49 protein-coding genes and 2 tRNA genes (2 of these 51 running past the window's edge) are annotated in these 56,898 nt (G+C 62.4%); 30 read left to right on the top strand and 21 right to left on the bottom strand.

Translation table 11 applies throughout. The annotated features are described in order from the left end of the window. The 5 genes in view from G522_RS0107510 to G522_RS0107490 are tightly spaced (at most 27 nt apart) and all read left to right on the top strand, a layout consistent with a single transcriptional unit that may run on beyond the window. Positions 1-1,096: the 3' portion of a sugar ABC transporter ATP-binding protein gene (locus G522_RS0107510; RefSeq protein WP_026790510.1), read on the top strand. Its footprint begins 407 nt before the window's first position; 1,096 of the gene's 1,503 nt are visible here — the last part of the coding sequence; its start codon lies beyond the left edge, outside the window; its stop codon occupies positions 1,094-1,096. Then, positions 1,093-2,037: an ABC transporter permease gene (locus G522_RS0107505; protein WP_026790509.1), complete on the top strand. Its 945-nt coding sequence runs from the start codon at positions 1,093-1,095 to the stop codon at positions 2,035-2,037. Before G522_RS0107510 ends, G522_RS0107505 begins: the two co-directional genes overlap by 4 nt. A gap of 13 nt (positions 2,038-2,050) precedes the next feature. Then, complete coding sequence (locus G522_RS0107500; RefSeq protein ID WP_026790508.1) at positions 2,051-3,007, top strand: ABC transporter permease; 957 nt, start codon at positions 2,051-2,053, stop codon at positions 3,005-3,007. A 5-nt stretch (positions 3,008-3,012) separates the two neighbouring features. After that, positions 3,013-4,035 (top strand): LacI family DNA-binding transcriptional regulator, encoded by a 1,023-nt coding sequence (locus tag G522_RS0107495; RefSeq protein ID WP_026790507.1) that lies wholly within the window; start codon positions 3,013-3,015, stop codon positions 4,033-4,035. A gap of 27 nt (positions 4,036-4,062) precedes the next feature. Continuing rightward, complete coding sequence (locus G522_RS0107490; protein WP_026790506.1) at positions 4,063-5,307, top strand: Gfo/Idh/MocA family protein; 1,245 nt, start codon at positions 4,063-4,065, stop codon at positions 5,305-5,307. A 7-nt stretch (positions 5,308-5,314) separates the two neighbouring features. Here G522_RS0107490 and G522_RS0107485 read toward each other — a convergent pair whose 3' ends face one another. Next, complete coding sequence (locus G522_RS0107485; RefSeq protein ID WP_026790505.1) at positions 5,315-5,893, bottom strand: GNAT family N-acetyltransferase; 579 nt, start codon at positions 5,891-5,893, stop codon at positions 5,315-5,317. A 259-nt stretch (positions 5,894-6,152) separates the two neighbouring features. Between G522_RS0107485 and G522_RS0107480 the strand changes: the two genes are divergently transcribed. From G522_RS0107480 to G522_RS0107440, 9 genes are all read left to right on the top strand, one after another. Continuing rightward, positions 6,153-7,631, top strand: coding sequence for an efflux transporter outer membrane subunit (locus tag G522_RS0107480; protein ID WP_051228429.1), 1,479 nt, complete (start codon positions 6,153-6,155; stop codon positions 7,629-7,631). After that, positions 7,552-8,871: a multidrug effflux MFS transporter gene (locus G522_RS0107475; protein WP_342663877.1), complete on the top strand. Its 1,320-nt coding sequence runs from the start codon at positions 7,552-7,554 to the stop codon at positions 8,869-8,871. Before G522_RS0107480 ends, G522_RS0107475 begins: the two co-directional genes overlap by 80 nt. After that, entirely contained in the window at positions 8,868-10,121 is a 1,254-nt protein-coding gene (locus G522_RS0107470) for an efflux RND transporter periplasmic adaptor subunit (protein WP_026790502.1), read from the top strand. Before G522_RS0107475 ends, G522_RS0107470 begins: the two co-directional genes overlap by 4 nt. Positions 10,122-10,124: 3 nt before the next feature. Beyond that, complete coding sequence (locus G522_RS0107465; protein WP_026790501.1) at positions 10,125-12,089, top strand: MacB family efflux pump subunit; 1,965 nt, start codon at positions 10,125-10,127, stop codon at positions 12,087-12,089. A 115-nt stretch (positions 12,090-12,204) separates the two neighbouring features. Next, positions 12,205-12,909 carry a CerR family C-terminal domain-containing protein gene (locus G522_RS0107460; protein ID WP_026790500.1) on the top strand — a complete coding sequence of 235 codons (705 nt, stop codon included), beginning with the start codon at positions 12,205-12,207 and terminating at the stop codon, positions 12,907-12,909. Beyond that, positions 12,906-13,913 carry a secretion protein HlyD gene (gene hlyD, locus G522_RS0107455; protein ID WP_026790499.1) on the top strand — a complete coding sequence of 336 codons (1,008 nt, stop codon included), beginning with the start codon at positions 12,906-12,908 and terminating at the stop codon, positions 13,911-13,913. Before G522_RS0107460 ends, hlyD begins: the two co-directional genes overlap by 4 nt. Next, positions 13,910-15,649, top strand: coding sequence for an ATP-binding cassette domain-containing protein (locus G522_RS0107450; protein ID WP_026790498.1), 1,740 nt, complete (start codon positions 13,910-13,912; stop codon positions 15,647-15,649). The genes hlyD and G522_RS0107450 overlap by 4 nt, the downstream gene beginning before the upstream one ends. Next, the gene (locus tag G522_RS0107445) at positions 15,646-16,776 is read left to right on the top strand and encodes an ABC transporter permease (RefSeq protein ID WP_026790497.1); all 1,131 of its coding nucleotides are present in this window, start codon (positions 15,646-15,648) and stop codon (positions 16,774-16,776) included. The genes G522_RS0107450 and G522_RS0107445 overlap by 4 nt, the downstream gene beginning before the upstream one ends. Position 16,777: 1 nt before the next feature. Beyond that, positions 16,778-17,890, top strand: a complete 1,113-nt coding sequence (locus G522_RS0107440) for an ABC transporter permease (RefSeq protein ID WP_026790496.1) — start codon at positions 16,778-16,780, stop codon at positions 17,888-17,890. Between the two features lie 58 nt (positions 17,891-17,948). Here G522_RS0107440 and G522_RS28895 read toward each other — a convergent pair whose 3' ends face one another. Next, on the bottom strand, positions 17,949-19,982 hold the full coding sequence (locus tag G522_RS28895; RefSeq protein WP_051228415.1) for a HAMP domain-containing methyl-accepting chemotaxis protein: 2,034 nt from the start codon (positions 19,980-19,982) through the stop codon (positions 17,949-17,951). Between the two features lie 726 nt (positions 19,983-20,708). Here G522_RS28895 and ugpB point away from each other — a divergent pair. The 4 genes from ugpB to ugpC all read left to right on the top strand — a co-directional run bounded on the left by ugpB (position 20,709) and on the right by ugpC (position 24,957). Next, positions 20,709-22,028 (top strand): sn-glycerol-3-phosphate ABC transporter substrate-binding protein UgpB, encoded by a 1,320-nt coding sequence (ugpB, locus tag G522_RS0107430; RefSeq protein WP_026790495.1) that lies wholly within the window; start codon positions 20,709-20,711, stop codon positions 22,026-22,028. Between the two features lie 106 nt (positions 22,029-22,134). Then, the gene (ugpA, locus tag G522_RS0107425) at positions 22,135-23,019 is read left to right on the top strand and encodes a sn-glycerol-3-phosphate ABC transporter permease UgpA (protein WP_026790494.1); all 885 of its coding nucleotides are present in this window, start codon (positions 22,135-22,137) and stop codon (positions 23,017-23,019) included. Between the two features lie 10 nt (positions 23,020-23,029). Then, entirely contained in the window at positions 23,030-23,878 is an 849-nt protein-coding gene (gene ugpE, locus G522_RS0107420) for a sn-glycerol-3-phosphate ABC transporter permease UgpE (RefSeq protein ID WP_026790493.1), read from the top strand. Positions 23,879-23,880: 2 nt separating this feature from the next. Further along, positions 23,881-24,957, top strand: coding sequence for a sn-glycerol-3-phosphate ABC transporter ATP-binding protein UgpC (gene ugpC / locus G522_RS0107415; RefSeq protein WP_026790492.1), 1,077 nt, complete (start codon positions 23,881-23,883; stop codon positions 24,955-24,957). Here the strand turns inward: ugpC and G522_RS0107410 are convergent. The 3 genes from G522_RS0107410 to G522_RS0107400 all read right to left on the bottom strand — a co-directional run bounded on the left by G522_RS0107410 (position 24,936) and on the right by G522_RS0107400 (position 27,500). Beyond that, positions 24,936-25,634 carry a cysteine hydrolase family protein gene (locus tag G522_RS0107410; RefSeq protein ID WP_026790491.1) on the bottom strand — a complete coding sequence of 233 codons (699 nt, stop codon included), beginning with the start codon at positions 25,632-25,634 and terminating at the stop codon, positions 24,936-24,938. The genes ugpC and G522_RS0107410 overlap by 22 nt on opposite strands. 116 nt (positions 25,635-25,750) lie before the next feature. Beyond that, positions 25,751-26,656: a proline iminopeptidase-family hydrolase gene (locus G522_RS0107405; protein ID WP_026790490.1), complete on the bottom strand. Its 906-nt coding sequence runs from the start codon at positions 26,654-26,656 to the stop codon at positions 25,751-25,753. A gap of 61 nt (positions 26,657-26,717) precedes the next feature. Next, positions 26,718-27,500, bottom strand: coding sequence for a helix-turn-helix transcriptional regulator (locus tag G522_RS0107400; RefSeq protein ID WP_026790489.1), 783 nt, complete (start codon positions 27,498-27,500; stop codon positions 26,718-26,720). Positions 27,501-27,659: 159 nt separating this feature from the next. Here G522_RS0107400 and G522_RS0107395 point away from each other — a divergent pair, with 159 nt between their 5' ends. The 6 genes from G522_RS0107395 (at position 27,660) to G522_RS0107370 (ending at position 35,157) form a co-directional block, all read left to right on the top strand. Continuing rightward, complete coding sequence (locus tag G522_RS0107395; protein WP_026790488.1) at positions 27,660-28,550, top strand: proline iminopeptidase-family hydrolase; 891 nt, start codon at positions 27,660-27,662, stop codon at positions 28,548-28,550. Between the two features lie 45 nt (positions 28,551-28,595). Next, the gene (locus G522_RS0107390; protein WP_026790487.1) at positions 28,596-29,534 is read left to right on the top strand and encodes an ABC transporter permease; all 939 of its coding nucleotides are present in this window, start codon (positions 28,596-28,598) and stop codon (positions 29,532-29,534) included. Further along, positions 29,531-30,367, top strand: a complete 837-nt coding sequence (locus G522_RS0107385; RefSeq protein WP_026790486.1) for an ABC transporter permease — start codon at positions 29,531-29,533, stop codon at positions 30,365-30,367. The genes G522_RS0107390 and G522_RS0107385 overlap by 4 nt, the downstream gene beginning before the upstream one ends. Beyond that, positions 30,364-32,076: an ABC transporter ATP-binding protein gene (locus tag G522_RS26005; protein WP_051228414.1), complete on the top strand. Its 1,713-nt coding sequence runs from the start codon at positions 30,364-30,366 to the stop codon at positions 32,074-32,076. The genes G522_RS0107385 and G522_RS26005 overlap by 4 nt, the downstream gene beginning before the upstream one ends. A gap of 17 nt (positions 32,077-32,093) precedes the next feature. Further along, the gene (locus G522_RS0107375) at positions 32,094-33,608 is read left to right on the top strand and encodes an ABC transporter substrate-binding protein (protein ID WP_026790485.1); all 1,515 of its coding nucleotides are present in this window, start codon (positions 32,094-32,096) and stop codon (positions 33,606-33,608) included. 193 nt (positions 33,609-33,801) lie between these two features. Next, on the top strand, positions 33,802-35,157 hold the full coding sequence (locus G522_RS0107370; protein WP_026790484.1) for an esterase-like activity of phytase family protein: 1,356 nt from the start codon (positions 33,802-33,804) through the stop codon (positions 35,155-35,157). Positions 35,158-35,233: 76 nt separating this feature from the next. On the opposite strand, the gene G522_RS0107365 is transcribed toward G522_RS0107370, so the two are convergent. From G522_RS0107365 to rpsF, 5 genes are all read right to left on the bottom strand, one after another. Then, on the bottom strand, positions 35,234-36,721 hold the full coding sequence (locus G522_RS0107365; RefSeq protein WP_026790483.1) for a replicative DNA helicase: 1,488 nt from the start codon (positions 36,719-36,721) through the stop codon (positions 35,234-35,236). 249 nt (positions 36,722-36,970) lie between these two features. Then, on the bottom strand, positions 36,971-37,534 hold the full coding sequence (gene rplI, locus G522_RS26000) for a 50S ribosomal protein L9 (RefSeq protein WP_051228413.1): 564 nt from the start codon (positions 37,532-37,534) through the stop codon (positions 36,971-36,973). Positions 37,535-37,591: 57 nt separating this feature from the next. Beyond that, positions 37,592-38,533: a hypothetical protein gene (locus G522_RS0107355; protein WP_026790482.1), complete on the bottom strand. Its 942-nt coding sequence runs from the start codon at positions 38,531-38,533 to the stop codon at positions 37,592-37,594. 179 nt (positions 38,534-38,712) lie between these two features. Then, complete coding sequence (gene rpsR / locus G522_RS0107350; protein WP_084632951.1) at positions 38,713-38,961, bottom strand: 30S ribosomal protein S18; 249 nt, start codon at positions 38,959-38,961, stop codon at positions 38,713-38,715. A gap of 2 nt (positions 38,962-38,963) precedes the next feature. Then, positions 38,964-39,410 (bottom strand): 30S ribosomal protein S6, encoded by a 447-nt coding sequence (rpsF, locus tag G522_RS0107345; protein WP_026790480.1) that lies wholly within the window; start codon positions 39,408-39,410, stop codon positions 38,964-38,966. Between the two features lie 478 nt (positions 39,411-39,888). On the opposite strand from rpsF, the gene G522_RS0107340 reads away from it, so the two are divergent. After that, positions 39,889-40,425, top strand: coding sequence for an isochorismatase family protein (locus G522_RS0107340; RefSeq protein WP_026790479.1), 537 nt, complete (start codon positions 39,889-39,891; stop codon positions 40,423-40,425). Positions 40,426-40,726: 301 nt separating this feature from the next. Here G522_RS0107340 and G522_RS0107330 read toward each other — a convergent pair. Continuing rightward, positions 40,727-40,803 (bottom strand) — tRNA-Asp (locus tag G522_RS0107330). Positions 40,804-41,448: 645 nt separating this feature from the next. Between G522_RS0107330 and G522_RS0107325 the strand changes: the two genes are divergently transcribed. Next, the gene (locus tag G522_RS0107325; protein WP_156886860.1) at positions 41,449-43,044 is read left to right on the top strand and encodes a prolipoprotein diacylglyceryl transferase; all 1,596 of its coding nucleotides are present in this window, start codon (positions 41,449-41,451) and stop codon (positions 43,042-43,044) included. A gap of 25 nt (positions 43,045-43,069) precedes the next feature. On the opposite strand, the gene G522_RS0107320 is transcribed toward G522_RS0107325, so the two are convergent. Continuing rightward, positions 43,070-45,082 carry a lytic transglycosylase domain-containing protein gene (locus G522_RS0107320; RefSeq protein ID WP_051228412.1) on the bottom strand — a complete coding sequence of 671 codons (2,013 nt, stop codon included), beginning with the start codon at positions 45,080-45,082 and terminating at the stop codon, positions 43,070-43,072. 230 nt (positions 45,083-45,312) lie between these two features. On the opposite strand from G522_RS0107320, the gene dapA reads away from it, so the two are divergent. The 3 genes from dapA (at position 45,313) to G522_RS0107305 (ending at position 46,849) form a co-directional block, all read left to right on the top strand. Continuing rightward, positions 45,313-46,188: a 4-hydroxy-tetrahydrodipicolinate synthase gene (gene dapA, locus G522_RS0107315; protein WP_026790476.1), complete on the top strand. Its 876-nt coding sequence runs from the start codon at positions 45,313-45,315 to the stop codon at positions 46,186-46,188. 14 nt (positions 46,189-46,202) lie between these two features. Beyond that, positions 46,203-46,685: an SsrA-binding protein SmpB gene (gene smpB, locus G522_RS0107310; protein WP_026790475.1), complete on the top strand. Its 483-nt coding sequence runs from the start codon at positions 46,203-46,205 to the stop codon at positions 46,683-46,685. Between the two features lie 74 nt (positions 46,686-46,759). After that, positions 46,760-46,849: transfer RNA gene (locus tag G522_RS0107305), tRNA-Ser, on the top strand. Between the two features lie 54 nt (positions 46,850-46,903). Here the strand turns inward: G522_RS0107305 and G522_RS0107300 are convergent. Continuing rightward, positions 46,904-47,845, bottom strand: coding sequence for a GlxA family transcriptional regulator (locus G522_RS0107300; RefSeq protein ID WP_026790474.1), 942 nt, complete (start codon positions 47,843-47,845; stop codon positions 46,904-46,906). An 80-nt stretch (positions 47,846-47,925) separates the two neighbouring features. Between G522_RS0107300 and G522_RS0107295 the strand changes: the two genes are divergently transcribed. Next, positions 47,926-48,624: a DJ-1/PfpI family protein gene (locus tag G522_RS0107295; protein ID WP_026790473.1), complete on the top strand. Its 699-nt coding sequence runs from the start codon at positions 47,926-47,928 to the stop codon at positions 48,622-48,624. Between the two features lie 107 nt (positions 48,625-48,731). On the opposite strand, the gene G522_RS0107290 is transcribed toward G522_RS0107295, so the two are convergent. The 8 genes from G522_RS0107290 to G522_RS0107255 all read right to left on the bottom strand — a co-directional run. Next, positions 48,732-49,295, bottom strand: a complete 564-nt coding sequence (locus tag G522_RS0107290) for a response regulator transcription factor (protein WP_342663875.1) — start codon at positions 49,293-49,295, stop codon at positions 48,732-48,734. A gap of 426 nt (positions 49,296-49,721) precedes the next feature. Then, a complete protein-coding gene (locus tag G522_RS0107285; protein ID WP_026790471.1) occupies positions 49,722-50,297 on the bottom strand; it encodes a transglycosylase SLT domain-containing protein in 576 nt (191 codons plus the stop codon). After that, the gene (locus G522_RS0107280) at positions 50,251-51,483 is read right to left on the bottom strand and encodes a flagellar hook-length control protein FliK (RefSeq protein ID WP_026790470.1); all 1,233 of its coding nucleotides are present in this window, start codon (positions 51,481-51,483) and stop codon (positions 50,251-50,253) included. The genes G522_RS0107285 and G522_RS0107280 overlap by 47 nt, the downstream gene beginning before the upstream one ends. Further along, positions 51,480-52,664 carry a hypothetical protein gene (locus G522_RS0107275; protein WP_026790469.1) on the bottom strand — a complete coding sequence of 395 codons (1,185 nt, stop codon included), beginning with the start codon at positions 52,662-52,664 and terminating at the stop codon, positions 51,480-51,482. The genes G522_RS0107280 and G522_RS0107275 overlap by 4 nt, the downstream gene beginning before the upstream one ends. After that, positions 52,661-54,097 carry a MotB family protein gene (locus G522_RS0107270; RefSeq protein ID WP_026790468.1) on the bottom strand — a complete coding sequence of 479 codons (1,437 nt, stop codon included), beginning with the start codon at positions 54,095-54,097 and terminating at the stop codon, positions 52,661-52,663. The genes G522_RS0107275 and G522_RS0107270 overlap by 4 nt, the downstream gene beginning before the upstream one ends. Before the next feature lie 5 nt (positions 54,098-54,102). Further along, positions 54,103-54,726, bottom strand: a complete 624-nt coding sequence (locus tag G522_RS0107265) for a hypothetical protein (protein WP_026790467.1) — start codon at positions 54,724-54,726, stop codon at positions 54,103-54,105. Next, a complete protein-coding gene (gene fliF, locus G522_RS0107260; protein WP_026790466.1) occupies positions 54,726-56,390 on the bottom strand; it encodes a flagellar basal-body MS-ring/collar protein FliF in 1,665 nt (554 codons plus the stop codon). The genes G522_RS0107265 and fliF overlap by 1 nt, the downstream gene beginning before the upstream one ends. Before the next feature lie 165 nt (positions 56,391-56,555). Further along, positions 56,556-56,898 carry the 3' end of a flagellin N-terminal helical domain-containing protein gene (locus tag G522_RS0107255; protein WP_026790465.1) on the bottom strand. 683 nt of this gene lie beyond the right edge of the window, so the window shows 343 of its 1,026 coding nt (coding positions 684-1,026); the start codon falls outside the window, past its right edge; the stop codon is at positions 56,556-56,558.

Below are 56,898 nucleotides of genomic sequence, written 5' to 3'. Positions count from 1 at the left end.
ATTTGTGCCGGACGCCCGGGTGTCAGATCTCTCACCGGACCAGCGCCAGCTTGCCGAAATTCTGAAAGTGCTCGCCCGCAAGCCGAAGATCATCATCTTCGACGAAGCGACGGCGACGCTCGACCGCCGGCAGGTGGAGGTATTCTTCGATATCCTGCGTGAGCTTCGGGCCGACGGCGTCTCGTCGATCTTCATTTCGCACCGTATGGACGAGGTGTTCGCCATTGCCGACCGCATCACCGTGATGCGCAACGGCCAGACGGTGGCTGAGTTTGCCGCCAGCGAGACTGATCGTTATGCCGTCGTCTACGCCATGGTCGGTGAGACGGGCGCCATCGCCGCTTCGGTTCGCGATCACAAGCCGCTCGAAGACACCACCCGCCTGGTGGTCGAGGGGGTCAAGGCGGCGCGTCTCGGACCGGTGTCGTTTACGGCGCGCCGCGGCGAAATTCTGGGGCTTGGCGGACTGCAAGGGCAGGGGCAGAAGGCGCTGCTGTCAGGTCTGTTTGGTGCCGAACCGTTCCTAGCCGGTCACGTCAGTCTCGATGGTGTCGATGTCACCGCCCGGCGCCCCGCCGATGTCATGGCCCATCGCATCGCCTACGTGTCCGGTGATCGAGCCCGTGACAGCGCGTTGCCGGGCCGCTCGATCTTCGAGAATACCGCCATCGCCAGTCTGGTACGCGAGCGACGGCACGTCATTCCCGGCGCGCTGTTCCGTGAACGCTTCGCGGAGGTGCTGGCTGGCCTCAACACGCGGTATGCCGGCCTTGATGCGCCGATCGGTTCATTGTCCGGTGGCAATCAGCAGAAAGTGTTCATCTCTCGCTGGCTGTCGCCGGCGCCGGGCCTTCTGTTGCTCGACGATCCTACCAAGGGCATCGACCTCGGCACCAAGGGCGATTTCTATCTGCTGGCGCGTAAGCTCGCCGACGAAGGGGCGACCGTGATCATCTACTCATCCGAGGATAGTGAGCTCCTTTCTCTGTGCGATCGTGTGCTGGTGTTGAACGGCGGCGCCGTCACCGCCGACCTCTCAGGTGATCGGCTGACGCCTTTCGAATTGACGCAAGCGTCCTACGGAGATGCGGCATGATCGGGCTTGGCAAACTCGGTGGCCGAACCTGGGTCGTGACGGCGGCGGCGCTCGCGGTTCTTTTGGTTGCCAACGTCATACTTCAGCACAATTTCCTGGAACCGTCGGTCATCCAGTCCAACCTCACCACCTTCCTGCCGCTGGTGCTGGTGGCGATCGGCCAAACCTATGTCATCCTTGGCGGCGACATCGACCTGTCGGTGGGCGCCATCGTGGCGCTGGTCAACGTCGTTACCGTCACGGTGATCGCCGGCCTCGGAGGCGACGGCACGGCAGTTGTGCTCGGTCTTCTCGTCGGCATGGGCGTCGGCATTGGCTGCGGTCTTATCAACGGTCTGATCATCGCTGGCCTGCGCTTTCAGCCAATCGTCACGACCTTTGCGACGTCGATCGTCTTCTCGGGCCTTGCACTTTGGGTGCTGCCGCAGGCGGGCCTGCCGGTGCCGGAACCTTACTGGCGGACCTATGCCGGCACGATCGTCGGCATTCCCACGGTCTACGTCATTTATTTCGTTGCCTTCCTGATTGCCACTTTCCTGGCCGCTCGCCCGTTCATGACCCGCCTCAAGGCGGTTGGTGGCCAGAGAGCCGCCGCCTTCCAGACCGGTTTGAACCTCGGCAGGCTGCGCGTCTCTGCCTTCGCATTGTCCGGTCTGTTCGGCGCCTTTGCCAGCCTCTGCCTGACTGGCGAGACGGCAAGCGGCGATCCGCTGATGGGCCAGAGCCTCGCCATGTCGGCCATTTCGGCAGTGGTGCTGGGCGGCACGGCACTGGCCGGCGGTGTCGGCGGTGCGCTTGGCTCCGTACTCGGTGCCTGGGTGGTCGGCATGATCGGCTCGGTGATCTTCTTCGCCGGCCTGCCATTCGAGTACCAGACGCTGGTTCAGGGCCTGATCATTCTCGCCGCGTTGGCCGGCGGCGTCCTCGTCACCCGGCGTTGAGGAGGAGAAAGCCATGAACCGCTTCCTGGAGCTTGCGAAGAACCCGCTGGTGATTTCCTCCGCCGCCATCCTGGCTCTACTTGTCATCGGCGAGCTGGTGTCGCCGGGCTTTGCGCGCGGCGACCAGATTGTCCGGCTTCTGACGGTGTCGGCCATTCTCGGCATTGCTGCTGCCGGCCAGAACCTCGTCATTCTCGGCGGGCGTGAAGGCATCGACCTGTCGATTGGCGCCGTCATCTCGCTCGGCGCCGTCATCGCCGGCAACGTGATGAACGGATCCGACGCGGCGATACCTCTGGCCTTCGCAGCGGCCTGCTTTGCGGGCTTTCTGATCGGCCTCGTCAACGGCCTTGGTGTCACCTACCTGCGCATTCCGCCACTCGTCATGACGCTCGGCATGATGGGCGTCATCCAGGGCGGCCTCGTGGTGTTGTCGCGCGGCGTGCCGTCCGGCAATGCGGCGCCGGCCCTGATGGCCTTCGTCAGCCGCTCGGCTTTCCTCGGCGTTCCCGGCATTCTGTTCGTCTGGGCGGCGATCATTGTGCTGATGGCGCTGGTGCTGAAGCGGACGCGCTTCGGCTGGTCGATCTACGCCGTCGGCTCCAATGAGAATGCCGCCGTGCTGACCGGCTTGCCGGCCCGCCGCATCCGTGTGCTGCTCTATGGCCTCGCCGGCCTGTTCGGTGGGTTCACCGGCGTCTGCGTCATCGGCTACACCGGCAATTCGTTCATCAGCGTCGGCGACCAATATGTGCTGCCGTCGGTGATCGCCGTGGTGATCGGCGGCACCTCGCTGTCCGGCGGCGCCGGCTCCTATACCGGCACGGCGCTCGGCGCCATCGCGCTGATCCTGCTGCAGAGCGTGCTCACCACGCTCAACCTGGAATTCTGGGGGCGACAGGTGATCTTCGGCGTGACGCTGCTCCTCCTGATGCTGCTCTACGGGCGGCAAGCTCGACTGAGGGTTTGATCGCCATGGCAGGTTCCGCAAATATCCGCGACGTCGCTGCCATGGCCGGCGTGTCGGTCGCCACCGTGTCGCGCACGCTCAAGAACCCCGACCTCGTGCGGCCGGAGACGCGTGAAGCGGTCCTCCGCTGCGTCGCCGCGCTCGGCTTTGTGCCGAATGCCCAGGCGCGCCACTTCCGACGCCAGGCCACCGACACGGTGATCCTGCTGGTGCGCGACATTTCCAATCCGTTTTATCTCGACGTCTTCAAGGGCGTGGAGGATGTGGCCTCATCGGCTGGTTACAAGGTGCTGATGGGGGACGCTCGCTCCGATCCGGCGCGCGTCCATCACTATATCGACATGGTGCGCGAGCGGCATGCCGACGGGCTCATCCTGATGACCGGCTCCATGCCGGTGGAACTCGAGGATGCCGGCCTGCCGCCCATGGTGGTGGCGCTCGAATACCTGCCGACACGCAAGCTGCCGACCGTGCTGATCGACAACGAAGGCGCCGCCGCCACGGCGACACGCTATCTTCTCGAGCTTGGTCATACGACGATTGCCCATATCAGTGGTCCGGTGCCGGAAGTGATGAGCGTTGCCCGTGTCGCTGGCTGGTGCAAGGCGCTCACCGAAGCGGGTTTTGCTCCGGACGAACGGTTGGAGGTGCGCGGTGACTATAGCCTTGCCTCTGGCGAGGCGGCGGTCGACGAACTCTATCGGCGGGAGGTAGCCTTTTCGGCCATCTTCGCGTCCAACGACGAAATGGCTGTCGGCGCCATCAACCGGCTCAGGGCGCGCGGCGCCTCGGTGCCCGGCGGCGTATCGGTGGTCGGCTTCGACGACACCATTTTCGCTGTCGCCTGCAATCCGCCGCTCACCACCGTTCGCCAGCCCCAACGCGAGATCGGTGTCGAGGTCATGCGGATGATGATCGAGCGGCTGGAGGGTCGCCTCGCCCCCGACGCCACCGTGGTCATGCCAACCGAACTGGTGGTTCGTTCGTCGACCGCGCCTCTCAGAGGCAGCCAGAAGGCCACCGGATAACAACAAGAGACTTGGGAGGATCAGGAGATGACGACCGACTTTCTGCGCCAGACCCTTCGTATCGGCTTCGTAGGCAGTGGCTTCATTGCCCATTTCCATCTGAAGTCGCTGGTCGGCGTCCGCAACGTCGAGGTGACGGGCGTCTATTCACCGACCGAAGGCAAGCGCCGGGCATTCGCCGAGGCTGTGCGCGATCTCGATCTCGGCACCTGCACCGCTCATCCGACGCTGGACGCGCTGCTGACGGCTCCCGACGTCGACGCCATCTGGGTGTTGTCTCCCAACTATACCCGTCTCGACGTGATGCGGGCGTTGCACGATCTCAAGAAAGCCGGGCGTTCAAGCATCTACGCCATCGCCTGTGAAAAGCCGCTGGCCCGGACGCTGCGCGAGGCGAAGGAGATGCTGCGGCTCGTCGAGGATGCCAAGCTCATCCATGGCTATCTGGAAAACCAGGTGTTTTCGACGGCGGTCATGCGCGGCAAGGACATCATCTGGCGCCGGGCGGTGCCATCCGCCGGGCGCCCCTATCTCGCCCGAGCGGCCGAGGAACACGCCGGTCCGCACGAACCTTGGTTTTGGAAAGGTGACCAGCAGGGCGGTGGCGTCCTGCTCGACATGATGTGCCATTCCGTCGAAGTGGCGCGCTTCATGTTGACGCGGCCGGACGCGCCGCGATCGTCGCTGAAGCTGAAGTCGGCGACCGGCGCTGTCGCCTGCCTGAAATGGACACGGCCGAACTATGCCGCCGAACTCAAGGAGCGCATGGGGCCGACGGTCGACTACAGCCGGCGGGCCAGTGAGGACTTTGCGCGCGGCATGATCACGCTGGAGGACGACCTCGGGCAGGAGGTGATTATCGAGGCGACCACGTCCTGGGCCTATGTCGGCGCTGGGCTGCGCATTCAGCTCGAATTGTTGGGGCCGGAATATGCGCTGGAATTTTCCTCGCTCAACACCGGCCTCAAGGTCTTCATGTCGCGCCGGGTCAGTGGCCGTGAGGGTGAAGACCTCGTCGAGAAGCAGAATGCCGAACAGGGTCTGATGCCGGTGCTGGAAGATGAGGCGGGCGTCTATGGATACACGGACGAAAATCGCCACATGGTCGAGCGTTTCCGCAAGGGGCAAACGCCGGACGAAACCTTCGCCGACGGCGTAGCCGTTATCGAAATGCTGATGGCACTCTACAAGTCGGCCGAAGAAGGGCGCACGGTCTACTTCGAGCGAGAGGATCTTTCCGACTTCGTGCCAGCTGTGGGCCAGTCCGGCTGAGTTCAAACTAGCGGGCTTCCTGCGCCAGGAACTCCTCGCGCAGGAGGCCGTAGCAGAGCGATCCGGTGACTGACCCGTCGGCATGGCGCTTGTCAGAGCGCACATGCCCCTCCCGACGCATGCCGAGGCGTTCGGCGATGCGTTGGCTCGCGATGTTGCTGTCGTCGCACCAAAGGCCGACGCGCTGCGCGTCACATTCCCGGAACAGGGCGGCGACCGCCGCCGTTGTCGCTTCGAAGGTGTAGCCCTGTCTCAGGTGCGCCTCGTCGCAGAAATAGCCGACAAGATATCCGGGCAGGTTGGCATTGCTGACGCCGATATAGACCTGGCCGACAAAAATCCCATCCTCCCGACGAAAGGCGCCTAGGAAGGCTGCGTTGCCGGCGTCCGATTCCTTGCCGAACTCTTGAATGACGGCGATGGCGTCGGCTTCGCTGTTGATCTTCATGGCCGCATTGTCGCCCTCATGGCGAGCAAGATGCGAACGATTGCGGAGCGCCATGGTTGCGTACCAGGCCGCATCCGCCGGGGTGTAGCGACGCAGGTTCAGGCGGGTCGTGGAAAGGCTTGAAGGAAGGGTGGGCATCGGGCAAACTCGGTTCCATCTGGTGGATAAGGACTGGATGGCGTGCGGATACACGTCAACGTCGTGCTTTTCCCGACATATTGTCGATCTATGTTTCTGACCGTTTCTAGAAACGACCGCCTTCAACAATCCGGTTGGTTGTCGGCACCGGTTACACTTTTCAAACTCTTTTGACTTGCCGCCCGGTGCGGAAGCGGTCCAAATCCGAGCAGTCTCAAAAAGGACAACCAGTAAAGCCATGGCGTTGCGCACGGATACGATGGTCAGCCGCTCTCCCTCCCTCCGTCGCGTTGCCGGGATCTCGCTCCCGCTTCTCGCCCTGCTTCTGTCGGGTTGCGCCGTCGGTCCCGACTATATGATGCCACGTCTGGCTCTGCCTGCGAGCTGGGGCTCGTCGGGCAAGGAAACACCGGTGCGACCGGTGGAATTGGCGCATTGGTGGGAACGGCTTGGCGACAGAGAGCTGAATGCGCTGGTCGAAGAGGCTGTGGCCGGCAATCTGGACGTTGCCGCCGCAAAGGCGCGGATCCGCACGGCGCGCGCTTCCGAGCGCGAGACCGCGGCGGTTTTGTTCCCGTCGGTTGATGGTTCATCTTCGGCCTCGCGTCAGAAATCGACGCAGGGCAAAGGAGCGGTGGACAATCAGTTCAAGGGCGGCTTCGATTCATCCTGGGAGCTCGATCTGTTTGGCGGCAACGCCCGCTCGTCGGAGGCTGCGCGCTACGGTAGCCAGGCGGCCGAGGAAGATCTCAACTCCGTGCTGCTGACGCTGATTGGCGACGTTGCGTCCAACTATGTGGCGGCGCGCGGCTATCAGGCGCGCATGGCGCTGGCGCGACAGAGCGCCGCCTCGCAGCGCGAGACGGCGGGATTGACCCGCAAGAAGTTCGAGGCAGGGTCCGCTTCGGCGGTCGACGTTTCCAACGCCGAAGGGCAGGCGGCGAGCACCGAGGCCAAGCTGCCGGACCTGCAAACCTCCTATGCCGAGGCTGTCCACCGCTTGGCGGTGCTGACCGGCCGTGCGCCGGCCGAGCTTGATGCCCGGATGCAGAGGGGCGGGGCGATTCCGCGACCGCGTCAGTCGGTGCCGACTGGCCTGCCGGCCGATCTGCTCACCAACCGGCCGGACGTCCGCCAGGCGGAACGCCAATATGCGCAGGCGACGGCCAAGATCGGCGTTGCCACTGCCGCCCGCTATCCGTCGGTCAGCCTGTCCGGTGCTATTGCGACCACAGCGACCACGGTTGGCGACCTCGGCAAGTCCTCGACCATTTCCTGGAGCTTCGGCCCCTCGCTAACGGTGCCGATCTTCAATGCTGGCAAGCTCGCCGCCGCGCAGGAGGCGGCCGAGGCGACCCGCGACCAGTATTTCGTCGCCTACAAGGCGTCGGTGCTGACGGCGCTGGAAGACGTCGAGAACGCCATCGTCGCATTCCGGCAGGAGCGCATCAAGAACGGTCGCCTCGCGGCCGCCACGCAGTCCTATCGCAAGGCGTCGGAGCTGGCGCAGTCGCTCTACCAGTCGGGTTCATCGAGCTTCCTCGATGTCCTCGATGCCGAGCGTTCGCTCTACACGGCCGAGGATTCGCTGCTCACCAGCACGGTTGCCATCGCCACCAACTATATCGCCCTCAACAAGGCGCTGGGCGGCGGCTGGGATGGCGTGGTGGATGCTTCAAAGCCGGAAGTTATCGATACTAACACAGGCCCACATCTGCGGAAAGCGGACGCCAACTGATCTTCCATCGGCCTTGAGCCGCGAGCCGGCGTATCCCCGGCAACTTCACGAAACGATGTCCCCTTCTCAGACCGTCGCCATTGGTTCTCTGGGATTGACCCTTATTCTCGGGTCCCTCTCGGCCTTCGCTCCACTGTCGACCGACATGTATCTGGCGAGCTTCTCAAGCCTCGCCGAGAGCTTTGCTACCGACGAGGGGCGGGTGCAGCTTTCGCTGTCGGTGTTCTTTTTCGGCCTGTCGGTGGGACAGCTCATCTACGGCCCGTTGGTCGATCGCTTTGGCCGAAAGCCGCCGTTGGTCGCCGGCTTGACGATTTTCACGCTGGCCTCCGCCGCCATCACCGTCGTGCCGACGGTCGAGGGGTTCATCGTGCTGCGTCTCTGCCAAGCGCTCGGCGGCTGTGCCGGCATGGTGGTGAGCCGGGCAGTTGTCGCCGATCTGTTCGATGAACGCGGCAGCGCCCGCTTCCTGTCGCAGATGATGCTGATACAGGGTCTGGCGCCCATCGTGGCACCGCTTCTCGGCGGTTATATTCTGGCCGTAGCCCCGTGGCAGGCGATCTTCGTCGTCCTCACTCTGTTCGGCATCGGCTGTCTCGTGGCCTCGCGCGCGTTGCCGGAAACCTTGCCTCCTGAACGACGGCACGCGGTCGGTGTCATTGGTATCGTTCGTGCCTTCGGCGCGGTTCTCGGCAATCGCGCCTTCATGGCGCCGGCGCTATCTGGCGCCTTTGCCGCTGCCTGTATCTTTGCCTTCATTACCGGCTCCTCCTTCGTCTACATGCGCCTTCACGGCGTCAGTCAGCAGCACTACGGCTGGCTGTTCGGCCTCAACGCCTGCGGCATGATCGTCGCTTCGCAGGTCAACCGGCTGCTCCTGCGCTGGTTTTCAACGCGGCAGGTCATGGTGGGCGCCCTTGTCTTCAACGTCACGATGGGCGTGGTTCTGGTGGCCATGGCAGCCGACGCGCCGTTGCCCCTTCTCGTTGCGCTTCTGATGCTTTGCCTTTCCACAGGCCCGCTGATCGGTGCCAACTCGATGGCGATTGCCATGAGCCAGATCGCCACCCATCGCGGTACGGCATCGTCGGTGCTCGGCGTGATGCAGTTCGCCGTGGCGAGTTGCGCCAGCGCGGCGGTCGGATTGCTGCACAATGGAACCGTCTATCCGATGGTGGGTATCATCCTCGCCGGTGGCATGCTCGCCTCGCTGGCCTATTTCATGGGACGCCGCGCATGACCGCCGCCGTACCGCGCAAACGCAAAAGCCGTCGCGGCCTGATCTTCCTTGTGGTGCTCGTCCTCCTGGTGGTTGCCGGCTATTTCATCAAGACCCGCTACTATGCGGCGCCGACCGTCACCATGATGACCGCCACCGTCACCAGGGGGAGTGTCGAGGAGACGGTCCTAGCGACCGGTGAGCTTCGACCGGTAAAGCTGGTTGCGGTTGGCGCCCAGGCATCGGGGCGGATCACGTCGCTCGATGTGAAGCTGGGGGACCGCGTCAAGGCCGGCGACCTTATCGCTGAGATCGACTCGGTAACGCAGCAGAACAATCTCAAGACGGCCGAAGCCTCGCTCGCCAGCACGCACGCTCAACGGGATGAAAAGGAAGCGTCGCTGACGCTGGCCCGCCAGACGCTCGAGCGGCAGCAGACCATGGTCGACCAGAACGCCGTGGCTCGCGCCGATCTCGAAAGCGCCGAAGCGACCGTCAAGACGACCGAAGCGCAGATAGCAGCCCTCGATGCCGAGATTCAGTCGGCGGAGGTTGCGGTTGCCACGGCCAAGGCCAATCTCGGCTATACGCGCATCGTTGCCCCGATCGACGGCACCGTGCTCGCCGTGGTCAGTCAGGCTGGGCAGACGGTCAACGCCGCCCAGTCGGCGCCGACCATCGTCGTCCTGGGACAACTCGACATCATGACGGTGCGGGCCGAGATATCGGAGGCCGATGTCGTCCATGTCGCGCCAGGCCAGAAGGTCTATTTCACCATCATCGGTGACCCGGATCATCGTTATGACGCGGCATTGGAGAGCATCGATCCGGCGCCGGAATCGATCCGCAATGACGCCGCCATCACCTCCTCAAGTTCGTCGTCCTCATCCTCAAGCTCCTCGTCGTCGGCGATCTACTATTACGGCAACTTCAACGTCCCGAACCCCGATGGCCGCCTCCGGACCTATATGACCGCCGAGGTGAACATCGTGCTGGGGCGTGCCGAGAACGTGTTGACCGTGCCGGCCGCCGCGCTGGGCAACCGCGACGCCGAGGGAAAGTACCGCGTCAAGGTCATGAACGCCGACGGCAACACAGCCGAGCGCCGCGTGGAGGTAGGGCTCAATGACAAGGTCACCGCCGAGGTGAAATCCGGCCTTGATGAGGGCGACAAGGTGGTGACCGGCGAGATGACCGCTGCGCAACGGGCGGCGGCGGCTTCGAATGTACGTCTTGGCCGAGGCGGCGGCGGACCGCCGCCGGGGATGTGAGCCATGGCCGATCTCATCCGGCTGGAAAAGCTCCGGCGCGAGTTTCCGTCTGGCGAGGAGACGATCACCGTATTGAAGGACCTCGACCTGGTGATCGAGGCCGGCGAAATGGTGGCCATCGTCGGTGCGTCCGGCTCCGGCAAGTCGACGCTGATGAACATTCTCGGTTGCCTTGATCGGGCGACGGCCGGCAGCTACCGCATCTCCGGGCGAGAGACGTCCATGTTGGAGCCGGATGAGCTGGCTGCCCTCCGGCGCGAGCATTTCGGTTTTATCTTTCAGCGCTATCATTTGCTCGGCGAACTCGATGCACTCGCCAATGTGGAGATTCCGGCCATCTACGCCGGCATGGCGCCGAGCGATCGGCGGCTGCGGGCGGAAAACTTGCTCGACCGGCTCGGCATGAGCGACCGTACAGATCACCGGCCGGGCCAGCTTTCCGGCGGTCAGCAGCAACGTGTCTCCATCGCGCGCGCGCTGATGAATGGCGCCAACGTCATCCTGGCCGACGAGCCGACCGGCGCGCTCGACAAGCATTCCGGCGAGGAAGTGCTGCGCATCCTCGAGGAGCTGAATGCCGAGGGCAAGACGATCATCATCGTCACCCACGACATGAATGTCGCCAGCCGTGCCCGCCGGATCATTGAGATTTCCGATGGCGTCATCCTCAGCGATCGCCGCAACGAACCGAGCTCGGAAGCGTTACCTGCAGCATCTTTGACAAAGGCTGTCGGAGGCGCGCGGCGCGGCGGCTATCTCCGGTCGTTGGTCGGCCGGTTCAAGGAGGCGTTGCATATGGCGGTGCTGGCCATGGCGGCGCATCGCCTCAGAACCTTCCTCACCATGCTCGGCATCATCATCGGCATTGCCTCGGTGGTATCGGTGGTGGCAATCGGGCAGGGCACGCAGCAGCAGGTGCTCGCCAACATCTCCAACCTTGGCACCAACACGCTGGAGATCTTCGCCGGCCGCAGCTTTGGTGACACGCGATCTGCCCGCATTACAACGCTGGTTGTTTCCGATGCCGAGGCGCTGGCGCGGCAAAGCTACGTGGCGGCCGTCACGCCGACCGTTTCCACCAGCAAGACGTTGCGCGTCGGTTCGCAGGAAGCGAGCGCTCTCGTCAACGGCGTCGGCGAGCAATATTTCGAGGCGCGCGGCACCAAGCTCGCCGAGGGCAGCTTTTTTGACGCGCAGTCGGTCCGCAACCGGGCGACCGACGTGGTCATCGACGAGAACACCCGCAAGACGCTGTTTGCGGACAGCGCGAGCTCGCCGGTGGGGCAGGTGCTGCTGATCGGCAACGTACCGGCCCGAATCGTCGGGGTGACGCAGCCGCAGCAGGGTGGCTTCGGATCCAGCCAGAACCTTTCCGTCTATCTGCCCTTCACTACGGTGCAGACCCGCTTTCTGGGAAACATGTCGCTCCGTTCGATTACCGTGCGCGTCGCCGACGATGTCGACACCAGCCTTGCCGAGCAGGACGTGACCCGCTTTCTGACCCAGCGCCATGGCACCCAGGACTTCTTCATTCTCAACACCGACGACATCCGCCAGACGATCACCTCGACGACGCAGATGCTGACGCTGCTGATCGCCGCGATTGCCGTCATTTCGCTGGTGGTCGGCGGTATCGGCGTGATGAACATCATGCTGGTATCGGTGTCGGAGCGGGTGAGCGAGATCGGCGTCCGCATGGCTGTGGGCGCCCGCCAGGGCGACATTCTCCAGCAGTTCCTGATCGAAGCCGTGCTGGTCTGCCTGATCGGCGGTCTCTTTGGCATCGGCGGCGCCTTCGGAATCGGCCAACTCGTGCGACTGTTCTCCAGCGATTTCACGCTGATCTACTCAACGACCTCAATCGTCGCTGCCTGTGTCTGCTCGACACTGATCGGCGTCGTCTTCGGTTTCCTGCCGGCCCGCAACGCCTCGCAGCTCGATCCAGTGGTGGCGTTGTCGCGAGACTGACGATCATCGTTCCTCTTTAATCCCGCTCAGTGGAGTCCGTCCGAGCGCATCATTCTCATCGGTCATATTAAATCAGTCGATTGACTGAATTTAAGTCGGGTGTAGAATGAGGGGCATGACAAAGGCACCTTCTACCCGATCCACCGATGATGCCGCTCGCAACGACGGGACGCGCGAGAAGCTTCTCCTCGCCGCGCTCGAGCTATTCGGCTTGTACGGTTTCGAGGGCGTGGCGACCCGCAAGCTTGCCGAACGAGCAGGCGTCAACCTTCAGGCGATCAACTACTATTTTGGTAACAAGCGCGGCCTCTATAACGCTGTTGCCGATTACCTGATCGAGCGCCTGCAGATACGCGTCGGCGAGCAGCGAAAGGTGGTGCTCGACCGTTTCGCTCAGGCGCAATCCGGTGGGCCACCGATCGATGCCGTCGAGGCGCGCGCCATTCTGACCATGGTCGGCGAGTCCATGCTGACGCTTTTCGCCGACGACGAGTCGGCGGTCTGGGTGCGCTACATGGTGCGCGAACAGGCTGAGCCGACCGAGGCCTTCGATCGAGTCTACGCGGGCTTCATGCAACCAATGCTCGCCGCCGTTCGCCATCTCGTCGGCATTCTCGTCGAGGCTGATCCGATGACCGAGCGCGTGCGCCTGCGGACGCTGTCCCTGGTCGGCTCGCTGATCATCTACCGCGTCGGCAGGGCGACCATCCTGCGCGAGATGGAGTGGTCGACGGTCGGCCCTTCTGAAGTCGCCGCCATCCGCGGCATAGCGGCCGACCTCGTTGCCGGTATCCGTCCTTTCGGGGAAAGCACAACATGAACAAGATCGTCCCCGTCATCCTGCTTCTCGCCGCTGGTGCGGGCGCCGCCTGGTACACCGGCCTGCCGCAGCGCTACGGTTACTTCCTGCCCGTTCCGCCGGCACAGCAGATCTACGGCAATGTCGATATCCGCCAAGTCTCTCTTGGCTTCAGGGTCAACGGCCGGCTCGCCGCCGTTGCGGTGGAGGAAGGCGATGCCGTGAAGGCCGGTGATCTGCTGGCTCGCCTCGATGCCGGCCCCTATGAAATCGCTGTCCGTGCCGCCGAGCAGAATGTCGCGGCTCTCAGGGCGACGCTCGACAAGCTCAAGGCGGGCGCCCGCCCCTCGGAGATCGCGAAAGCGCGCGCCGCCTATCAGGAGCAAGTCGCCAGCCTCGCCAATGCCGAACTGGCACTGTCGCGGGCCGACCAATTACGCAATCAAGGAACGGTCGCTCAATCGAGCCTCGATGCGGCGACGGCCACCAAGGACATGACGAACGCCCGTGTCGCCAGTGCCAAGGCGGCGCTCGACCTCATCGAAGAGGGAAGTCGGGCCGAGGATATTGCGACCGCCGAAGCGCAGCTCCGCGCCGCCGAGGCACAACTCGACGCGGCTCGCACTTCGCTTGCCGATACGGAGCTGAAAGCGCCTGCTGGCGGTGTGATCCTGTCGCGCGTCAGCGAGCCGGGCGCGATTGTCGCTTCGTCGACCAACGTCCTGGTGCTGGCTCTGAATGAGCCGGTGTGGGTCCGCGCCTATGTCGCGGAAACGGATCTTGGGCGCATCTATCCCGGGCTGAAGGTGAAGGTCACCTCCGATGGCATGACCGGGGCCGGCTACGAGGGGCAGGTGGGCTTTATCTCCCCGGTAGCCGAGTTCACGCCGAAGTCGGTCGAAACACCGGACCTGCGTACGGACCTCGTCTATCGTCTGCGTATCATCATCGACCATCCGGGCAAGGATCTGAGGCAGGGCATGCCGGTCACCGTTCACCTGCCGCCCGCCGGTGAGACAAAATGAGCGGAGACAAGGCCGTCCTGGTCCAACTGGCCGGCGTGACAAAGCGCTTCGGTGAAGGTGCGCCGGCACTCGACGACGTTTCGGGCGATATTCGCGGTGGCGAGATTACCGGGCTTGTCGGTCCTGACGGCGCTGGCAAGACGACGCTGATCCGTCTGCTGACCGGGCTGATGCAGCCCGACGCCGGCCGTATCAGCGTGCTGGGGCATGATGCGCGAACCGAGGCGCCGGCCATTCAGGCGGCGATCGGTTACATGCCGCAGCGTTTCGGTCTCTACGAGGACCTGTCGGTTCAGGAGAACCTGGATCTTTATGCCGACATGCGCGGTCTGCCGCGCCGCGAACGCCCAGCGGTCTTCGACGAATTGCTCACCTTTACCGATCTCAAGCGCTTTACCGGCCGCCTTGCCGGCAAGCTCTCAGGCGGCATGAAGCAGAAGCTTGGGCTTGCCTGCGCGCTGATCCGCAAGCCACGCCTTCTGCTGCTCGATGAGCCGGGCGTCGGCGTCGATCCGATCTCGCGGCGCGAACTCTGGAAGATGGTGGAGAACCTGACCGAAGAGGGTATCGGCGTCGTCTGGTCGACCGCCTACCTGGACGAGGCGGAAGCCTGCGACCGTGTCCTTCTGATGAACGCCGGCAAGCTACTCTTTTCCGGCGTGCCATCCGGCCTTACCGATCGTGTCGAAGGAAGGGTTCGGCGTCTTACGGGAATCGAAGGCAGCCGCCGCCGGTTGCTCGCCCGCCTTCTCGACGAGGACAAGGTGGTCGACGGGGTCATTCAGGGCGAGGCGATCCGGTTGGTCTTGGCGGCAGAAGGCGACGGCGAGGGCATCGCAAAGGCTGTGGGTGCTGACGCTGACCGTCTGGTTCCGGCCACCCCACGTTTCGAAGATGCCTTCATCGATATGCTGGGCGGCGGTCCCGGTGGCCGCTCTCAACTAGCTGAGGCGCAGGCGCCCCGCGCTGCCGGCGATGGCCGTCCGGTGATCGAGGCGCGCGGCCTCACCAAGCGCTTTGGCGATTTCACTGCGGCCGACCGTATCACTTTCGATATTCCGCGCGGGCAGATCTTCGGCTTGCTCGGCCCCAACGGCGCCGGCAAGTCCACCACCTTCAAGATGCTCTGCGGCCTGCTGAAGCCCACCGAAGGCGAGGGAAGGGTGGCCGGTTTCGATCTCCGCCGGGACGCCGCCGAGGCGCGTAATCGCCTCGGCTATATGGCGCAGAAGTTTTCCCTCTATGGCGATCTCTCGGTCAGCCAAAACCTCGACTTCTTTGCCGGCGTCTATGGTCTGGCCGGCAGGCGCCGCCAGGAGCGCATCGCCTTGATGCTCGACATTTTCGATCTCAAGAAGCGCGCGACCATGTCGGCAAAAGACTTGCCGCTCGGCCTCAAGCAGCGCCTCGCGCTTGCCGCCGCCGTCATGCATGAGCCGGAAGCGCTGTTTCTCGACGAGCCGACGTCGGGCGTCGATCCGATCACCCGCCGGGAGTTCTGGACGCATATCAACGGCCTTGTCGAGAAAGGGGTGACCGTGCTGGTCACCACCCATTTCATGGACGAGGCGGAATACTGCGACCGCATCTCGCTGATCTATCGCGGCAAGTCGATCGCCCTCGGCTCTCCTGATGAGCTCAAGGCCAAGGTGGCAACGGCTGATCGGCCCGACCCCACCATGGAAGACGCGTTTATCGCGCTGATCGAGGCGAGCGAGCAGGAGGTCGCAGCATGAACTCCCTCCGTCGCGGCCGAACCCGCCGCCTTGTCGCGCTGATCCGCAAGGAGAGTTTCCAGATCGTCCGTGATCCCTCCAGTATCCTGATCGCGCTGGTGCTGCCGCTGATCCTGCTGTTCCTGTTCGGCTACGGCGTGTCGCTCGACACCACGCGGACGCGCGTCGGTCTGGTGCTGGAAGAGACGACGCCCGTCACCCTCGACCTTGCGGCGAGCTTCCAGAATTCCCGCTATTTCGACGTGACGATTGGCCATGACCGCCGCGAGTTCACTGCGGATCTGGTCGAGAGCCGGATTGGCGGCTTCCTCGTCATCCCCGACGGTTTTACGGCCGATCTCACAGCCGCCCGCCATCCGGCCGTGCAGGTCATCGTGGATGGTGCCGACCCTAACACGGCGAATTTCGTCCAGAATTACGCAGCCGGCACGGTTTCCACCTGGGAAGCCCAACGGGCAGCCGAGCGGGCGCTCACGGCAACACCGCTCTCCGTCCAGCAACGGTTCTGGTTCAACCCCGAACTCAAGAGTCGTAACTTCCTGGTGCCGGGCTCGATCAGCATCGTCATGACGTTGGTCGGCACCCTGCTCACCTCGATGGTGATCGCCCGCGAATGGGAGCGCGGCACCATGGAGGCGATGATGGCGACACCGGTTACCGCCTGGGAGTTGTTGGCTGGTAAGATCGTGCCCTATTTCCTGCTCGGTCTCGCATCGATGACCCTCTGCGTGGTCCTCGCGGTGTTCCTGTTCAACGTGCCGTTTCGAGGCTCGATCCTGGCGCTCTATGCCCTGTCCGCCGCCTTTCTGATGCCGGCGTTGGGGCAGGGGTTCCTGATCTCGGCGGTGACCAAGAACCAGTTCCTCGCCTCGCAACTGGCACTCCTGTCCGGATTCCTGCCGAGCTTCCTGCTGTCCGGCTTCATTTTTGAGATCAACTCGATGCCGATCGTGATCCAGTATATTTCGCTGATCGTGCCGGCTCGCTACCTGATCCCCAGCCTGCAGTCGGTGTTCCTGGCCGGCGACATCTGGCCGATGTTCCTCCGGTCGATCCTCGTTCTGGTCGGCTTCGGCGTCGTTCTGTTTGCCGTGGCCATCCGCAAGACCGCGAAAAGGATCGTCTGACATGGGACCGACGCGCCTTCTCGCCCTTGTTCGCAAGGAGTTTCTCGCCCTCTTCCGTGACCCGAAGAGTCGCATCATCCTGATTGCGCCGCCAGTTTTACAGTTGCTGGTGTTTTCTTATGCGGCGACGCTGGAGGTGCGGAATGTCGAGGTGATGGTGCTCAACCGCGACGCAGGCCATTGGGGATCCGAGCTCATAAGCCGTATCGAGGCGTCACCCCAGTTCCGCCTTGTCCAGCACACCGACAATCCCATTGAGCTCCACGAAGCCATCGACCGCGAGCGGGTGATCGCCGCCGTCGAGATCGGTCCTGATTTTTCGCGCGACATCGAGGCCGGCTCGACGGCCGACATAGCCGTCATTCTCGATGGTCGGCGCTCCAACGCCTCGCAGATTGTCGCCGGCTACATCTCATCCATTGCTGCCGGTGTCGCGGCCGATACGCCGGCCGGCCAGCGGCTGGCGTCAGTCCGTGTCGGCACGCTGGCCCGCAACTGGTTCAACCCCAACCTCGAGTTCAAGTGGTTCATGGTGCCGGGCCTCGTCGCCTCGATCGCCATGCTGGTGGGGCTTCTGGTGACGTCGCTGTCCATCGCTCGTGAGCGCGAGCTCGGCACCTTCGATCAGTTGATGGTGTCGCCGCTGCGCACGCACGAAATACTGGTCGGCAAGGTGATCCCACCGATCCTGATCGGTTTCGTGCACATCACCCTGTTCATCCTGGCGGCGGTCTGGATCTTCGGTATTCCGCTGCGTGGCTCTCTGCTCGCCCTTTACGGTGCCGCTTTCTTCTACCTGGTATCGCTGGTCGGTTTCGGTCTGTTCATCTCGGCGCTGGCGGCCACGCAGCAGCAGGCGATCCTCGGCGCCTTCTTGTTCCTGGTACCGGCCATGCTGCTCTCCGGCTTTGCCACGCCGATCGCCAACATGCCCGAGTGGCTGCAGGTGCTGACCTACGTCAACCCGCTCCGCTACTTCCTGGTGATCGTGCGTGGCGTGTTCCTCAAGGAAATCCCTCTTGCCGAAGTCGTCGCCGAAACGGTGCCGATGGCGCTGATCGCCGGCGTGACGCTGCCGGCGGCCGGCTGGCTGTTCCGCAGTCGGCTGGAGTGAGGCCAAAAGAAACGGCGGCCGGTGAGGCCGCCGTGAAGTTGCTGTCAAGTTATGGCTATCAGGCGGTCCGCACGGATGACAGGAAGCGGCTCACCTCGTCGCGCAGCGTGTCGGACTGCCGGGCGAGATCGTCGGCCGAGGCCAGCACCTGGGTCGCGGCACTTGAGGACTCGGTGGCCGCCTGCGTGATGCCGACGATGTTCTGCGATACCTGGTGGGTACCCGACGACGCCTGCGAGACGTTGCGGGCAATCTCGTTGGTCGCGGCGCCCTGCTGATCGACAGCGGCGGCAATCGACGATGCGATGGCGTTGAGCTGCTCGATGATCGAAGTGATGCCGACGATGGCCTCGGCCGACGACTGGGTCGACGACTGGATCTCGCCGATCTGCCGAGAGATCTGCGATGTCGCCTTCGAGGTCTGGTCGGCGAGCTGCTTCACTTCGGCGGCGACCACGGCGAAGCCCTTGCCGGCCTCACCGGCACGGGCTGCCTCGATCGTGGCGTTCAAGGCCAGAAGATTGGTCTGGCTGGCAATGTTGTCAATCAGATTGACCACCTCGCCGATGCGATTGGCGCTGTCGGCCAGTTCGCGGACGCGGTTGGCGGTGGCTTGCGCGTCGCTGGCGGCGCGAGAGGCAACGCGGGTGCTCTCGTCGGCCTGACGCTTGATCTCACCGATGGAGGAGGCGAGTTCCTCGGCCGAAGCTGCCACCGTTTCCACATTGGTGGAGGCTTCCTCTGCGGCGCTCGCCACCGTGATCGACTGGCCCGACACTTCTTCTGTGGCCGAACTCATCGATCTCGCGGCAAGTTGCAACTGGGACGAGGCGCTGACCACCGACTGAACGACGCCCCCCACGGCCATTTCGAAGGCATCAGCCAGTTGGCTCATCTCGCCGCGTCGGCGTTCTTCCGTTGCCGCCTTGGCGTGATCCTGCTCGACACGCAGCCGTTCGTTTTCCTGGAGCCCTTCCTTGAACACATTGAGCGTCGCCGCCATCGTGCCGACCTCATCGGCCCGGCCGAGGCCTGGAATGGAAACGGCCAGCTCACCGGCCGAAAGGCGCTGCATGGCGCGGGTGATCGAGACGATAGGGCGGGAGATACCACGACCGAGCAACACGGCGAGTACGAAGCCAAGGACCAAACCGCCGGCCGAGATGCCCCACAGCATGGTCTCGGACGAGGACAGCATCTGTTCGGACTTGGCCTGTAATGCGGCCTGGCTCTTGTTGGCAACGCTCATGAAGGCATTGAGCGTATCGGTGATGGCAGTGACCTTGTCGTTCAGCGCGGCGACGTCCTTGATGTTCTGAAGGCTCGATGCCTGAATGACGGTAAAGTCGGATTCGTATTGGCTGGCCTTGTCGCGCAGTTCGGCGAAGGTCGAGCGCATCTCCTGGGGACCGGACTTTGCCGTCGAGTCGATCCAGCTATCAGCGGTGGTCAGCGTATCGAGCGCCGCCTGAAGGGACTCGTCGTCCAGGTTGGCGAGGGCGACGTTCACTTGGTTCTGTGCCAGCAACACCAGCCGCAGGATCTCGTTGACGGTATCACGCGTGGCGGTATCGCTGGTGGCCAGCGCAATGGCCGCGACGTCTTCAAGGCCTTTCTGCACGGCGGCGACCGCCGGATCCATGGATTGGGTACGCATGGTCGCCAGCTTGGCCTTTTCGACACCGATGCGCGTCAGCTCGGTCGCATAGGACTCGAACTCAAGGTTCAACTCGTTCAGCGTGTCACGCTGGCTGAGGTCGGAAATCCTGCCGATACCGTCGGCGATCGCCGCGCGCAGCACATCGGCCTGCTTTTCGGTTGCCTGTGCGGTGCCGGGAAGCGAGGTGTAGATGAGCTCACGGCTGAGGCGGCGATATTCCAGGAATTTTGCCTGGATGTCGTTGGCTATGCTGACTTCCAGGTTGCGAACGGCGAGGTCGGTAACAACGCTGTTCGATTGAGAGAAGGTTCTGAGCGCGACGCCTGCAATGATGGTCATCAACGCTAGCGCTACCACGAACCCGAACACGATCTTCCCGGATATGCCGAGCCGCCAAGCCTTCAGCCTCGGTTTGCCAACAGTCCAGCGCATCTCTCTCTCCCCAGCGATCCGCTCAGCCAATCCTCCGGCTGATTCATGCCCTCAATATGGGGGCGTATTTCATGATCTTGCGGGTTAAGCTTAGGTTTATTTGCTGCGCAAACTTGGGTTGTTGATTGCTTCGGCTGAACAAATGCACAGATACTTGCCTATGTGCTCTATTTTAGCTTATGATGAAACGATATAATCGAAAGTCAATTCTTGTCGATGACGAAGTGTAGCGAGAGTTGTGTGCTGAGTTCCTTTTGCTTTCTGTGGAAATGCTGCGTATCGCGATCGTAAAAATGATGATTCTCGGCGAACGGGCGATCTTTCGCCGGGCAGCAACCCAATGTTGTCTGGAGGTGCGCCGATAGATATTGACCTGACCAATTTTATAAACGGCGTCCAGGCCGGTTTTCTTTGCCGGATCGGGAGACGTACATAGGTCCTCCCCGAGCCGTTCAGGCTATAAGGTGATATACATATAGACGAAAGGATTAGGCGTTTTTATCGGGCCAAATGGGGTCGTGTGAGCGATCCGAGCCTTGCAAACGCCCTTTGTTTCCTTGAGCCCGCGTCGTGTTCGCTGTTGCGGCGCAATGAGCCGTATGTTCGGAACGCGAACGGACGGGGCCTTTCAGGCTGTCGTCGAACCGTCACGGGGAAGCAATGCCCGTGTCATATGCCGCTCCTACTGCTTGCCGTCACCGACAACTTCGAACGTAGGAAGACGCCATGTTGACGCGGTCCCTCATCGCCGGGCTTGCCCTGACCTTTTTGTCCGGTTCGTCCTTTGCTGCCACCGAAATCACCTGGTGGCATGCCATGGGCGGCGAGCTTGGCAAGAAGCTCGACGAAATCGTCGCCAAGTACAACGCCTCGCAGAGCGACTACAAGGTGACTGCCGTCTACAAGGGCTCCTATCCCGAGACCATGACGGCGGCCATCGCCGCCTTCCGCGCCAAGCAGCAGCCCGACATCGTGCAGGTGTTCGAGGTTGGCACGGGCACCATGATGGCGGCCAAGGGCGCCGTTTATCCGGTCTACCAGCTGATGAAGGACACCGGTACCGCCTTCGACCAAAAGGCTTTCCTTTCGGCCGTGGTTGGCTATTACACCGACGCCGACGGCAACATGCTGTCGATGCCATTCAACTCGTCGACGCCGATCCTCTACTACAACAAGGATGTCTTCCAGAAGGCCGGCCTCGATCCCGAGCAGCCGCCCAAGACCTGGGAAGATGTCGAGGCTTATTCCAAGAAGATCATGTCGTCGGGTGCCGCCAAGTGCGGCTTCACGACCGGCTGGATATCCTGGGTGCAGCTCGAGAATTTCTCGGCCTGGCATAACAAGCCGATCGGCACTCTTCAGAACGGCATCGGCGGGCCGGACGCCGAACTGACCTTCAACGGCGACCTGCAGGTTCGCCACTGGACCAATCTGAAGAAGTGGCAGGATGAGGGGCTGTTCCAGTATGGCGGTCCGGCCGGTGGCAACGACGCTCCGCCGAAGTTCTATAGTCAGGAATGCGCCATCTATATGAACTCGTCGGCCTCGCGCGCTGGCGTGATCGGCAATGCCAAGGACTTCAAGGTCGGCTTCGGCATGCTGCCTTACTATTCCGACGTCCAGGGTGCGCCGCAGAACTCGATCATCGGTGGCGCCACGCTCTGGGTGCTGAAGGGGCATAGCGAGGCCGAATACAAGGGCGTCGCCAACTTCTTCACCTTCCTGTCGTCGCCGGAAGTGCAGGCCGATTGGCATCAGTACTCGGGCTATCTGCCGATCACCGAGGCTGCCTACAAGCTCGGTCAGGATCAGGGCTTCTATGCCAAGAACCCCGGTTCCGATGTGGCCATCAAGCAGATCACTTTGAACCCGCCGACGGAAAACTCCAAGGGTCTGCGCTTCGGTAACTATGTGCAGATCCGCGACGTCATCGACGAGGAGTTCCAGAACCTGCTCGCCGGCAAGAAGACCCCCAAGGATGCGCTCGACTCGGTCGTGACGCGCGGCAACAAGCTGATTGCCGACTTCCGCGCTGCGAACGGCTGATTGTTCACCTTTCAACGAATGCCGGCGCCGGCGGGTTCTCCCGTCCGGCGCCGGCATTCATCCGGGTGGCTGCCGATGCCGCCGCATTCCTCGATCTGGTTCTTTCATGCAGACCAAGCGAACCGTCTTTGGCAACCGCCTGTTGCCCTACGCGCTCCTCCTGCCGCAGCTCGCAGTAACCGTGGTGTTCTTTCTGTGGCCGGCGGCTCAGGCGGTTCTGCAGTCTTTCCAGCGTGAGGACGCTTTCGGTCTTTCCACCACCTGGGTAGGGCTCACCAATTACGCGGATCTTCTCAGCGATCCCACCTATCTGAACTCTCTCAAGGTGACGGCGATTTTCGCCCCAGCCGTGACGCTGCTATCCGTCGGCCTCGGGCTCATCTTCGCTGCCAGCCTCGATCGCCTCGCGCGCGGTAGCCGCGTTTACGCTGCGCTGCTGGTCTGGCCCTATGCGGTGGCACCGGCGATCGGCGGCATCATGTGGTGGTTCCTGTTCAACCCCACCATCGGCCTGCTGCCTTATCTTCTCGCCATGGTCGGTTATCGCTGGGACCACGCTCTTCAGCCGACCGACGCCATGATCCTGGTGGTCATCGCCGCGAGCTGGAAACAGGTGTCCTATAATTTCCTGTTCTTCATGGCCGGCTTGCAGGCGATTCCGAAATCGATGATCGAAGCGGCCGCCATCGACGGTGCAGGGCCGGTGAAGCGCTTCTTCACCATCGTCTTTCCGCTCCTGTCACCCACCACCTTCTTCCTGGCCGTGATCAACCTCGTCTACGCGATGTTCGACACCTTCCCGGTGATCCACGCGACCACCGGCGGCAACCCGGCCCAGTCGACCAATATCCTGGTCTACAAGGTGTTCGTCGACGGCTTCATCGGTCTCAACCTCGGCTCGTCGGCTGCCCAGTCGGTGGTGCTGATGGCTATCGTGGTGGCGCTGACGGTGATCCAGTTCAAATGGGTCGAGCGCAAGGTAACCTATTGAGGAACTGGCCATGATCGATCGCCACCCCTGGCTCGACGCGCTTGCCCATGTCGTCCTGATCGTCGGCGTGCTGATCGTCGCCTTTCCTGTCTATGTCGCCGTGATCGCCTCGACGCACGGGCCCAACGATTTCATGTCCGGGCTGATCCCGCTGCTGCCCGGCCACGAGATGGTCGCCAACTATCGCTCGATGCTGACCGACGGCCTCTCCAGCTCGGGGGCGCCGCCGCTTGGCGGCATGCTGTGGAACTCGCTGGTGATGGCGCTCTCCATTGCCTTTGGCAAGATCGCTATTTCCATCCTGTCGGCCTATGCCATCGTCTACTTCCGCTTTCCTTTCCGGGCGGTCGCCTTCTGGATGATCTTCGTCACGCTGATGCTGCCGGTCGAGGTGCGCATCGTGCCGACCTTCAAGGTGGTGGCCGATCTCGGTCTGCTCGACAGCTACGCCGGCCTGACGATCCCGCTGATCGCTTCGGCGACGGCCACTTTCCTGTTCCGGCAGTTCTTCCTGACGGTGCCGGATGAGCTGATGGAAGCGGCGCGCATCGATGGGGCCGGGCCACTCAAGTTCTTCCGCGACATTCTGCTGCCGCTGAGCCGTACCAACATCGCGGCGCTGTTCGTGATCCTCTTCATCTACGGCTGGAACCAGTATCTCTGGCCGTTGATGGTCACCACCACATCCCAGCACTACACCATCGTCATGGGCATCAAGCGTATGTCGGATGTCGCCGATGCGTTGCCGCAGTGGAATGTCGTCATGACCACGGCGGTGCTGGCCATGCTGCCGCCGGTGATCGTCGTCGTCGCCATGCAGCGGCTATTCGTCAAAGGCCTCATCGAAACGGAGAAGTGAGTATGTCCGCCATCGAAATCGTCGCGGTGAGCAAGGTCTACGCCGGCGGCGTTCGGGCCGTTTCCGATGTCAGTCTGGCGATCGCCGATGGCGAGTTCATCGTGCTCGTCGGTCCATCCGGCTGTGGCAAGTCGACGCTTCTCAGAATGATCGCCGGTTTGGAGAGCATCAGTTCGGGAACGGTCGCCATCGGCAGCCGGGTGGTCAACGAGGTCGACCCAGCGGCGCGCAACATCGCCATGGTGTTCCAGAACTACGCGCTCTATCCGCATATGAGCGTCTATGACAATCTCGCCTACGGCCTCCGGAACAGGGGCGTCCCCAAGGCGGACATCGATGCGCGTGTCGCCGAGGCGGCGCGCATGCTGGAGATCCAGCCTTTCCTCGACCGCAAGCCCAAGCAGCTTTCCGGTGGACAGCGACAGCGCGTTGCCATGGGGCGAGCCATCGTCCGCAAGCCCGACGCCTTCCTGTTCGACGAGCCGCTCTCCAACCTCGATGCCAAGCTGCGTGTTTCCATGCGTGGCGAGATTCGTCAGTTGCAGCGGCGGCTCGGCGTCACGTCGGTGTATGTGACCCACGACCAGTTGGAAGCCATGACGCTGGCCGACCGGATCGTCGTGCTGAACAGCGGTCGCATCGAGCAGGTGGGCCGACCGCTCGACGTTTATCACACCCCCGCTTCGACCTTCGTGGCGAGCTTTATCGGCTCGCCGGCCATGAACCTTGCCGATGCCGAGGTGGCCGGCGGTTGCGTGGCAATCGGTGGACGGGAAGTGGCAAGCGGCGTCACGGGGATCGCCGACGGCAAGCTGACGGTCGGTTTGCGGGCGGAAGACATTCAGCCGGCCGCCTCTGGCGCCGGCGTGCCCTTTGCCGTTCGCTATATCGAGGAGCTTGGTGCCCAGAGGCTGGTGCATGGCTCGGTCGAGGGGCGGCACCTCACCATGGCGCTGTCGCCGGACCTGCCGCTGGCCGACGAGATCAGGGTGACCGTCGCGGCCGACCGGCTGCATTTCTTCGATGCAGAAAGCGGGCGGCGGATGGCCCGGCCCGCTCACGCTCCGGCTGGCAGGTAACTGATTACCCCGTCAGTGCTCATCACCGAGCAGTAGATCATGTTGATGATCTCGAGCTCGCGGTCGTGCAGCTCCATGGAGCCGGCGGCACAGGCGTCCTCGGCGACGATGACGTCGAAGCTCTCGTCGGCGAGGCTGCGCACCGTCGAGGCGACGCATTGGTCGGTGAAGATGCCGCAGCAGACCACGTGAGTGATGCCGAGGTTGGCAAGGACCAGGCGAAGATTGGTGCCGGTGAGCGCACTATCGGTCGTCTTGGTGACGACGATCTCGTCACCCACCGGCGCAATGGCCGGCACGATCTGGGACGCCAAGTCATCCTTCGGCAGCAGGAGGTTGTTCCAGCCGGGCTTCTTCTGGCTGAGCGATCGATCGCGACCATCGTGACGCAGGGCGGCGATGCGGGCGTAGAGCACGTCGAGGCCGCGTCCGCGAAAGGTCGCAAGCAGCTTCTCGATCGACGGGATGACCGTGCCGTGCATGCGCTCGTGAAACGGCGTCCAGGCATGATAGCGGGCGAGATCTTCGCCCGTCAGCGTCGAAGGGTTCGGGCGATCTAGATAGACGTTCTGCACGTCGATGACGAGCAACGCCACCTTGCCGGCAACGAGTATCGGATCCTCCGGCTCGGGAGCGCCGTCGTAGTAGAAGGAACGGCGGGCGGTCTTCCAGGTCATGGTCTGTCCTCTACAGCATCATCCGACCGGAGTGAAACGAGGACCGACAAGATGATGCCTGATAAATAAAAGCTTAGTGCGCTGTTCGATCTGATTGAATCAGATCGAACAGCGCACTAGCCTTCGACAGACTTCAGGAAATCCGAGACGGTGGCAAGGCACTTTGCCTCTTCCTCGACATGCGGCATGTGGCTCGAATGCTCGAACAGCACCCAGCGGATGCCGGGCACCTTCTCGACATAGGGGCGTACCACCTCAGGTGTCGCCTCGTCGTATTTCCCGGAGATCAGCAGGGACGGCACGTTGATGAGCGGCAAACGGTCCTCGATGGTCCAGTCCTTCATCGTGCCGATGACGTGGAATTCGGTGGGGCCGTTCATGTTGATATAGACGGTGTTGTCGAGGTCCATCAGCTCGAAGGTGCGGCTTACTTCCTTCGGCCAGGGATCGAGACGACAGACGTGGCGGTTGTAGAAGACGCGGGATGCCGCGACATACTCGGGATGAGTAATCGTGCCGGCCGCCTCATGCTTCAGGAGCGTCGCCTGCACCTCGGGCGGCAGTTCCTCGCGCAGACGATTGGCCTCGCTCACCCAAGTGAGCATGTTGGCCGGCGAATTGGCGACGACGAGCGCCTTTAGCCCCTCCGGTCGGCGCACGGCATGTTCGGCGCCGAGCATGCCGCCCCAGGACTGGCCGAGATAGGCATAGCGATCGGCGATGCCGAGGTGGGAGAGCAGGGCGTCCAACTGGTCAAGAAACAATTGGACCGTCCAGAAATCCTTGCCCTTGTCGGGAAGGTGCGTCGAATTGCCGGAGCCGAGCTGGTCGTAATGGATAATGGCGCGGCCATCGAGGTCAGCGATGCGCTTGAAGCTGTCGACGTAATCGTGCGTGCAACCTGGACCACCGTGCGCCACGATCAGCGGCAGGCGTGGAGACGATAGCGAGCCGCTGACGCGATACCACGTTTCGTAAGCGCCAAAAGGCGCAAATCCTTCATTGACGTCAGCCACTTTCATTCTCCGCGCTGCTTATGCGTTGAGCAAAAACATAGCGCGACGAAAAGCTGAGCAGCAGCTATCAGAAGTTATAGGTCTGCGGTTCGTCGAACAATCGATAGTGGATGGCGCGCACCACGGCCTGGGTGCGATTGCGAGCCCCCAGTTTTCGGATGGCCGAGTTGAGGTGCATTACCACCGTCGGAACCGACCGGTCGATGATGCGGGAGATTTCTTTGGCCGACAGGCCCTCGGCGGAGTGGCGCAGGCATTCGCGCTCGCGATCGGTGAGACGCGGCATAGCGCCGATGCGGGCCGGGACATCAAAGGCCGAATAGGCCGTTTCATGAAAGAGGTGGGCGAGCAGTCCGAAGTCGGCGAGGGCCCCTTCGGCGGTGCGCCGGAAATCGGTGCTGGCACCGAAACGGACGCCGGTCACGGTTGCATAGTCACCGCGTGGCAAATGCACGGGCACGGTGACGCCGGATGTCAGGCCGCGGTCGCGAAGATAGCTCTCCACCGGACGGCTGTCGTCGCTGAGATACTTGCGGATCGCGGTGTTGGCGTCGCGGTCATAGTCCCAGAAAAAGGGCGTCGACGTCCGAATGGCGAGCTGTTGCACCGGGTCGAAGCGGAAATAGCCGCGGCCGCACCAGTATTCGTGCATGTCCTCCGGCACGTTCCTGAGCTTGAGAACCGAGGGGATGTTCATAGTGCCGTCGATGTCGTAGGGCACCGGCGTGTAGTCGTAGATAAGCGCATCGAAACCAAAGCCCTTGACCATGTCGAAGGCTTGGTCGATGCAGCCGTCAAGACCAGTTTCGGTGGTGAGCCGCTCCCTGATGGCGGCGATGTCGACGAGCATTTATAGCTACTCCGGAGTGAAACGCCCACGGGTGGGTGACCCAAGCTCCTCCATTCGTCGAACCCTATCACTTCTAATAGCTGGTGTTGAGCGCCAATTCAGCCAAAATTTGATCACGCTCAAATCGTGAGCTTTGGATCAAGCTGTGGAGATCGGACCATGTGGCGGGAAATCGCCCCGGATGCTACGCACGTGGTGAAAGTCGGTGGCTATGACGTCATCGCCTATGAGTTCGGCGCGGGCGACGAGGTGGTTTTCCTGGCCAACGGTGGCCCCGGTCTTCCCTGCGATTATCTCCGCGAAGCTCACTCCTGCCTGATCGACCGGGGCTACCGCGTGATCGCCTTCGACCAACTTGGCACTGGCGCATCCGATCGCCCCACCGATCCTGCCCTTTGGACGATCGGTCGCTATGTCGAGGAGACCGAAACGGTGCGGCGGGCGCTCGGCCTCGGCAAGGTGCATTTCCTCGGTCACTCCTGGGGCGGCTGGCTCGCCATCGATTACGCGCTCACCTATCCGGAGGCGCTCAAGACGCTGATCCTGGAGGATACCGTCGCCGACATGCCGCATCTCATCACCGAGCTCGAACGCCTGCGCGGCGCGCTTGGATCGGAGACGGTGGCGATGATGCAGGCGCACGAAGCGGCTGGCACCATCGATCATCCCGAGTATCTGGCGGCGGTCACGCTGCTCAACTACCGCCACGTCTGCCGTCTGAAAGAGTGGCCGGCGCCGGTCAATCGTTCGCTGTCCGACTGGAACATGGGTCCCTACGGCACCATGCAGGGACCGAACGAATTCCTCTACATCGGCAACCTCAAGGACTGGAACCGCGTTCCCGACCTTCACAAGATTACCGTGCCGACGTTGATCACCTGCGGCGAGCATGACGAGCTGACACCGGCTTGCGCGCTGCGCATGAAGCTCAATCTGCCCGATGCCGAGCTTAAGGTGTTCGCCAATTCGAGCCACATGCCATTCTACGAGAACCCGGGGGATTACTACCCGGCGCTCCTCGCCTTCCTCGGGAAACACAGCCAGCGATGATGCTTGCCCCACTCATGACATTCGTTGCCACGTCCGGAAGCCAAGATGCACCGGTATAAGTTCGTTCTCTATCGCCCACTGCAGTTCCTGCCGGTGCTGTTCGGCATCAGCGTGATCACCTTCGTCCTGGTCCGCCTGATCCCCGGCGATCCGGCGCGCGTGCTGCTCGGTACCAAGTCGACGCCGGCCGCCATCGCCGCCATCCGCGCCCAGTATGGCCTCGATCAGCCGATCTGGTTGCAATACTTCTATTTTCTCCAGAACCTCGGCCATGGCGAGATGGGCAAATCCATTCTCTACAAGATCGACGTGCTGAGGTTGATCACCACCCGTATCGAACCGACGCTGACGCTGGTGCTCACGTCGGTACTGCTGTCGCTCATCATCGCCGTGCCGCTCGCCTCGCTGGCAGCCCGGTCGAACGGTGGGCCGGCCGACCACGCCGTGCGCTTCATCTCGACCTTCGGTATCGGGTTTCCGCCGTTCTGGCTGGCGCTGATGCTGATCATCTTCTTCTCGGTGCGGTTCGATCTGTTCCCGGTGTCAGGTTATGGCGAGACTGTCGTCGACAAGCTCTACCACCTGATCCTGCCGTCTCTGACCATCGCTCTGTCGCTATCGACCGTGCTGATGCGCTCGCTCCGCACGGCGATGATCGCCGAACTCAAGGACGATCTCGCTACGGCGGCTCGGGCGCGCGGCATGCCGGAGAGCATCGTCTTCTGGCGACACGTGATGCCCAACTCGCTGGTGCCGACGGTCAACCTGCTCGCCGTCAACATCGGCTGGCTGATCGGCGGCACCGTCGTCGTTGAAAGCGTTTTCGCTTTGCCGGGCATGGGCCAGTTGTTGGTTCGAGCTATCTTTTCGCGCGACTACATGGTGGTGCAGGGCGTCGCCATGGTGTTCGCCTGTGCAACGGTACTGGTGAATTTCCTTGCCGATATCGTTACCGTCGCCATCGATCCAAGGGTGAAGCAATGACCGCCGCCTTCGCTCCGGCCTGGAAGGCCGTTCGGCGGCGGCCGACGCTGCTGGCCGGGCTGATCCTGCTTGTCGTCTTCCTACTGGTCGCCCTGCTGGCTCCGTTGATTGCTCCTTACGATCCCATCCTACAGAACGGCGATCTGCGGCTTCAGCCGCCGTCCTGGGGGCATCCTTTCGGCACCGACAATTTCGGCCGCGACATCTTCTCGCGTGTTCTGTGGGGCACCCGCATCGATCTGCAGATCGCGGTGATCGGCGTCGTCTTTCCCTTCCTGATCGGCACGACGGTGGGCACGCTGGCCGGCTATCTCGGCGGCAAGGTCGATACCGTCTTCATGCGCCTCATCGACATCATCCTGGCCTTTCCCTTCCTGGTGCTGATGCTCTCAATCATCGCCATTCTTGGGCCGGGGCTTCAGAGCTTCTATATCGCCATGGCGCTGGTCGGCTGGGTGTCTTACGCCCGACTGATCAGGGCGCAGATGCTGGTGCTGAAGACGGTCGACTACGCGACGGCAGCGCTCAGCCTTGGATTCTCCGGCCCTCGCATCATGTTCCGTCATCTGCTTCCCAATGCCATTGCCGGCTCGGTGGTATTCTCCATGTCGGACTGCGTGTTGGTGCTGCTGTCCGGCGCGGCCATCAGCTACCTCGGCCTTGGCGTGCAGCCGCCGCTTGCCGAATGGGGTGTCATGGTGGCGGAAGGGCAGAGCTTCATCACCACCGCCTGGTGGATCACGCTGTTTCCCGGCCTTTCCATCGTGACGCTGGCCTTCGGCTTCTCGCTGACCGGAGACGGTCTCGGCGATCTCCTGGGGGTGCGCGAATGAACGAGACGCTACTCTCCGTCCGCGACCTCAGCGTCGTCTTTGCCGGCGAAGACGGGCCTCGCACGCTGATCGACGATGTGTCCTTCGATCTCGGCAAGGGCGAAATCCTCGGCCTGGTGGGTGAAAGCGGCTCGGGCAAGAGCCTCACCTGCCGCTCGCTGGTGCGGCTGATGCCGTCCCCCAAACTGGCGATCACCTCGGGCTCCGTGATGCTCGATGGCCGGGATCTCACCAAGGCACCGGAAGCTGACATTCGCGCGGTGCGTGGTCGCGATATCGGCATGATCTTCCAAAACCCTACCAGTCATCTCGATCCGCTGATGCATATCGGCGATCAGATCGCCGAGGGCATCCGCGTTCATCGTGGCGTCGGCGGCAAGGAGGCGAGGGCGGCGGCGCTGGATATCCTGGCACAGGTGGGCTTTCCGCATCCGGCGCGGCAGTACAACGGCTATCCGCATGAGTTCTCCGGCGGCATGCGGCAGCGGGCGATGATCGGCGTGGCGCTCTCCTGTGATCCGCGCATCCTGATCGCCGACGAGCCAACGACGGCGCTCGACGTCACCATCCAGGCGCAGATCCTCAGGCTATTGATGGAGCTCAGGGAGAGCCGCGGCCTGTCGGTGATCATGATCACCCACGACCTCGGTATTGTCGCCCAGACCTGCGATCGTATCGCCGTGCTGCGGCAGGGGCGGTTGCTGGAGATCGGCGACAAGCGCGACGTGCTCGCACGGCCGCAACATCCCTATACGCAGAACCTCATCGCCTCACACCCCTCGATGCCTGAGCGTCAGATGGCGGCTGCCGACACTGCTTATCCAACAACGCTGAAAACACGGCCACTTGTCGAGATCGATGATCTCCACGTCCGCTTTCCGGTGACCGGGCGTCGCCTGTTCTCCGATGGGCCGCGCGAATTCTCGGCGGTGAAAGGGGTCAGCCTGCAGGTGATGCCCGGCGAGACGGTGGGCATTGTCGGCGAAAGCGGTTCAGGCAAGTCGACGTTGGCTCGCGCGCTGCTCGGTCTGACGCCTATTTCTGATGGCCATGTGACCTTCGACGGCGCCGACATCGTCACTGAACGGACGAAGGCTCTGAGAAAACTCCGCCGCGAGACGGCGATGGTCTTCCAGGACCCGTATAACGCGCTCAACCCGCGCCTCACCATCGGTGCCATGTTGGCCGAGGTGCTCGCGGTGCAGGAAAGCGTGGCGAAGGAGCGGATACCCCAGCGCATTGGCGAACTCCTGGATCTCGTCGGCCTCGAACGCGAATTTGCCGATCGCAAGCCACTCTCCATGAGTGGCGGCCAGTGCCAGCGCGCCGGCATTGCCCGGGCGCTCGCCGTCAATCCGAAGCTGATTGTCGCCGATGAATGCGTCGCGGCGCTCGATGTCACCATTCAGGCGCAGATCGTCGATCTGTTCCGCGATCTCAAGCAGCGCCTCAATCTGACGCTGCTGTTCATCGCCCACGATCTCGCCATCGTCCGCAACCTCTGCGAACGGGTGGTGGTGATGTACCACGGCCAGATCGTCGAGGAGGGGCGGACGGAGGATGTGTTCAACGCGCCGCGCGAGGCCTACACGCAAGCCTTGATCGGCGCCATTCCGGATATCGATCCGGACAGACCGCTTGTGTCTCCGCGGGGAGGAGACGCTTTGACCGAAGAAACGTCCGGGCTCGTCACGGACGAAATATCATAACCAGAAGGGAACTCGACATGACCGCAAAATGGACCAAACTCAGCGTGGCGACCGTTCTTGCCACCCTCATCCTCGGAGCCTCGATTGCCGAGGCGGCCGGTGTTCTGACCATCGGCCGCCGTGAGGATGGCACGACCTTCGACCCCATCAAGACCGCTCAGAACGTCGACAACTGGGTGTTCTCCAATGTGTTCGACGTGCTGGTACGCGTCGACAAGTCCGGCACCAAGCTGATCCCCGGCCTTGCCGAAAGCTGGACCGTCTCCGACGACGGCCTGACCTATACCTTCAAGCTGCGCGACGCCAAGTTCTCCAATGGCGACGCGGTGACTGCCGACGATGCCGTCTTCTCGCTGCTGCGCATTCGCGACAATCCCGGCTCGCTGTGGGCCGATAGTTTCAAGGTGGTCGACACGGCTACTGCCGCCGATGCGAAGACGCTGGTGGTCAAGCTGAAGACGCCGTCGGCACCGTTCCTGTCGTCGATGGCACTGCCCAACGTATCCGTGCTGCCCAAGAAGGTTCTGGAATCGGAGGGCGAGGAAGCCTTTGGCGAAGCGCCGATCGGTTCGGGTGCCTTCGCGGTGAAGGAATGGCGCCGCGGCGATCGCGTGATCCTCGAGAAGAACCCCAACTACTGGGATGCTGCCAACGTCAGCCTCGACGGTGTCGAATGGATTTCCATTCCCGACGACAATACCCGCATGCTGAAGGTTCAGGCCGGCGAGCTCGATACCGCGCTGTTCGTTCCGTTCTCGCGTGTCGCCGAACTGAAGAAGGACGCCAACCTCAAGGTTGTTTCCGACCCATCGACCCGCGAAGACCACCTGCTGATCAACCACTCGCATGGGCTGCTCGGCAAGAAGGAGGTGCGTCAGGCGCTGGATATGGCGATCGACAAAAAGGCGATCGTCGACGCGGTGACCTTCGGCATTGGCGAGGTCGCCTATTCCTATATTCCGAAGGGTGCCCTCTATCACTACGCCGACAATCTTCAGCGTCCCTATGATCCGGAAAAGGCCAAGGCGATGCTGGCCGCGGCGGGCGCTTCGGACCTGAAGCTGAACTACGTCGTCAACGCCGGCAATGAGGCCGACGAACAGATCGCCGTTCTGATGCAGCAGATGCTGGCCAAGGCCGGTGTCACGCTCGATCTGCAAAAAGTGGATCCCAGCCAGAGCTGGAACATGCTGATCGATGGATCCTACGATCTGTCCGTCATGTACTGGACCAACGATATTCTGGACCCCGACCAGAAGACCACCTTCGTGCTCGGCGACGACAGCAACATGAACTACATGACCCGTTACAAGAGCCAGCCTGTCAAGGATCTGGTCGCGGCGGCGCGTGTCGAGATGGATCCCAAGAAGCGTGAGCAGATGTATATCGATCTGCAGAAGATGGCCAAGGACGACGTCAACTGGATCGATCTCTACTACAGCCCCTATATCAATGTGACCCGCGCCAACATCGAGAATTTCGACCAGAATCCGCTCGGCCGCTTCTTCCTGGAAGAGACCAAGAAAAACTGAGCCGTCTCATCGCGGCAACGCTGCGATTGCAGCGCACTCGATGCAATCATCGCCCCGGCAATTTGCTTTGCCGGGGCGTTTGTTTTCGCTGGCCTTTACGTAGATCACCGAAGCGTCATGGAGGTGTCAACTCACTGACACCGGAGCTTCTTACCAAGATCGGGCTTTCTCCATTTCATTTCAGGTGAGTCCGATGAAGACCTTGCTCATGGCGTCCGTTGCCCTCGTCTTTTCCTCTGCCTTGGCGTTTGCCGATGAAACGGCTTTCAAGGCAACGCTGGTTTCACAGGCCATTCTGCCGGCCAATACGATCATCGCCGCACCGGCCGACGCACCGGATTTTCTGAAGCAGGCCGGCAAGTTCACCACGCCGGATCGCAAGCGGGCCACCGTTCTAGGTTCGGTGCCGGGCCTCGATGGCGTCCGCAAGACCGGCCTTGGCCTGCCATTCGATGGCCAGGCGGTACAGGGTTTTTCCGGTATCAAGACGATGACGGACGGCACCTTCTGGACGCTCAGCGACAACGGCTTCGGCAGCAAGGCCAACTCCACCGACGCCATGCTGATGCTGCATCATGTCAAGTTCGACTGGCCGGCTGGTAAGGTGGATCGTCTTGATACGGTCTTCCTCAGCGATCCGGACAAAGTGGCGCCGTTCCCCATCGTCATGGAAGGCGCGGACAAGCGCTACCTCACCGGTGCCGACTTCGACATCGAGTCGATCCAACCGGTTGCCGACGGTTTTTGGCTCGGCGAGGAGCTCGGTCCCTATCTCCTTCACGTCACCGCCGACGGCAAGCTGACCGATGTCGTGCCGACGCTCGTCGGTGGTAAGCCGGTGCTGTCGCCGGACAATCCGACGCTGAGCCTGCCAGCCGATCCGAGCAAGCCGTTGCCGGCCTTCAATCTCCGCCGCTCCAACGGCTTCGAGGGGTTGGCCCAGTCGAAGGACGGCAGCAAGCTCTACGGGCTGTTGGAAGGCCCGCTCTACCTCGGCGATGGCAAGTTCGAGCAGGTCGACGGTGCGACCGCCATCCGCATCGTCGAGTTCGATGTGGCCAAGAAGGCCTGGACCGGCCGTTCGTGGCTCTATCCCTTCTCGGGCACCGGCACCAACATCGGCGATTTCAATATGATCGACGACAGCACGGCGCTGGTGATCGAACGCGACGGCGGCGCCGGTCTTGCCGACAAGGCCTGCGCCGATCCGGCGAAGCCCGAACCGACCTGTTTCGACAAGCCGGCCAAGCATAAGCGCATCTACAAGATCGCTTTCGGCGACGACAATGTCGGCAAGGCGGTGCGTAAGGTCGGCTACATTGACCTCCTGAACGTCGCCGATACCCAAGGCAAGGCCAAGCAGGGCACGGTGAATGGCGTCTACACCATGCCTTTCGTCACCATCGAAAATGTCGACGTGGTCGATGCCACGCATATCGTGGTCGGCAACGACAACAACCTGCCGTTCTCGGCCGGTCGTGCCGTCGACAAGGCCGATGACGATGAGTTCGTGCTGCTGGAAGTGGGCGATTTCCTGGCCGCGAAGTAAGCTGCACGCGGTTCGAACGGAAAAGGCTCCGGCGCTTCATGCTGCCGGGGCCTTTCGGCTTCTTGTGGTTGAAGCATTACTCGAAACGTTCGGGCAGATAGTCTTCCTTGGCCAGATCCGAGAAGCGGGTGACCGAGGCGTCGAAGGCGAGCTGCACGGTGCCGGTTGGGCCATGGCGCTGCTTGCCGATAATCACCTCGGCCTTGCCGGTGACGCGGTCCATCTCGGTCTGCCACTTGAAGAAGTCTTCGGTGCCTTCCTTGGGCATGCGCGATTGCATGTAATATTCGTCGCGGTAGATGAACATCACGACGTCGGCGTCCTGCTCGATCGAGCCGGATTCGCGCAGGTCGGACAGCTGCGGCCGCTTGTCGTCGCGGCTTTCCACCTGACGCGACAGCTGGGAGAGGGCGATGATCGGTACCGCCAGCTCCTTGGCCAACGCCTTGAGGCCGGTGGTGATCTCGGTGATTTCCTGCACACGGCCACCCTGCGCGGACTTGGACGAGCCCGATAGCAGCTGAAGATAGTCGACAATGACCACATCGAGCCCACGCTGGCGCTTCAGGCGGCGGGCACGCGCCGCAAGCTGGGCGATGGAGATGCCGCCGGTGTGGTCGATGTAGAGCGGCAGCGTCTGCATGCGTTGGGCGACGGCGGCGAGCTTGGCGAACTGGTTCTCGTCGATATTGCCGCGGCGGATATCGGAGGACGACACTTCCGACTGCTCGGCGAGAATACGCGTCGCCAACTGCTCGGACGACATTTCCAGGCTGAAGAAGCCAACGATACCCCCGTTCACCGTTTTCAGCGAACCATCCGGCTGTTCGGCCGCTTCATAAGCGTTAGCAACGTTGAAGGCGATGTTGGTGACGAGCGACGTCTTGCCCATGGCCGGACGGGCAGCGAGGATGATCAAGTCGGAGCGCTGCAAGCCACCCATGGTCCGGTCGAGATCGTTGAGGCCGGTGGCAATGCCCGAGAGATGACCGTCGCGCTGATAGGCGGCCGCCGCCATGTCGATCGCTTCGCGCAACGCATCGGAAAAGGTGTGGAAGCCTCCTTCGTAGCGTCCGCTCTCGGCGATGCCGAACAGCCGCCGCTCGGCATCTTCGATCTGGGCGCGCGGTGGCATGTCGATCGGCGCGTCATAGGCGATGTTGACCATGTCCTCGCCGATGCGGATCAGGTCGCGGCGGACGGCGAGGTCGTGGATGATGCGGCCGTAGTCTTCGGCGTTGATGATGGTGGTCGCCTCGGAAGCGAGGCGCAGCAGATACTGCGTCACCGGCATCTCGGCGATCTGGTAGTCGGCCGGATAGAAGGTCTTCAGTGTGATCGGCGAGGCGACCTTGCCGCCACGAATGAGCTGACCGATCTTCTCGTAGATCGCCTTGTGCTGCTCGATGAAGAAATGCGGGGGCTCGAGGAAGTCGGAGACGCGAAAGAACGTCTCGTTGTTCATCAGCATGGCGCCAAGCAACTGCCGCTCCGCCTCGACATTATGCGGCGCGCTGCGGGTGAGCGCGGTAGCCTGATCTTCGACGCGGCGGATGGTGGACATGGGGCGGACGTGTTCCTGATGACGGATGAAGACGGGACAGTATCAAGCCACCCGATGACAGGGAGCGGCAGTTATCTCGGACTCCCGCAATCCACACAGGAGTCGAATTTCTCGATAACGCTTATTGACTCTGACCGTCAGGTGACTCTGCCTTCGAGGAATCGGCAGCTTATTGTTTTGACAAGAAAAACCCCGGGGTTTTGGCCCCCGGGGTCGATCTATTGCGTTGGTCTCAGAACCGAAGCCGGCTCAGAGCTCTTCGCGGTCCATGCCCTCGTCCTCAAGCACCGAGCTGACTTCGCGGACGAAGGTGTCTTCGCGGGCGTTGGCGGTGACGTCCTCGCCCTTGGCCTGACGCTGAGCTTCTTCCTCGGAGCGGGCGATGTTGAGGGTGATGGTGGCGTGCACGTCGGCGTGCAGGATGATTTCGACATTGTGGACGCCGAGATTCTTGATCGGCGCGTTGATGTTCACCTGCGAGCGGGTGATGGTCTCGCCGGCGGCGGCCAGGATGTCGACGATATCGCGAGCGGCGACGGAGCCGTAGAGCTGGCCGGTCTCGGCAGCCTGACGGACGACGATGAAGGAGCGCTGATCGAGACCGACCTTGATCTGCTCGGCCGACGACTTGCGCTCGGCGTTGCGGACCTCAAGGGCGGCGCGCTCGCGGTCGAACTTGGCCTGGTTCTCCTTGGTGGCGCGCAGCGCCTTGCCCTGCGGCAGCAGGAAGTTACGGGCGAAGCCGTCGCGGACCTTGATGGTCTCGCCGAGGGTGCCGTGCTTGCCGATACGCTCGAGAAGGATGACCTTCATTTTCTATACTCCAGTCTGTCTGTTTTGGCGTTGCCGCCGGTTAGGTGATCGGGGCTGTCAGGCGCCCGGTCGTTTTTCAAGTCGCTTGGCCCTGAGGCCGAGCGGACCGTCGAGAATGCCGGCAATGGCCAGCGGAATGAGCGGGAGGGAGAGGACGAACGTGGCGCCGTAGGTGACGCCGAGGATCAGCGGCGCGGCCGGATTGCCACGCACGAAGACATGGAGGACGGCAAATCCAACCAAGGCAAAGCCCATGCCCGCCGCGCCCGCGACGACGCCGGCGATAAGGCCGAGCGGACCGTCGAGGCTGGCAAGCAGGGCCGCGCCCACGAACACGCCGGCCATCCACAGCGGCAGCGAAAGCGTTTCGGCAATGGCGTCTTCACCACGCTTGAGCCGTCCGGACAGGCGGACGACACGGCCGCCCAGCCAGAGATTGAAGGCCGTCAGGGCCAGCCAGAACATGGCGAGCGCGAAGGGCATCAAGCGCATGTAAATGAGCAGGGCCGGCAACAGCTCTTCGCGCGCCGGCGTGCCGAGCTCACCGGAGGTCTGCCCCATCGAGACCAGCATGTCGGCGACCTCACTGGCCATCGCCTCAACATCGAACCCGATAATCATGCCGACGGCGACGATGGTGGCGGCGGTCAGTAGCACCATGGCCGTGAATACGCGGCCCAGCGGATACCACTCGAAGCTCTTTCCCTCGGCATCGAGCGGCCGGCCAAGGCCGACAAGATAGCCGTAGAAGGCCATGGGACCGGCGATCACCAGGGCATGCAGCAGCGCCGCCTTCCAGGACACAAAGACCCACAGGCCAACGATACCCGCAAGCACGGCAGCGATGCCGGCAAGCGTGCCCCAGCCGATGGTGACAATGGCGATGGGAAGCGCGGATACGAAGAACAGCGGCGTGCCAAGAGCACCGCCACTCGTGACGGCTGCAAAAAGCAGGGCAGAGGCGGCACCTGCGGCGATGCCTAGAAGAAGTCCGTTCACGTTACTCTCGCTGTCCCGCGCGATCACCGATAGAGGCGACCGATGCTGTGATCGACGGCCAATGCCGCCGGGCGGTTAGGGGTGCCGAGCCGGAAAGGCCGCATCCCAACTTTGCAGGAACGGCGCCGCGACCATGATCGCGGCGCCGGTTGTTTCAATGCGCCGTCAGGCGCCCGTCATCACTTGATGATGAACGGCAGCAGGCCGAGGATGCGGGCACGCTTGATCGCCTGGGCGAGCTCGCGCTGCTTCTTGGCCGACACCGCGGTGATGCGGGAGGGAACGATCTTGCCGCGCTCGGAAATATAGCGCTGCAGCAGACGCACGTCCTTGTAGTCGATCTTCGGGGCGTTGGCGCCGGAGAACGGGCAGGTCTTCCGACGACGGAAGAACGGACGACGGGCGGCGGGGAGAGAGGTGATTTCCATGATTATTCCATATCCCCAGCTTCATCACGACGGGGCGCGCGATCACGACGCGGGCCACCACGATCGCCACCGCGGAAGCCGCCACGATCGCCACGGCCGGCGGGCGCGCCATCACGGTCATCGCGGTCGCGCTTCTGAAGCATGGCCGAAGGGCCTTCCTCGAGCTCGTCGACGCGAATGGTCATGATGCGGAGAATGTCTTCGCTGAGGCTCTGCTGACGTTCCATTTCAGCGACGGCCGCATGCGGCGCATCGAGATTGAACAGGACGTAGTGGGCCTTGCGGTTCTTCTTGACGCGGTAGGCAAGGGCGCGCAGGCCCCAGTTCTCTACCTTCTTCACCGCGCCGCCATTACTTTCAATGACGGCCTTGTACTGGTCAGCGATCGCTTCCACCTGCTGGGCGGAGACGTCCTGGCGGACCAGGAACACGTGCTCGTAGAGCGCCATGTCGGTACAGCCTTTCTCGGTTCCATTGACCACCCGGCGCCAAGCCTCTGCGAACCCTCCGAAAGGCTCCACAGATACGAGATCGAGAGCGGAGACACGGGAAGACGATCCTATTCGGGATCAGAAGCCTTGCCTTGCGACGCAGCCACCTTCCGTTCAGCCCCCAGCCGGGCATCGTCCACTGTGAACGATGGGCGGCTCATACAGGAAAGGGGCACCTACAGCAAGCGAAAACGGGCCGCGTGCCCCAATTCCTGCCTGCCTGGCCATGACGGCCTTGGGCTCGCCTCGATATGGCAAGAACGCAAGTTCAGGTCGACAGGAAGGATAGCCTGTCTGCACCATCCGCAGGTTGGCGACCATCAACGTCAATTGCTGGAAATTGGGGCACCGCACAGGGATTTGCCCGAATGGTCAAGCCTGCCACGCCATGCTTGGCTGGCCTTCTTGGGAGAAAAGAGCGCCGGGGAGGGCAGATATGGACGTGATGCTGGTCGTCGACATGCAGGTTGGCTTGAGGGAAGGCGCGGCGAAATACGACCTTCTCGGTGTCGTCGGACGCATCAATGCTCTCGGTGTTGCAATCCGGAAGCGCGGCGGCCGGGTGATCTTTATCCAGCATGCCGGAGGCGCGGGCGATACGTTCGAACCGGGCACTCCCGGTTGGCGATTTCTGCCGGAACTCAGGCGAGCGCCCGACGACATGGTGGTCGCCAAGACGCTGAACGATTCTTTTCACGAAACGTCCCTGTCAGACATCCTCGCCGACTTCGGGTGCGATCGGCTGTTCATCACCGGATGGGCAACCGACTTCTGCGTCGACGCAACGGTACGCCGGGCGGTCTGTTCCGGAAGAGCCGTGGTGCCGGTTGCCGACGCGCATACGCTATCCGATCGGCCACACCTTTCGGCCAAGGCGGTCATCGAACACCATAACTGGGTCTGGCGTGGTTTGATTGCGCCCGGCGGAATAGAGGTGCTGCCGACCCACGCCATCCTGAATGGCGCTCGCTGAGCAGAGCTCAGGCTGCAAATCCGTTGCCGAGTTTCGGCAAGGCCTCTTCCCGCCAGAGCCGCGCCTCCTCGTCGGATATGGCTGCCTGCCCATCGCGGACAACCTTCTGAGCGGCGAGGTAGGCGCTTGAGATTCTGACAGGACGAGATTCGACTGTTCCGCCATTGGAAACCCCACGCAATTTGCGATGCGAAGGCAGAACGCTCGAAAGAGATTCATGTTCAAAACGAGCAAAAAAGATTTAAAGCGCGGATTAAACAAAGCGCGCAAAGCGCTGTTTCAATTTTGCTTTCGGAAGAAGTGGCGGGAGTGACGGGGCTCGAACCCGCGACCTCCGGCGTGACAGGCCGGCACTCTAACCAACTGAGCTACACCCCCGCTGGGCCGTATCGTATCGCTCGCTGTCTTGTCGGCAGCGCCGCGTTCCGTGTTGGTGAGCGGTGAATTAGGGGATGCCTCTGGCGAAGTCAAGCGACCTTTTTCGACTTTTTGTCGGGCAGGAATTCACGACGAGGAAAAATGGCAGAATCCTCCTGATTTTCCTTGATAATTTCCTTTAGGTTCCCCTTGCCAGAACAGCTTTTCATACCCTCGTAAGGTCACGAGTGAGACTTTGCCGGCGAATCCCACTTCAAGCGGTCAGCGGGACATGGCGGCGGCAATTATAAACCGATGCCTGGGTAAGTCGGCTCTTCCTTTTCACTGTCTCCCGTCCGGCGGCAAAAACGCGCGCCCATCCTGATGACAGATTAGCCATGGTCAGTCCGCAGGAGTCGCGCCGGCCTATCGCTCGGTAAAACTTGATAAACTGCCACTCATTTAACAATGTGTGCTATTTTGGTCATTCGGCCGCCATAAGTCGCAACTTGGCGCGTCACGAATATAGATGAATCGATTCTAGCGCCTTGACCACCTTCCGTCCGCAAGATTTCGTCGCAGCAACGGGGAACCGATGGGTCGTGGGGACCACGGCCCGTCGAGGAGACCGACAATCGAGTCGGCTTTCATCGGTATGGGGGGATTATGTCAGCGCGTCTTGTGAGGATTCTAGTGCTATCTACCGCCATTGTGGCCGGTGGACCATTCATCGTTTCATATGCCGCTCAAGCCGCCGCTGTTGTTCAGAACGCGCCGGTGAAGCTCACCGCGGCGCAGATGCTGGACAGGCAAGGTGTTGCCGTTACAGTCATCGCCAAGAGCTATACGGCCCTGTCCAAGGACGCCCGCGGCCGGTCCGTGCCGTTCCTGAAGGGATTGATCGATGTAGCCAATGCCTACCGTGATGTCGGACTGGCCAGTAAGGCGCACGACAATCGCAAGATGGGTACCGCTCTGCCGAAAGTGGCGACGGCACTTGCCAAGCTGAATAGTGCGTACCAGCTCTCGGGAATTCGAGACCCCAAAATCGCCGACTCGCTTAAGTCTCTTAACGTCCTTTGGAAGAGCTATCTCAAGGTCGTTACTGTCAACGCGCCGCGCAAATCGGATCGGCAGGCTGCGATAAGTGCTCGCAAGATCAGCCATATGCGCCATGCGTTGATGCGGCGCGGTGCGAGCCAGAAGGATGACCGGCGCGCTGCGGCTCAGCGGGCTCACCTGCTGCTGCTTCTCAAGGAAGCTGACGCGGCGAGCCGCCAAGCCGATCAGCTGTGGTATGCATCCATGCTGATGGCTGAGGTCTATGGTTATTATGCTGGCGCCTACGAATATTACTCTGCCTATGAACCGGCCTATGCCGTCGACTACCGTGAATCCTGGCAGAGTATTTCCTCGGAGACGGAATATTTCTACAGTGAGTCTGTTTCCTACTATGAGGAGTATTCATGGTCCTCGTATGAAGAGACCGTGGAGGTTTCCGAGAGCTATGAGTTTGGGTTGACTGAGCAGGAATTTACGGCTGCTCAAACCGAGGTCGAGACTTCAGGCGTCAGTGTTGGCGCCGAGGTGGAGAACCTCTATCAATCGTCAGAAGAACGGCAGACGCTCGACAGTGTCGAGACAAAGATCGACGCCGAAGAGTCGGCGGCAACGCAGGCGCCCGAGCCCGATGCTGCAGCGCCTGATACCGGAGATGACCAACCCGCCGATGCCGATGCAGCGCCGCAGACGGACGATAGCGCCTCCAGTCAGCAGGACGACAGCGGGCAAGGGGCGAGCGAAGTGCCTGCCAATGACGATGCCTGTGCCGGGGACAATCCGCCGCAAGACTGTTTTGCCACTTCTTCAGACGAAGGTGCCGCCCAGGACGAAGCTAATCCTGCCGAACAGCGTCAGGAGGAGGCAGCGCCGGACGATAATGGCGGGTCGGATGAGAACGCAGGCCAATCCGACGAGAGCGGTGACGCATGCGCCGGTGATAATCCACCGGCCGACTGCGCCTCGAATAACGAAGGCGCTTCCAGCGACGAGGGTGCCTCTGGTGACGCCGGTGCTACCAGTGATGAGGACACCTCCGGTGCCGAAGGGGCTTCCAGCAGCGACGACGCCGGTGGCGATCAGAACATTGAGGAACCTGCCCAGGACGACTCTGCAGTTGAGGAAGAGTCCAGTGGCGGGGACGATAGCTCCGGTGGCGATGATTCCGGCGGTGACGATTCTGGCGGCGGCGAGGAAGAGTAAGCTCCAGCGCAGGCCTTGGCGCGGCTTAATTGCCGCGCCGGAGGTCCTCCACGATGGCAAGATGGGCGCCATCGAGACGTTCGCGGTAGACCTGGATGTTCTCCAAAACCCGCTGCACATAGTTGCGCGTCTCGCCGTAGGGGATGCTTTCGATCCAATCGACGGGATCGACGCTGGGATTGCGTGGGTCGCCGAAACGCTGCACCCATTCCCTGACGCGGCTCTTGCCAGCATTATAGGCGGCAAAGGTCAGGATGTAGGAACCACCGAATTCATCCAGCAGTTCGCGCAGATGCGCGGCACCGAGCGTAGCGTTGTAGCCGGGGTCGCTGGTGAGGCGATCCTTGGAGAATTTGACGCCAATGGCCTTTGCCGTGTTGGCAGCCGTCGTCGGGATCAGTTGGAGAAGGCCGAGGGCGCCTGCCGCCGAGCGGGCCTGCGGATCGAAGGCGCTTTCCTGGCGGGCGATGCCGTAGACCATCGCCGTCTCCACCAGTTTCTGATGGCGAGCGCTTTCGGGAATGGCGTCGAGCGGGAAGGCGAGGCGTTCGGCGCCGAGCCCGCGGTCCGCCGCGAGTTTGCCGATCTGCAGGGCGAGCCGGTGGTCGCCTTGGCTCTCGGCGAAGCCGGCCAGCAACGCCACCTGGCCACCGGTGGGTAGCGTCTTGGCCAGTTCGAGATAAAGCAGGTTGGCGTCGCTCTCCCTGTCGGCCCTCAGCAACTGCACCAGCACGCGGGCGAGATCGGCGCGTGCGAAAGCGGCGCGATCGGCGTCGGTGGGCTTCGGTGCCGGCGGCAGGCCGAGGCTGGGGAGGCCAAGCTTCACCCGCGACAGCTGGCCGTAGAAGGTGAACTCATCGTCGGCGGCACGGCTGTAACGGTTGCGGGCATTGGTGGCCCGGCCAGCCGCCTCCTCGGCGCGAGCAATCCAATAGTTGGCGCGGGCGCGGGAAATCGGCTTTTGCGATACCTTTTCAAGCTCGCCGAAATGGCGCAGCGCCACCTCCGGATCCTTCAGGAAGCGCAGGGCATACCAGCCGGCATGGAAGTGAGCTTCCTGCAGCGTCGTCTCGCTGCCGCCCGCTTGACTGGCCACCACCTTATAGGCGAGGCGGAGACTGTTCTTTTCCACGAGGTCGCGCGAGACGATGCGACGCTCCACCCACCACGCGTCGCCGTTCCGCGCGGTCGATTTGGCTTCCACCGATAGAATGGCCTTAGCCGCTTCCTCGGGGCGATCGGCGCGGCGGTGCCATTCGGCCAGCGTGAAGGCGTAGAGCGGGTCTTTGCGAGCTAATTTCGGCACTGCGTCGAGTTTGCGGCTGGCGTCGGAGCCACCGCGCAGCACGGCCGCGCGAGCCGTGGCGAGCGCGGCATAGCCATCCGGCAAGTAGGGCGTGAGCGCCGCCGCCTGGGTGACGCGATCGGCATACATCAGCATGTCGTAGCGCGCCTTGTGCTGAAGGCGGGTCAATACCTTGCCGAACTCGGCAATGACCGCCTTGTCTTCGGCCGGCGACAGCGGCTCCCGCGCCCACCAGGCACCGAGGAGCGCCGAGGCATCGGAGTTGCGGCCGGCGGCGATCAGCGCGCGGGCCAGCGATTTGGTACCTTTATCGGTGATGGGCGCCGAGCCGGCATAGGCGGCGATCTCGTCAGTCGGGCTGAGGTTCATGTCGGAGAGAGCCTGTTCGGCTCGCCGGCGCATCAGCTCCACCGACGGCCAATCGGGCCGGCGACGCGCGAAATCGGTAATGGTCGCCGGCGTCAGCCCTTCGGTGCCGCGTCGAATGGCCATCCAGATGACGATGTCGCGGTCGAGCTCCGAGAGATTGGCGGCGATGGACAGGGCCCCGGAGAGGTTTCTCGAATCGAGCGCGTCGAGGGCCGAGCGCAGCCCTTCGATACTGTTTTGCGACAGGCTCGGCAGAGCACCTGTGATATCGGCGATCGGCGCGGCAAGGATCGGCGACGACTCCGACAACATGGCCGGCAGGGCGATCAGCAGTGCGGCAACGAGCGAAGGCGTCTTCAGCATGGCAACCCTCATCAATTGAAAATTAACTTCAAGATGTCGCCATTTTGTTGAGGAAACCTTGACGCCGCCGACGGAGGGGAGGGTGAACTGAATTTGTGACACGCCTTTGTGGCAAATTTCCACAATGGCGGGCGGAGCTGTTGTCCTTCGCCCATCCTCGCCTTATTGTCCGCCGGCTGCGGATCGGGGTGCACTTTCGTACCCTGCCCAGTCCATCATGAAGAGGGATCATGTTCAAGGGATCGATCACCGCGCTTGTCACGCCTTTCCGCGACGGCGCCATCGACTGGAAGGCCTTCGAGGCTTTCGTCGACTGGCAGGTCACGGAAGGCAGCCATGGCCTGGTTCCGGTAGGAACCACGGGCGAAAGCCCGACGCTCAGCCATGACGAGCACAAACGGGTGGTCGAGGCCTGCATCAAGGTGACGGCCGGCCGCGTGCCGGTGATCGCCGGCGCCGGCTCGAACAACACGGCCGAGGCTATCGATCTCGCCCAGTTCGCCGAAAAGGCCGGGGCGAACGCGCTTCTCGTGGTCACGCCCTATTACAACAAGCCGAACCAGGAGGGCCTTTACCGGCACTTCAAGGCGATCAACGACGCCGTCGGCCTGCCGATCTTCATCTACAACATTCCCGGCCGGTCGGTGATCGACATGTCGGTGGAGACGATGGCCCGGCTCAACGAGCTTAGGAACATCGTCGGCGTCAAGGATGCGACGGCCAAGCTCGAGCGGGTGTCCGCCCAGCGGCAGGCGATGGGGCCCGGCTTCATCCAGCTTTCGGGCGAGGATGGAACGGCGCTGGCCTTCATGGCCCATGGCGGCCATGGCTGCATTTCGGTGACGGCCAACATCGCGCCGCGGCTTTGCGCCGAGTTCCAGAATGCCTGTCTGGCGGGCGATTTCGGAAAAGCCTTGTCGATCCAGGATAAGCTCTATCCGCTGCACCATGCGCTGTTCATCGAGCCGAATCCGCAGGGCGCCAAATACGCCCTGTCGCTGATCGGCAAGATGCAGAACGAGCTGCGCCTGCCGCTGGTGCCGGTGGCGCCGTCGACGGAAATGGCGCTGCGCAAAGCGCTCGAGCACGCCGGCCTTTTGAGCTGACGGATGGCAAGGTGATGGCGCAGAAGAAGAAAAAGGCCGATCCGAACAAGAAGATCGTCGCCGATAACAGGGCGGCGCGCTATCACTATGCGCTCGGCGAAAAGCTCGAGGCCGGCATCATGCTGGTCGGCACGGAGGTGAAGAGCCTGCGTGCCGGCCGCATCAACCTCGGTGAGGCCTATGTCGGTGTCGCCGGCAGCGAGGTCTATCTCTACAACGCGCACATTCCCGAATATCTTCAGGGCAACCGCTTCAATCACGAACTGAGGCGGCCGCGCAAACTCCTGTTGCATCGTAAGCAGATCGACCGGCTGATCACCTCGATCCAGCGGCAGGGCATGACCATCGTGCCGCTTCGCCTCTATTTCAACGAGCGCGGCATGGCCAAGTGCGAGATATCCGTGGCCGAAGGCAAGAAGCTGCATGACAAGCGGCAGGCGACCAAGGAGCGCGATTGGAACCGCGAAAAGGCAAGGCTCCTTCGCTCGCACGAGTAAGTATCGAACCGACGCCGAATCCCTTGCCAAGACGATCAAAAATCGACATGTTGCGCGCCGCGCAAGCAAGCGCAGGACGGATGGCCGAGTGGTTTAAGGCAGCGGTCTTGAAAACCGCCGAGGGTGCAAGCCCTCCGTGAGTTCGAATCTCACTCCGTCCGCCAAATTCTTCTTTCTTGACAAAACATTAGCTTGATAGGTGCCAAGAGCTTTGAGCGTCAGGCAAGGGCGCGTCTGAGCGCTTGCGGCGGCTGGCCATAGTTTCGCAGAAAAGCGCGGCGCATTCGCTCGGGATCGCGGAATCCCGTGACCATCGCGATTTGTTCGATGGGTTCGCGCGAGCTTTCCACGCGCTCGCGGGCAGCTTCCAGCCGAAGGCGCTCGACGGCCTTGGCGGGACTGATACCGACGACCCTCTGGAACGCGCGGGAGAAGTTGCGAGGACTCATGGCCATGCGCTCCGCGAGCTGCTCGATGGTCATTCGCTCCGAAAGATTGGCGCGCATCCACTCGAACAGGGGCGAAAAGACCGTGGCGTCACCGCCGAGGTCTGCAAGTGCCGAAAACTGTGACTGGCCGCCGGGTCGGCGGTAATAGACCACCATTTCCCGCGCAACCTGCCGAGCGACTTTTTCGCCGAGGTCATCGGCGATCAACGCCAAGGCCAAGTCAATACCGGCGCTGATCCCCGCCGAGGTCCAGACATTTCCATCGCGAATGTGAATGCGATCGGCCTCTACTCGCAACGCCGGAAAAATCTGCTGGAGCTGTTCGGCCCTCCGCCAGTGCGTTGTCACGCGCTTGCCATCGAGCAGCCCCGCCGCGGCGAGGATGAAAGCACCTGAGCAGACGCTACACAGCCGCCTGGTTTCGCTTGCGCAAGCCTGCAAGTAAGCAATGCTGCGCGGGCATTGCATGGCGTCTCGACTGCCATTGCCACCGGATACGAGCAGGGTATCGATGGACGTTGCGTCGGCTACGGCAATGCTGTTGATCGAAACGCCGGAAGAGCTCCTGACTGGTCCGCCCGGGATCGACAGGATCGCAAGCCGATAGCTCTCGGGCCTTATCCGGCCGGCAATCTCGAATGCCGTGATTGGCCCCGTCGCATCCAGAAGCTGGAAATCCGCATAAAGGAAGATGCCGACGGTCTTGGTCATGGCTGAAAACGAGGGATCAATGTCATTTGGTCAGGTTGCTCGCTTGGGCATGATGGAGCAAGCAAAAAGGAGGGCGGTCCATGACCGAGCAACCATTCCGCATCGTCTTTGCCATCTACTCCGGTATGACCCAACTCGATTTCACCGGGCCATATCAATTTTTCGCGCGCTTGCCGGGGAGCGAGCTCATCGTTGCGAGCGGTGCCGGTGGCGATGTGATGAGCGAGGGGCTGACCTTCGCGGGGACCCATCGCCTGGCCGACATTGCAGCCTGTGACATGATCTGCGTGCCAGGAGGCGGAAATGCCACCACGGTCGCCCTGGATGCTGCCTTTGTCGGAGAGATCCGGCGTCTGGCTTTAGGTGCGCGTTATGTCACCTCGGTCTGCACTGGCTCGCTCATTCTGGGAGCGGCCGGCTTGCTCGCAGGGCGTCGATCGGCTTGTCATTGGGCGTGGCGGCATCTGCTGCCGCAGTTTGGCGCCATCATCGATGAGAGACGCGTCGTGCGCGATGGAAATGTCATTACCGGCGGAGGTGTGACCGCCGGCATCGATTTTGCGCTGACCGTGCTGGCCGAGATCGCCGGCGCTAATGCAGCCCAGATGATCCAACTCGGACTGGAATACGCTCCCGCGCCACCCTTCAACGCAGGACTTCCGGACAGCGCTCCGGCAGAGATTGTCGCCGCATATCAGCAGCGGATGGCAGGCCTTCTGCCGCGTCGGGAAGCAGAAGCGCTTGCGGCCGCCGAAAGGCTTGCCGTACAGGCAGAGTAATAGGAGCCACTTGTCGCAGGTGGCCTCGCGAGCACTCGTGAGAACGCTTGGTGTTTCGCGATCTCCAGCGGCGTGCCTTGTCGCCCGCCGCTAGAGATGCGATCCGCTCAGCTGTTTTCCAGCATGTAGCCGACGTAGCGCTTGGAATCGATGGGATCGAAGCCGAGGCGCGCCCGCAATTTCTTGCGTAGCTTGCTGATGTGGCTCTCGATCACGCTTTCCTCGACTTCCTCGTTGCAGAAGCCGTAGACGAAGCCGAAGATCTTTTCCTTGGTGACGCGCTTGTTCTGGTTGCGAACCAGATACTCCAGAATCCGGCGTTCGCGGCGAGGCAGAACGAAGGGCTCTCCGTTTACCTCCGGGTCTCGGCCGTCGAAGAAGACGCGCATCGACCCGATAATCTTGCAATCGTCGGTCTGGCTGCCTGTCCGACGCTGGATGGCGCCGGCTCGGGCAATGATCTCGCGGATGTGGACCGGCTGCCGGACGACGTCATCGACGCCAACGGCAAACAGATTCAACGTCTGCTCGAGGCTGGGAACGTCACTGAAGGCAATCAGGGGGGCGCCGCATCTCTCACGGATGATTTTCGGCACCGACTGACGATCTTCACAACTGCCCAGTAGAAACCCCTCGATGGTTAACAGGTCGCTGTCAGGTGCGGCCCCCATCCAGTCTCGGAACTCCGGCGATCGGAAACCGATCGAGGAAACCCCTTCTCGTTCAAATCCTGACGTGTATCCGGAAGTAACGATCTTCCGGTCATCAATGACGACGAACATAGCTCACATCTCCGTCAATCGATCTTTTTTATAATGATCAACGTCGGGGACAAGCTATGTTGATAAGTGTAGATCGGTCAACTTGTTGCCACATGTATCTGGCATGCTTCTGGTTATGTGATTATGTATATGGAAACGCTTCCGATCTAATTTGTCTGACAAACGCCTCGATTAAGTATCGAAAAATTCCATAAAATTATGTACTATTTTCAATGTAGTTCATTTTGTATTCACAATATGGCTCATGTATACGCCGATCGGTTTCCCGGTCAAGCCCTACTGCCCAATCTGTCGGGAAGTTTACTTACTTATCTCTCAACCAAGCTTCCGCCCACAGAACGCGGCTGAGTTCGGCGTCCATTCGCCGAAGCCCGCGCGCACCATGTTTCCGATTACAAGGCAGACATATTGTTTCTGGGCCGGGTTATTGTTGGGACCGGCGTGATAACGGGCGACGGCCATTGTCCAAGTGTCATGACGATCATGCAGCTCGTTGAGGAAGCGAGCGGCATACTGGACGTTCTTGTGCGGATCGAACATCTCGGCCACCGAGGCAAAGCGTTCGCCGTGATAATGGTGGTTGATCTGCATGCAGCCGAGATCGATGAGCTTGATACCGCGCGCCCGCTCGGTCTGGAAACGATCGAGAGCAACGGCCAGACTTGGGGCCACGTAGGGCTTGCCGGCGATGTTCATTGCCAACGGCTGCAATCCCTTCTTGCCGCCGCTCTCGGTCATGCCCACGGCGTAGAGCACGCCGAGCGGAATGCCGAACTCGTCGGCCGCCGCTCGCATTTCGCGCTCGCAGATTGTCAGCTCCTCGGCCGCCGCTTGGCCGACTGAGCTACAGATAGAGATCGCCGCCAGAACGGCCAGCGCCGCTTTCTTCATGGGTCGCTCCTTCTATCGGCTGGGGACGGGTGGACGGCCGGCCACCGCTGCCAGCGGAATCGTTCGAACCGCGATTTCCGCCCGCTTGCGCGCCTGGCTGCCCGGACGACGGCTGGGCGCCGGCTCGGTTGTCGCCTGTCATCTGCCCATTGTCCGGTGCCGTCGAAGTGGTAATGGCGATGACGTCTGCCGTGTAGCCAGAACCGCGTAGCACTCGCGTCAGCGTGTCTCGGTCCTTGGCAAGGAGATCGGCGGTCTCCTGGCGAGACGCTACCACTTCAAGCTCAAGCGATTTGTCGACAAGCCGCATCTTGAGGACGACGGCGCCGAGGTCTTCAGGCTCCAGCTTGATGTGCAGCACCTTGAGAGGCCCGCTGGAATGGTGCGACGGCTCGGCCACCTGTGACGCGGTGTCCGTTGGGGCCGGTTCAGCGACAGTGACAAGCTCCTCGCCGATGGCGGTAGCGATCTGCTGTACCGGGGACAGGCGCGCTACCGGCTCGAAATGTGTTTCGCGCGTGACGACCGTCATCTTGATGGGGGCGAGATCCACGGTCTCCGGCTCGGTGGCACTCTCCGTCGACCGGTTCAAAAGGGAAGACAACGCGGTAAAGGGATCTGTCGTATCGGTCGTCGCCGAGGTAGTGCCATCGCTGCGCGTCAGGTCGAGGCCGGCGGTGGTTGGCAGGGCCATGCCCACTGACCGGCTAGGGTGGTCGGCAGTTGAGTGGGGCTTGTTTTCCGGCAGCACGGCCGGCCCGTCGCCATCAGGTGCGCGGGCCGAGACCAGTGCCGAGAGGTCTATTGTTGTAGCGGGCTGCTCCTGGTGGTCCGCCGCACTACTTGCGAGAATGGTCTGCCAAGCGAGTACCGGTTCGCTGCCCACCGAGGGTTCGCCGGCTTGAGCAGCCGCGTCGGCCTCGGGTGCCGGCTTCCCCTTGTCATCCTTGGACTCGGCACGGTTGCGAATGGACGGCAGGCCACGCTTGGCGGGATCGCCGGGAAGCGTTTTGGTTTCCTTGTCGGAGGTCCCGCTGGCGACTTTCTCGGGATTGCCGAGCTGTTTCAGCAGAGATCGGAAAGCGGCATGCCGGCTGTCACCATCCTTTGATGCGGTCTTGCCGATCGTCTTTTCGGCTGGTTTGTCGGTGACCGGCGCCGCCAACGGTGTTTCGATTCTGGTCATGGGCTATTCGCCTTTTCGAGGAGGGCATCCACGGTCGAAAGGTCCGCTTCGGCGGCCCGCATGGTGCCGGTCACCCAATCGTCGCCGCGCTTGGCATCCGCAGCCACAGTGGAGACAGGTTCGAGCGGTGTCGGCACGGCCGGCGCCTCGCCAACGGCGGTGGCGACGGCAACGGCGGCATCCAGCAGGTCGGCATCGCGCCGGCTGAGCTGGCGGCGGTTGAGGCTCGAAAGGCGCTTCTGCACCTCGCCAATGTCGTTACCGGCGATAATCGAAGCAGCCGCGTCGTAAAGGCCGGCTCGCATGGCGTCGCTACCGCCGAGTGGAGCCAGCTTTACCGCGTCGGCGGCTGCCGAGCGTGCGGTACTGAGTTTCCCATGAACGACGGCGGCCTGAGCGAGCTGCAGGAATAGTGCCCGCTGGTTCTCGGGATCGGAGGATTTGAGGATCGTCTCAAGGCGCGGAAAGCGGTCGTCGCCATCGGCGATGCCGAGCCTGGCGATGGCCGTCGAAAAGCGCTGGCGAAAATCCTCGGCGTAGATGGATGTGCTGAAACGACGGAGATACTGGCGAGACAGGAACTCGAAACGATCGAGGTTGCCGGTCTGGGCGACCAGGAACACCTCGCGGCGTAACGCCGCCTCTTCCACCAGCGTGCCCGGCATCAACAGGCGGGCATCGTCAAGCAAGCCTACAGCCCGGTTGAGATCCTCACGGGCGACGAGACCTGCCTGGACCAGCGCCACCTGACCGCCGAGCGAAGTCGGCAGGGAGCGGGCATCAAGCGGCAACAGCCGCTTGCGGGCTTCATCCTCCCGGTTTTCGATATAGGCGAGCGCTCCTGCGGCAAGATTGGCATCGACGGCAATCGGTGGGCTTAGGGTGAGAAGGCCACGCAACAGCCTGGGGTTGCCGCCGGAAAGCGTGTAGGTGACCGCCGCCCGCGCGTTGCGCCCATCCTGCCAGACCGTGGGGTCCGCCGCGAGGAATTTGCTTTCCATGACGCCGAGCAGCTCGCGCTGGGCAGCAACGGCGGCAGCGTTGCCGTCGGCGATTTGCGCCTGCAGCGTTTGCAGCGTCCGCACCATCTCAAAGGGCGGAATGGTGTCGGGCGGCGTGTCTGCAGCGGCGAGCGGGCTGGCGGCTAGGAGCGCGATGAGGAGGAGGGCGCAGCGGTTCAAGTTGGCGTCTCCCGGATCAGGATCTCGATGCGACGATTTTCCGGCGCCTCGGGGTCACCGGCATTTTTCAGCCAGTGGTCAGCGTAGCCCTCGATCTTCTCGAAGCGCGCTTCGGGAACGCCGCCGCGCACCAGCATGTAGTAGGCCATGTGGGCGCGGGCGGTGGACAGGCGCCAGTTGTCATAGTCCTTGCTGTGGAATGGCCGGGCGTCGGTGTGGCCGCGCACGACGATCTTGCCAGGTCGCTTCTCGATCAGCTTGCCAATGGCGTCGATGGTGCGGATGAGTTCTGGCTCCGGCTCGGCCGAGCCGACAGCGAACATGCCGAATTTCCGTTCGTCCATCAGCGTTACCAACAGCCCCTCGGGTGCGGCGGTCACTTCGATGCCGGGTGTCGGACCGATGTTGCCGACGGCGGCCTGGATATCGTTACCAAGCGTCTTCGCATCAGCGCCTTGCCTGGCTTGAATGGGCTCGGCACTGGCGAGAGAAGCACCGGCGACCGATTTTTCGGCCTCCTTGGCGACTGGTTTGTCCTCGGCAATCGCCTGCTTTTCCTGTCCGTTCGCCGCTGCGGGGGGCGTCTGTTCCGGTGTTGAAAGCTTGGCGACGGTCTGGCTGTCCTTCGCCTCATTTGCAAGAGCAGGTGGTGGTGGCGAAGGTGGAGTGACAGGTGTCGCCGCCGTTTCTGGACTCTTTGCCAAGCTTTCGATGGGCGGCTTGGCAAGGGGAATGGGTGGAGTGACCTCTTTCGCCTCGGTCTTTGCACTGGTTTCGGGTTTGGTCGCGACGGGTTGTGCGACAGCCGGCGTATCGGCTGTGTTCTGGGCGACAATGTCACTGCCGCCGGTTTCGTCGCCGTCCTGCGGCGACGGTTTGTGCGACATTTTCCAATAGACGGGATCGAAGGGATCGCGCTGGGCGTCGCCGCCGTTGAGACCGGGTTCGCCGGACTGGCCGAGCGTTTCAAAAGCGCCGACGTTGTCGGCCGATTGATTGGGCTCCGAACCGGCGACCAAGGCAGCCAACACGGCATAAGGATCTTCAAACAGCGCGGCTTCCGAATAGCGCGGCTTACGTTCGTTCGGTTTATCGAGCGTCTGGCTGTATCCCTCAAGAGTGTCGTCGACACTTTTCACGGACGACCGCTGGTCCTTGCCGTCGGGCTTGCCCTCTTTCTCGGTTTCGAGCGGATCGCGCAGGCCCTTTTTATCGACCGTCGCTTCGGCAAGCTTGATCGGGTTGAAGTAGCTCGCGACCGCCTCGCGCGTCTTCTGGTCGGTGGCGTTGATCAGCCACATCACCAGAAAGAAGGCCATCATCGCCGTCATGAAGTCGGCATAGGCGATCTTCCAGACGCCGTGTTGGGGGAGCTCGGTTCTGCGATGCAGCGATCGGCGGACGAAGATGATTTCCGTGGGTTCGGCACTCATGGTGCTCACTCTTCAATGGGAAGGAGGCGGGCGACCCATTCCTGGAGGCGGGTCTCGATCAGGGTCTCACCCGCCGTCACGATGATGTCCGCACGGCCGTCAGGGCGAAAAGCGATGGAGGGAGCGTGCCCACCCAGCTTTTCGGCCAAGCGATCCAGCAGATCGGCCGGACCGGTAATCTGCAGGGGCGGCGCCGCGCTGTCGCTCAGCAAGCGGTCGACGCAGCTGGCAAGGTCGTCGATCGACCGGTCGACCAGCCGCTCGACGAGAAACGGTCGGAGGGCACGGGCCGCGGCGACGCCGAGCTGTTTGCGGAGCACCGCAAACCGATCGTCGATAGCGCTGGCAATCCGTTCGGACTGCTCTTCGGCCCAGGCTCTGCGAGCGGCTTCGTGTTCGGCTTGCAGCGATCTCGCCTGTTCGGCCAGCGCTTCGGTCAGCTGCCATTCGGCGTCGGCGCGTTCCTCCGCTCTCACCGCGGCAACTGCCTCAGCCACCCGACGCTCGATCTCTTCGGCAATGGAATAGCCGAGCGGTTCGATCGGTGGTTCGGCTTCAAGTTTCACCGGCGGTGGATCTGGCCGGTCGAGGTCGAAGATGGTGAGTACGTCGATGGCCGAACGGAGCATCAGGCAGCTTCCTCTTCACTCATCCACTGCCTGAGGATGCTCGCAGCCTGCTCCTCGTCCATTTCGACGAGTTGCTCCAGCACCTTGAGCGGCGAATTGCGCATGCGGGCGTTCATGTCCTCGATGAGGTGCTGCATGCCGCCGGCGCCTTCGCCGCTGGGCAGGGCCGTCTGGCTGGCACCGGCAAGGGCGGCAACCGCCTCGCTCGAAGCGTCGGCCAGCGCTGTGGCAGCTTCCTTCTCTTCGGTCTTGGTCTCGAGACGCGGCAGAAGAGCGTTCATCGCCGGCCTCAGGCCGAACCAGATGAGCAGTAGTGCAACAGCGAGAATGGCGACCGCATTGACGACGGTACCGGCCTGGCGCAGCAGAACATCCTTGAAGGTCAGCGGCGGCACCGGCTGCATGTCGGCGTAATTGTCGGCGAAATCGACAGCCGTCACCTGGATATGGTCGCCGCGTTTCTCGTTGAGGCCAGCCGCGGATGCCGCGAGGTTGCTCATTTCCTTGACGCGGGCGTCGATCGCCTCGGCGGTGGGCTTTTCCCCGAGCGACTGGGCGATGCGGGCACGATTGACGATCAGCGCCACCGACAGCGACTTGACCTGATAACCGTCGCTGATCACTTCCTTGGTGGTGGTCGATATCTCGTAGTTGGTCAGCTCTTCGCGGCGCTGATTTTCCTCGCTGGAGCGATCGCCGGGGTTGGTCGCCTGTACGGTTTCCTCGGGCAGGTTCTGTTCGACGGTGGTCGGCGGATCCTGGCTGGAGTTCTGGGTGTTGCCGCTCTCGCGCACGGTGCGCACCGAACGTTCAACCCGCGACTCCGGATCGAACAGAGTTTGGTTGGTGTGCGTGCGATCGGTGTTGAGCTCGGCGGCAACGCTGATCTGGAAATTCTCCGAGCCGAGATAAGGCGTCAGCGCATGACGGATGTTGGCCTCGATGCCGGTTGCAACCGTCCGTTCCAGCCGGTTGGTCTTGCTGCCGGGCAGGGATGTCGCATCTTCGCCCGAGGCAAGCACGCTGCCTTCGGTGTCAAGGACGGTGATGTGATCGACGCCGAGACCGGGCACGCCGCCGGCCACCAGTTGGCGGATCGCCTCGGCCATGCGGACGTCGTCGGGCACGTCGGTGCGGATGATCACCGAAGCTGACGGCGGCTGCTGGTCGCGCCGGAAGGAACCGCGATCGGGCAGCACGATATGGACGCGCGCCGCCTTGACGCCCTTCATGGTCTGAATGGTGCGGGCGAGCTCACCTTCGAGAGCGCGTACGCGCGTCACTTCCTGCATGAAGGATGTGAGGCCGAGCGAACCGAGCTCGTTGAACAGCTCGTAACCAGCGGCCGCGCTATGCGGCAGGCCCTTCTCGGCAAGCAGCATGCGTGCCTGTGAGGTCTGGGCCGGCGTCACATAGACCGTGGCGCCATCGGAGCTGACGTCGAAAGAAATGCCGGCATCGGTGAGTGCCGAACCGATCCGCGAGGCGTCGCCGTTCTCGAGGCCGGTATAAAGCACCGTATATTGAGGGCGGCTCAGGTAATAGGCGGAGCCTGCGATCAACGCCATCATGGTGACGGCGACCATCGCCAAGGCGGCGAGCCGCCGGGGACCAAGGTCGAGAAGGTTGATCCAGAGGGTTTCTGCGTGTTCGCGAGCGGTCATCTGTCGATCTCGATGCGGTCCGTTGCGTCAGGGGCGAAGCCGGCGGGCGGCTGGGTCGTCTAGGGCTCAGTGTCGTTCGGCAAACTTGCGCGAGCATTGCCTCTAAAGAAAAACCACGCCCCGAGGGGCGTGGCTTCCGTGCGACTTCGAGCGGGTGGTGTTCGCTCAGCCGCGGAACAGCGACAGAATGTTCTGGCTGTTGGAGTTGGCGATCGACAGCGCCTGGATACCGAGCTGCTGCTGGGTCTGCAGCGCCTGGAGGCGGGTCGATTCAGCGTTCATGTCGGCGTCGACGAGCTGGCCGATACCGCGACCGATGGCATCGGTCAGCGACTGCACGAAGTCCTTCTGCGTGTCGATGCGGTTCTTGACGGCGCCCAGGTTGGAGGCGCTGTCGGTCAGCTTGCTGAGAGCGCCGTCGACGATCGAGATATAGGCCGACAGCTTCTCTTGGTCGCCGGCCGAGTCGGTCAGCGCGGAGATGTCGAGGTCCTTGATCTTCAGCGTC

Origin of the sequence: Pleomorphomonas oryzae DSM 16300 (assembly GCF_000422965.1) — a bacterium.
GTDB classification, from domain to species: domain Bacteria; phylum Pseudomonadota; class Alphaproteobacteria; order Rhizobiales; family Pleomorphomonadaceae; genus Pleomorphomonas; species Pleomorphomonas oryzae.
The sequence above is the reverse complement of the archived record's forward strand: the minus strand, read 5'-3'. Positions and strand labels throughout refer to the sequence as shown.

Excerpts from the sequence above, each read along its gene's own strand:
- G522_RS0107505 (WP_026790509.1), top strand. The coding sequence starts at position 1,093 with ATGATCGGGCTTGGCAAACTCGGTGGCCGAACCTGGGTCGTGACGGCG.
- G522_RS0107500 (WP_026790508.1), top strand. The coding sequence starts at position 2,051 with ATGAACCGCTTCCTGGAGCTTGCGAAGAACCCGCTGGTGATTTCCTCC.
- G522_RS0107495 (WP_026790507.1), top strand. The coding sequence starts at position 3,013 with ATGGCAGGTTCCGCAAATATCCGCGACGTCGCTGCCATGGCCGGCGTG.
- G522_RS0107490 (WP_026790506.1), top strand. The coding sequence starts at position 4,063 with ATGACGACCGACTTTCTGCGCCAGACCCTTCGTATCGGCTTCGTAGGC.
- G522_RS0107485 (WP_026790505.1), bottom strand. The coding sequence starts at position 5,893 with ATGCCCACCCTTCCTTCAAGCCTTTCCACGACCCGCCTGAACCTGCGT.
- G522_RS0107480 (WP_051228429.1), top strand. The coding sequence starts at position 6,153 with ATGGTCAGCCGCTCTCCCTCCCTCCGTCGCGTTGCCGGGATCTCGCTC.
- G522_RS0107475 (WP_342663877.1), top strand. The coding sequence starts at position 7,552 with ATGGCGTGGTGGATGCTTCAAAGCCGGAAGTTATCGATACTAACACAG.
- G522_RS0107470 (WP_026790502.1), top strand. The coding sequence starts at position 8,868 with ATGACCGCCGCCGTACCGCGCAAACGCAAAAGCCGTCGCGGCCTGATC.
- G522_RS0107465 (WP_026790501.1), top strand. The coding sequence starts at position 10,125 with ATGGCCGATCTCATCCGGCTGGAAAAGCTCCGGCGCGAGTTTCCGTCT.
- G522_RS0107460 (WP_026790500.1), top strand. The coding sequence starts at position 12,205 with ATGACAAAGGCACCTTCTACCCGATCCACCGATGATGCCGCTCGCAAC.
- hlyD (WP_026790499.1), top strand. The coding sequence starts at position 12,906 with ATGAACAAGATCGTCCCCGTCATCCTGCTTCTCGCCGCTGGTGCGGGC.
- G522_RS0107450 (WP_026790498.1), top strand. The coding sequence starts at position 13,910 with ATGAGCGGAGACAAGGCCGTCCTGGTCCAACTGGCCGGCGTGACAAAG.
- G522_RS0107445 (WP_026790497.1), top strand. The coding sequence starts at position 15,646 with ATGAACTCCCTCCGTCGCGGCCGAACCCGCCGCCTTGTCGCGCTGATC.
- G522_RS0107440 (WP_026790496.1), top strand. The coding sequence starts at position 16,778 with ATGGGACCGACGCGCCTTCTCGCCCTTGTTCGCAAGGAGTTTCTCGCC.
- G522_RS28895 (WP_051228415.1), bottom strand. The coding sequence starts at position 19,982 with ATGCGCTGGACTGTTGGCAAACCGAGGCTGAAGGCTTGGCGGCTCGGC.
- ugpB (WP_026790495.1), top strand. The coding sequence starts at position 20,709 with ATGTTGACGCGGTCCCTCATCGCCGGGCTTGCCCTGACCTTTTTGTCC.
- ugpA (WP_026790494.1), top strand. The coding sequence starts at position 22,135 with ATGCAGACCAAGCGAACCGTCTTTGGCAACCGCCTGTTGCCCTACGCG.
- ugpE (WP_026790493.1), top strand. The coding sequence starts at position 23,030 with ATGATCGATCGCCACCCCTGGCTCGACGCGCTTGCCCATGTCGTCCTG.
- ugpC (WP_026790492.1), top strand. The coding sequence starts at position 23,881 with ATGTCCGCCATCGAAATCGTCGCGGTGAGCAAGGTCTACGCCGGCGGC.
- G522_RS0107410 (WP_026790491.1), bottom strand. The coding sequence starts at position 25,634 with ATGACCTGGAAGACCGCCCGCCGTTCCTTCTACTACGACGGCGCTCCC.
- G522_RS0107405 (WP_026790490.1), bottom strand. The coding sequence starts at position 26,656 with ATGAAAGTGGCTGACGTCAATGAAGGATTTGCGCCTTTTGGCGCTTAC.
- G522_RS0107400 (WP_026790489.1), bottom strand. The coding sequence starts at position 27,500 with ATGCTCGTCGACATCGCCGCCATCAGGGAGCGGCTCACCACCGAAACT.
- G522_RS0107395 (WP_026790488.1), top strand. The coding sequence starts at position 27,660 with ATGTGGCGGGAAATCGCCCCGGATGCTACGCACGTGGTGAAAGTCGGT.
- G522_RS0107390 (WP_026790487.1), top strand. The coding sequence starts at position 28,596 with ATGCACCGGTATAAGTTCGTTCTCTATCGCCCACTGCAGTTCCTGCCG.
- G522_RS0107385 (WP_026790486.1), top strand. The coding sequence starts at position 29,531 with ATGACCGCCGCCTTCGCTCCGGCCTGGAAGGCCGTTCGGCGGCGGCCG.
- G522_RS26005 (WP_051228414.1), top strand. The coding sequence starts at position 30,364 with ATGAACGAGACGCTACTCTCCGTCCGCGACCTCAGCGTCGTCTTTGCC.
- G522_RS0107375 (WP_026790485.1), top strand. The coding sequence starts at position 32,094 with ATGACCGCAAAATGGACCAAACTCAGCGTGGCGACCGTTCTTGCCACC.
- G522_RS0107370 (WP_026790484.1), top strand. The coding sequence starts at position 33,802 with ATGAAGACCTTGCTCATGGCGTCCGTTGCCCTCGTCTTTTCCTCTGCC.
- G522_RS0107365 (WP_026790483.1), bottom strand. The coding sequence starts at position 36,721 with ATGTCCACCATCCGCCGCGTCGAAGATCAGGCTACCGCGCTCACCCGC.
- rplI (WP_051228413.1), bottom strand. The coding sequence starts at position 37,534 with ATGAAGGTCATCCTTCTCGAGCGTATCGGCAAGCACGGCACCCTCGGC.
- rpsR (WP_084632951.1), bottom strand. The coding sequence starts at position 38,961 with ATGGAAATCACCTCTCTCCCCGCCGCCCGTCGTCCGTTCTTCCGTCGT.
- rpsF (WP_026790480.1), bottom strand. The coding sequence starts at position 39,410 with ATGGCGCTCTACGAGCACGTGTTCCTGGTCCGCCAGGACGTCTCCGCC.
- G522_RS0107340 (WP_026790479.1), top strand. The coding sequence starts at position 39,889 with ATGGACGTGATGCTGGTCGTCGACATGCAGGTTGGCTTGAGGGAAGGC.
- G522_RS0107325 (WP_156886860.1), top strand. The coding sequence starts at position 41,449 with ATGTCAGCGCGTCTTGTGAGGATTCTAGTGCTATCTACCGCCATTGTG.
- G522_RS0107320 (WP_051228412.1), bottom strand. The coding sequence starts at position 45,082 with ATGCTGAAGACGCCTTCGCTCGTTGCCGCACTGCTGATCGCCCTGCCG.
- dapA (WP_026790476.1), top strand. The coding sequence starts at position 45,313 with ATGTTCAAGGGATCGATCACCGCGCTTGTCACGCCTTTCCGCGACGGC.
- smpB (WP_026790475.1), top strand. The coding sequence starts at position 46,203 with ATGGCGCAGAAGAAGAAAAAGGCCGATCCGAACAAGAAGATCGTCGCC.
- G522_RS0107300 (WP_026790474.1), bottom strand. The coding sequence starts at position 47,845 with ATGACCAAGACCGTCGGCATCTTCCTTTATGCGGATTTCCAGCTTCTG.
- G522_RS0107295 (WP_026790473.1), top strand. The coding sequence starts at position 47,926 with ATGACCGAGCAACCATTCCGCATCGTCTTTGCCATCTACTCCGGTATG.
- G522_RS0107290 (WP_342663875.1), bottom strand. The coding sequence starts at position 49,295 with ATGGGGGCCGCACCTGACAGCGACCTGTTAACCATCGAGGGGTTTCTA.
- G522_RS0107285 (WP_026790471.1), bottom strand. The coding sequence starts at position 50,297 with ATGAAGAAAGCGGCGCTGGCCGTTCTGGCGGCGATCTCTATCTGTAGC.
- G522_RS0107280 (WP_026790470.1), bottom strand. The coding sequence starts at position 51,483 with ATGACCAGAATCGAAACACCGTTGGCGGCGCCGGTCACCGACAAACCA.
- G522_RS0107270 (WP_026790468.1), bottom strand. The coding sequence starts at position 54,097 with ATGAGTGCCGAACCCACGGAAATCATCTTCGTCCGCCGATCGCTGCAT.
- G522_RS0107265 (WP_026790467.1), bottom strand. The coding sequence starts at position 54,726 with ATGCTCCGTTCGGCCATCGACGTACTCACCATCTTCGACCTCGACCGG.
- fliF (WP_026790466.1), bottom strand. The coding sequence starts at position 56,390 with ATGACCGCTCGCGAACACGCAGAAACCCTCTGGATCAACCTTCTCGAC.